Here is a 56,768-nt window from a genome sequence, read left to right as displayed (position 1 = left end):
GCGTATTTGCTCATGCGGAAAAAGTAGCATTCTTCCTTCACCAGCTGTACGGGATGGCCGCTGTCCGGGCTTTTGCCGCCGGTGACTTCCCCGTTCGGGCCGCGCTCTACGTCGACCAACTGCGTCTCCGTATAATAGGTTTCGTCGGGAACGCTGTACCAGCCCTCGTATTCGCCTTTGTAGATGTCGCCCTGCTTCAGGAACTTCCGGAAAATGGCCTGCACCGATTCCGTGTGCCGCGCTTCCGTCGTCCGGATGAAATCGTTGTAAGACACGTCCAGTTTGTCCCACAGCGCCTTGATGCCCGTCACGATGCCATCGACGAACGCCTGGGGCTCGACGCCCTTCTGGCGGGCTTTCTCCTCGATTTTCTGCCCGTGCTCGTCCGTCCCGGTAAGGAACATCACGTCATAGCCGCGGAGCCGCTTGTAACGGGACATCGCGTCCCCGGCCACCGTGGTATAGGCGTGTCCGATATGCAGCTTGTCGCTCGGGTAATAAATCGGCGTGGTCAGGTAAAACGTTTTTTGGTACTCCGCCATGATCGGCCCTCCTTGAATTGTTTCCGTCAGCTTCTTCCTTCCATGCGCGCCGGGTGTCCCGGTGTTCCGCCGGACGCAAACAAAAAAGCCCCCGTCCGTCTTGGGACGAGAGCTTGCGCTTCGCGGTACCACCCAGGTTCCCCTGTCTCTTGCGGGACAAGGCTCTGCCGGTTGCCCGAGGCAACCGTCCCTTAACGCGGGATACGTCGCTCCCTAACGGCATGACCGGCCGCTCGAAAACGAGTTCTCCGGGACCATCTTCGGGGGTTCTCCGTACCGGTTCTCAGCGCTCCCGGCTCTCTGCGACAGATGCCGCCCCTACTCTTCCCATCATGGAACCAAGTTATGCCTTCATGATACCCAACCGCCGCAAGCCGTGTCAAGCCGGAGGGAGCGGATCGTTTGGCCCGGATTCACAGCCTGGTGAAGGCGTCTCGCCGGGCAGCCTCCGTTTTTTCGGATTCGGCGGAACCGGGTCGATCCCTCCGGGGTGAAACGGCGTGCAGCGGGCGATTCGCCGGGCGGCCATCCACAAGCCGCGCACCGCGCCGTATTCCTCGACCGCATCCAGCGCATACTGCGAGCAGGTCGGATAGTAGCGGCAGCTGGGCGGCTTCAGCGGGGACAGAAAACGACGGTAAAAACGAATCGGCGCCTGTACGCTGCGGATCCAAAACGCCTTTTTGTCCGTTTCCATGCAGCTGCCTCCTTTCCCCTCGGCTTCTTCACTTCACTATCCTACAGCGGTCCGTCCCTGTCAAACCTGCGTGCGGGGCCGCACGCCCGCGGCCTGGACCGGGCAAGAAAAAAACCGCCCGAAGGCGGTTGGAAACTGCCGCTTGAAAGCGGTCAGGAGAAGAAATAATCAAGATCGGTCAGCAGCTCGTCGGCAAGCGGGAACACCAGCTTTTTCTCCAGATCGAGATAGCGGAGCACGGCCGCCGCCGTATGCTGCATGCGGTCCGCGATCGCTACGGCCGCTTCCTTTTCCAGCGGGAATCCGCAGCAGGCGGAGGCCGCCAGATAAGCGTCAATTTGATGAAGCGCCTGAAGCGAACCTTCCTTCAAATCCCCTTCGGACGTTCCGCTGCAAACGAGATGTCCGGCATATGCGTCGACAAGCGGGAAAAGCTCTTCCTTGCCCGCGTTCAAATGACCATTGAACTGATCGCGGAAAGCGACCATCAGCGCATGGAGCACGCCGGCCAAACGGCTCGCCTCCACCGCGTCATTCAGGACGGCAAGCTGCGCCGCGCCTTTTTCCAAATCTACCAGCCGGTCGGACAACTCGGAGTGCTGTGCCTGCATCCGTTCCACAACCGCCATCAATTCCGTCGGACGCGCACAAGCCTCTATCGTCATAACATTCGTTCCCACCTGCGGTACCTCCCATTTTTTCCGTTCGGCCGCCTCTATCTTCCTGAATCGGGGCGTCCGCCGGGTTGCTTCAATGCTTATTGTAAAGTTGTCCGAGAGCCCAAACAATGATTTTTATCACTATCAATATCAATTTTTATCATCCGCTCGATCCTTTATACAATAGGACTTATGACCCAAAATCCGGTTAAATGTGACAAAAAGCGATTCGTGCCCCATTCGGTACCGTTTTCTTGAAGAATTGTGGAGATAATGTGAAATTAATCACTTTTCTTTATAATTTCAGTGAGTTACATCACACAAAACAGGATAAATATGATATAATAACTGGTAATTGAGGGGAGGGGTCCATCCATGGCGAAGCAAACCCAGACGGAAGTTTCCTTTAACCGGAATACGGAGGTCTTTTCCCAGGATAACTTTAAACTGATTGAAGAGATCATGTACGAGACCAAGGTTGCGGCCGGCACCCATTTGTACTGGGAAGGAGACGCGGCGGACAAACTTTACTATATCAAAAAAGGCAGCGTCCAAATCACCAAATCGAACGACGAAGGCAAGCAGTTCATTCTGTACATGCACAACGCCGGCGACTTGTTCGGGCAGCTGGACGGCCTTCAGGGCTCTGCGCACAGCATGAATGCGGAAGTAATGGAAGACAGCGTCATTTGCCATATCGTGAACAAAGACCTGGAAATTCTGATGTGGCAGCACGGCTCCCTGGCGGTCGAGTTTATGAAATGGATGGGCATGATGCACCGGATGACGCAGGCCAAGCTGCGCGATCTCATGATGTTCGGCAAGCCGGGCGCGCTTTGCTCCATGCTGATCCGCCTTTCGAACACCTTCGGCACACCGCGCGGGGACAGCATTCTGATCACCAAGAAGCTCACCAACACGGAGCTGGCCGATATGATCGGGGCGACCCGCGAAAGCGTCAACCGGATGCTGAGCGACCTGAAAAAGGACGGCATTATCGATCAGGAGAACGGCTACCTGGTCATCCGAAGCATGGATGAGCTCCGGGAAATTTGCCAATGCGAGAATTGCCCCGTCAACATCTGCCGGATTTAAGGCCGCAGGCCCTCCTTCAAACGCCGATACCGGCGTTTTTTTGTTTGCGGTTCTCCGCCCCCGCATGCAGACAATCCAAAAAACGGGCCGCTTCGCGCCGGGAGCGGAACCGCAGCACCCGCTTGTCTTTCGCGCCATCTTGCAGCAGCGCTTCGATTTGAGGCCGGCTCATGCGGTTGAATTTCCAGATGTACTTCAGGAACAGGAAAAACTCGCGGTTCACCCGTTCGACGCACTCCGGTCCCATATCGGGCCGTGTCCGGCCCAGGTTCCTCAGACGGCGCCAAAACGCGCCCCTTACGCTGACATGCCGCGGCACATCGAGAAAAACAATTGTATCCGCCGCTTCGAACCGCATGTCCAGCGTGGACGCATAATGGCCGTCCATCACCCAGGCTTCCTCCGCCAACGCCTCGCGCACCCGGGGGATCCATTCCTCGTGCGGCGTTTTGACCCACCCCCGCTGCCAATAAAGCCTGTCCATGTGGACCAGGGGCAGCGCCAGACGCTCGGCCAGCCGTACGGAAAATACCGTTTTGCCGGAGCCCGGCGCTCCGATCACCAACACTTTTTTCACTGTAAATGCACCTCCGCCGGAAACTTCCCAAAGTGTACCATGAAGAATTTGCCGGGAAAAGCATAAAAACCCCGTTCCCTATAGGAACGGGGCCTGCTATCCAAGGCTTAGTGATGATTCGGCTTCTGTATGGGCAGAACGGCGAGAATGTTTTGATTTTTGAAAAGCTCGGGCTCTTTGCGGTTGAAGCAGTAAGCAAAGACGCATTGGTCGCCCGCCGTCAGAATATCGATCTTCCGTTGAACCGTACGGTTTCCCGACTCGAGGTAGATGATTTCAATCGGTTCGCCCATAAATTGCTGAAGTCCTGGATACATAAGGCATCCCTCTCCCTTCCGTGAGAGCAAATTGCACACCGGCCAAACGAGGATATTCCGTCCTGCGGGAAAGAATACCTTTCGGCCCAACCCACCGACTGTCAGCTTAATTTTGGTACTTCAAAAGTATAACATATATCACACTTGCATAAAAGAATAATTTTAGAATTTTCGTTCAATTCATGACAAAAATCGCGGCCGCCACCCCTTTTTCTACCCTTCAGCCGGACGGGCCGCCGCGTTTGTCCCGCGGTTTTCGACAGCGGTTTACTCCGGCTCAATCCGGTAGGAGGCGCGGTCGGTTTGAATGGTCAGCGCCTGTCCTTCTTCTCCGAAGCGGATCGCGCCTTCATAAGGAATTTCATACAGATTGTTCGGCAGCTGCACTTTTTCCCCGCCGGCGACCACGTAACCTTCTCCTTTGAGAATAATCGAGTGCGTAGCAACGTAATCGTCCGGATGGGTTTCATTGCGTACGGCTTCCACCACTTCCTCCAGTGCAAGGCTGATCTGGTCCAGATCCCCGTCCTCCTCCTTTTGGATGGTCAGGGTTTTGCTCTCCATGCCTTTCAGCCAGGCTGTGATCTTTTCCGCTTCCTGTTTCATTATTCTCTCCTCCTTTGGGTTACGGCTGCCATGTATAGCTTTACCCTTTTCCGTTCCCGCTTAATCGTTTGTCCGCTTTGCTCCGGCCGGCGCGGCTCGCGTTCTCGTCCTTCCCCGTTTGCTTTGGAAAACCGGGCGGAATGCGATAAAATAAATAAAAGACTATAAATAAAGGAGCAGAAATCATTATGAGCCAGTTGTTCACTCCTTACGAAGTGAGGGGCGTCACCTTCAAAAACCGGATTGTGATGTCGCCTATGTGTATGTACTCCTCTTTGGAAAAAGACGGAATGGTCACGGATTGGCATAAAGTCCATTATGCTTCCCGCGCGGCGGGCCAGGTCGGGCTGATCATGGTCGAAGCCACTGCCGTGCATCCGGACGGCCGGATTTCCACGCGGGATCTCGGACTCTGGAACGACGAGCAGATCCCCGGCTTCGCCGATTTGGCGCGGCTCGTTCATGCCGAGAAGGCGCATATCGCCGTCCAGCTTGCACATGCCGGACGCAAAGCGGAGCCGGGCCTTGCCTCCGTTGCGCCGTCGGCCCTCGCCTTCCAGGAAGGCTCTCCGGTCCCCCGGGAGATGACAAAGGAGGACATCCGCGCCACGGTGGAGGATTTTACGGCGGCGGCCAAGCGGGCGAGCGAAGCCGGGCTCGACGTCATCGAAATTCATGCCGCGCACGGTTATTTGATTAACGAGTTCCTGTCCCCGCTCTCGAACAAGCGGACGGACGAATACGGCGGCAGCGCCGAAAACCGCTACCGCCTGCTGGGCGAAATCATCGACGCGGTCCGGGCGGTATGGAGCGGCCCGCTGTTTGTCCGCGTATCCGCCAGCGACTATCACCCGGAAGGGCTTGGCGTGGAGGATTACATCGCATATGCAGCCAAAATGAAGAAGCAGGGCGTCGACCTGATCGACGTCAGCTCGGGCGGCTCGGTCCCGACCGCTCCTCCGGCAATCTATCCCGGCTACCAGGCGGGCTTTGCCGGGCGAATCCGCAGCGAGGCGGGCGTCCCGACCGGAGCGGTCGGCCTGCTCGGAAGTCCTTCGCTTGCCGAGGAAATCGTCCGCGGCGGCCGGGCCGACTTGATATTCCTCGCCCGTCCTTTGCTGACCGATCCGTATTGGCCCCGCACCGCGGCCCGGGAGCTTGGATACGAAATCGAGCCGCCCGTTCAGTACAAACGGGGCTGGTAACTCACGCCCTCCTGCGATTAACCTCACAAAAAGCCGACGGCAAATCGGTCGCAAGCGGACCGGAATGCCGCCGGCTTTTTTTTCGGCGCACGTTCATCAGCTTTTTTCGTCCGTATCCGGGCGCTTCCCCGGCAGGAGCGCCAGCGCCTTTTCGGCAAAATCCTCCCAACGGTACTGGGCCCGGTCGATGCCGCGGTAGAGGGCTTTGAGCGCTTTTATCGCGCTTTCGGGAATTTTGACTCCTTCAATGTAAGGATAAAACCGGTCGTATGCGGCCAGGAGGTCATCCCACATCGTATCCTCTTCGCCCTCTGCGTATTCCGACACATCGATGATTTTGGCATGCCCGTCCTGCAGCAAAACATTGCCGAAATGGATGTCGCGCGGCGCCAGCCCCCGGTCCCGGATGAAATCACGCGCCTCTTCCACTTCCTTAAGAACGGTTTTCGGAATCGGCGTCCCCTGAAGCAGGCACTCCAGCAGCGTAGGCCCTTCCTCCAGGCTCATCGCGATGTACCGGTCGCCTCTTCCGTAAAAGACCGGAAAATAAGGCGCTCCGGCCAGCTGCCGGTACACGTCTTCTTCCTTCCCGATCTTGTCGGCCGCATGCTCCGCAAACACTTTAAACGCTATCCCCGGCGTCCGCGTACAGCGAAAAACGGCAGCATCCATTCCCTGGCCCAGCGGGATCAGCTCCTCGCCGTGCCGGAGAACGGATACCTGCCGTTTTCCCGAATAACCTTCCAGCTCTACCGTACGCAAGCAGGGCTCCGCCTGCTTCCACCGCTTCGATCCGCTGCCGTTTCCGCTCATACCGACCGCTCCTCTTTAGACATATGGCCTACACCAATGGTTAGCCAAAAAAGGGAGCCTCTAAACCGGCCGGTCAGACGATTCCGCGAATCTCGTCCAGCGAACGGATTCCTTCCGCCTCCATAAAGCGGAGCAGGTCTTCCTGCAGCTGCTCGCCGGCCCGCAGGTTCATGAAATTGTAAGTGCCCACCTGCACGGCGTGCGCCCCCGCCATAATAAACTCAACGGCGTCCTCCGCCGAAGCGATTCCGCCCATCCCGATAACCGGAATCGACACGGCCTTGGCGGCCTGGTGCACCATCCGGAGCGCAATCGGCTTGATCGCCGGACCGGAAAGGCCGGCGTACGCATTCGCAAATACGCTCTGCCGTTTGCGCACGTCGATCTTCATGGCCGTAAAGGTGTTCACAAGCGAGACGGCGTCCGCGCCTTCCTCCTCGCACATGGCCGCCATTTCCGCAATGTCCCGGGCGTTCGGCGACAGCTTGACCGCAAGCGGCAGCGGCGACGCCCGGCGCACCTGGCGCACCACCTGCCGGGCCACTTCCGTTTCCACGCCGAACGCCATCCCGCCTTCCTTGACGTTCGGGCAGGAGATGTTCAGCTCGATCATGTCGACGCCACGGCGGCCTTCCCGCTTGCGGTTCCGGTCGTCCTCGGCGATCAGCTCCGCTCCCCGGACGTAATCCTCCAATGTACCGCCGCCGAGATTGAGCAGGATCGCCGTATCCCAGGCCGTCATGGCGTCCAGCTCATGCGCCAGAAACGCCGGGATGCCGGGGTTCTCCAGCCCCACGCTGTTCAGCATGCCGGACGGCGTTTCAAACACGCGCAGCCCCCGGTTGCCCGGCTTGGGAGCAAGCGTCAGCCCTTTGCCGGAGATGCCGCCAAGCTTGTTCGGATCGACAAACCGGGCGTACTCGCGGCCGAAGCCGAAGGTGCCGGAAGCCATAATGAACGGGTTTTTCAGCTTGACGCCGGCCAGCTCAACGGAGGTTGAAGTCATCGAGGTTCACCTCCTCCGCGTCAAATACCGGCCCGTCCGTGCACGCTTTTCGGTTGCCGTGCTTTGTTTCGCAGCTGCACACGAGGCAGGCGCCGATTCCGCATGCCATATGTTTTTCCAATGAGACATATACCCGCGCAGCCGAATGCTCCGCTTTGAGAGCGACCGCCCGCATCATGGGGGCGGGCCCGCAGGTAAACACGGCGTCGTAGCCCGCCGGTTCAAAATCGTCGGCGATGTAGCCGCCGACGTTTACCTTCACTTCCTGTGCCGCGCCCAGGAACGCGTCCACGCCAAACGGCTCCGCGCCGAAGCCCAGGTACGCGTCAACCTGCGCGCCCGCTTCCGTCAGCTTGCGCGCCGCATAAAACAAAGGAGCCGTGCCCATTCCGCCGCCGACGAGAGCGACTTTCCCCCCAACCTCGGGGAACCCTCGCCCGAACGGACCTTCCAGTCCGATCTCGCCGCCCGGCTTTAAACGGGTCAACAGCTCCGTGCCTTGTCCAACCACCCGGTACAAAAAGGAAAGATACCCGTCGCCCCGGTCGTGAATGCTGATCGGCCGGGACAAAACGGGATACCCGTCCCATCCGCGCAGCATGTAAAACTGTCCCATGTCGCCCGCAAAATCGCCTTCCGCCTTCAAGACGTAAACGTCCGAGGCGATCCGGTCGTTGCTGATCACCGTTGCCATTTGCCGTTCCTCTCCCCTATTGCCGATCCTCCGGGCTTGCTCGTCCCGGGCGGGTCCGGTTTTATATCTCATCAAGAGTAGCGGAAGCGGCAGGGGGAAGCTGTAACTTAAATCACACTTTGCGGTTGGCACCATGGGCCTCAGCCGGACGTTTATCCCCAGCCCAGCAGGTTGATCAGCAGCGGAGCGATCAGCAGCGTCGCCAACGCCGTGACAATGGTTACGACGCTGGCGACGGCGCCCTCCCGGTCGCCGAGCTCGAACGCCTTGGCCGTGCCGGCGGCGTGCGCGCCTACGCCCAGCAGAAGTCCTTTGGATACCTCGTGCTTGATGCGGAAGCCGCGAATGACGAGCGGCCCGATAATCATCCCGCAAATGCCGGTCATTATGGTAAACAGGACGGTAACCTGAGCGTCGCCCTGAATCGAATCGGCCAGCAGCATGGCGAACGGCGTGGTTACGGAGTGCGGCAGCAGCGTCTTAATGGTGTCCGTGTCGAGCCCGGCGAGCCAGGTCAGCACAAGCGTCGAGCCGAGCGACATGACGATTCCGCCGGAAATGCCGGTCAGCACCGCCCAAAGATGCTTCCGCAAAAGCCCGGCATACCGGTACAGAGGAACGGCAAACGCTACCGTCGCCGGCTGAAGCACTTTCGTCAGGTACGAGGCCCCTTCATTGTAGCTGCTGTAGCTGACGCCGAAGCTCATGAAGGCGACGGCCAGCACAAGGGGTGCAAGCAGGAATGGGGAAAACAGCAGAAAATGCGTTCTCCGGTACAGCCAGGTCGCTCCGATATAGGCGGCCACCGTCAATGCAAAATAAAAAAGCGGCATCACATCGGCCTCTCTTTCCCGCGCCCGGTCATCCGTTCCGTAACGACTCCGGTCAGCACCATGATGAGGAACGTGCCCAACACGACCACGAGGAAAATGCCGAATGCGTTCGCCGCCAGAAAGCCGGTATGCTCCATCAGCACAACAGCGGACGGAATAAAAAACAGCACCAGATTCGAGGTCAGGAAGTCCGCGCCGCTTTGCAGCCACTTCAGCTTCAGAACCCCGGTTTTCAATAGAAGGAGCGTTAAAATGATAGCGACAAGCGTGCCCGGAACGGGCAGGTGAAGCGCCGAAACAACCCAATTGCCCACAAAGGAGAGCACAAAAAAGGCGGCGATCTGGATAAGGACGGTCAGCAGTTTTTTCATGTGGTTTCAACTCCCGGACACCAGTTTACACCTCATGCGGAGTGGAGTAAACCATTTGTCATCCTCCCGCCGAAAAAACACGGTCCGGCCGACCGGACGCGGCAAGCACCCGATGCAGCCGAAACCGTGTTCCGTATCCCGGATGTGCCGGGCGCTTTTGCCGGAGGTCTTTCGGGCTCATAATAGGCTCATTTCGTTCAGCTTTTCCGGCTTTTCAGCCACAGCGGCAGACGGAAAACGAGGTTGATGAGCAGCACCACAATGACCAGCACCGCCGCCGATTTGTCGGCAATGTCCCTTGCATCCGACACGATCGCTTCCGATTGAACGTACCAGAGATGCACCGCCAGCGTTTCGCCCGGCGCATAGAGGCTGAAATCCCACATTTGCCCCGAGGTGCTGAGCCCCGCGACCAGCAGGATAACCGCCGACTCGCCAAAGGCGCGGCCCGCCGTCAGGCATGCTCCGGTAACAATCCCGCGCATGGCCGCCGGCAGCACGGCGGTAAACAGGCATTGGAATTTGGCGGCTCCGAGCGCATAAGAAGCTTGGCGGTATTCGTCCGGAACCGCCCGGATCGCTTCCTCGGTCACCCGCGTCAGGACGGGCAGATTCAGCATCGCCAGCGTCACCGCGCCGCCCAGAATGGTGAGGCCGATCTCAAAAGCCTCCACAAAGATCGCGATCCCGACCAGCCCGAATACAACGGAGGGTACCGACGCCAGCCCTTCCACCGCCACCCGCAGGAAGCCGGTAAACCGGTTTTTTGGCGCGTATTCGGCCATGTAGATCCCGGCGCCGATGCCGACCGGCAGAGAAAGCGCCAGCGACAAAAGCAGAATGTAAAACGAATTGAACAAAACGGGGCCGATTCCCCCGCCGGTATCCAATTCCTCCGGCAAGCCGACCAGGAAGGAAGGCGTGATGCGAAACAAGCCTTTTCCGAGAATAGCGAACAGCAGCGCGGCGATCAGCGCAAGCAGCGCGATCCCGAGCGCCCAAAAGCATACGGTGGCCAGGCGGTTCAGCCGACGCGAACGCGCGCTGCGCCCGGGCAGCGTTCCCGACTTCATGAAGAAGCCTCCCCTTTCCGCCGGATCATGCGGACGGCGATGATCAGCGCCAGCGAGATTAATAGCAGGAGCAAGGCCATCAGATAAAGCGCATGGTTCCAGGCCGAATCATATTCGACGTTTGACACCTGCATGACGATGTTGCTCGTCAGCACCGAGGTCGGCGAAACAAGCCCTTTCGGCCACTGGGCGGTATTGCCGATTACCATCACCACCGCCATGGTTTCGCCGATGGCCCGGGCCATGCCGAGAATTACCGCACTCAGGATTCCTCTGCCGGCGGCCGGCACCACCACCCGCATAATCATCTGCAGCCTTGTCGAGCCAAGGGCGTAGGCGGCCTCCCGGTAAGCGCCGGGAACGGCGGAAAGCGCATCGTCGCTTACCCGGCAAACCGTCGGCAAAATCATCAAGGTCAGCACCAGGGCTGCGGCAAGCAGCCCGTCCCCGAGGCCCTCTCCGGAAAACCGCCGGATAATCGGAATGAGAACGGTCAAGCCGAGGTAGCCGTAAACAATCGAGGGAATGCCCACCAGCATATCCAGCACCGGACGGAAAATCCGCTGCAGCGGCTTGGGCGCGATCATGGCAATAAAAATCGCCGTTCCGACGGAAAGCGGAACGGCCAGAAGCAGCGTCAGTCCCGTGAGCAGCAGCGTTCCGGCAATCATTGAGGCGGCGCCGAAGCGTTCTTCCTCCGGCGTCCAGTCAAAGGACAGGAAAAATTCGGCGGGCGAAACATCGGCAAAGGTCAGGAGCCCCGTGCGTCCCGTAAGCCATATTACCAGGCCAAGCACTGCGCAGAGCAAAAGGATGCTGACCAGAAAAAACTTGCCGAACAGCGCGTCGGTCATCCGCAAGCGGGCCCGGCGGGCCGGAAAGACCCGCCGGGAGCCTCGGGCGGCTTGGGGAGACGGCTTGCCGTCTCCCGGAACGATCGCCGTCTTGCTCATTTCATCGCCGAAACCGGAATGAATTTCATTTTCTTCAGGGAGCCTTGCTGAAAATCCTTGCTCTGCACATAGTCGATAAAGGCTTTCGTCGCACCGGTCGGCTGGCCTTTGGTCATGTAATAGCCGTAAGCCCAAACTTTGTACTTGCCGTCAATGACGTTTTGCGCCGTCGCTTCCACGCCGTTGATTTTGATCGCTTTGATCGAGCTGTCCACATAAACCAGGTCGATGTAGCCGATCGCATTCGGTGTGGTGGCGACGTTGGTTTTCATGTCGCCGCTGGAGCCGACTTCCTTGTAGTTTTTGTCCTTTTTCACCGTTTCGGTGTTATCGAGAGCTTTCATCTGAAAATTCACGCGCGTGCCCGAACCAAAGGCGCGGTTGATGACCACGATGTCCGCATCTTTGCCTCCGACCTGCTTCCAGTTCGTCACCTTGCCGGTAAAGATGCCCTGAAGCTGCTCCGTCGTGAGGTTCGTGACGCCGACGTTCGGATTAACGATGGCTGCAAAAGGAATCACCGCGACTTTATGGGCGACTTGGCCTTTAAACGCTTTGAAGCCGGGGACGTCCATGCTGGCATCCCAGTCGCATGCGCCGATGTCGGCAATGCCTTTGCTCACGGCTTGCGGGCCGGTGACGGAGCCTTTGCCCGAGGCCGCAATCGTTACCTTCGGATTCTTTTTGATAAATTCTTTTTTGGCCTGCAGCGTCAGGGGAAGCAGCGCGGTGGAGCCGTTGATCGTGATTTTTCCCTTCAGCGTGGATTTGGCATCAACGGGAGCGGCGGAAACCGCCGTCGAAAGCAGCGCAAAGGAAAGCGCCAGAATGGACCATTTACGAAACCCTTTCATTATGCGTTCACCTCATTCGTTTTTTGGAAAGCGGTTGTCAGCGGGTCAAGTACAAAGCGCCGTTTTGGCTGAGGACGACGATTTTCCCTTCCGAGAGAGCCACAACGGCGCTGCCTTCGGACGAAAGGAACAGGCTGTCCAGCGGCAGAGCGGTCGACGCTACGAGCATTTTGACGCCGTCCTCCTGGATGCGGTAAAGCTCGGTCTGTCCGTCAGCAAGTTCCACCGTGAAGGCCAGCTGCCCCGCCGCCGCCGGAACCGCCCCGGACGGAAGAAGACCCGCCGCGAAAGCGGCCGGCTTGCCGTCAGTCCCGACTGTCAGCAGCTTGCCGCCCGGCTCGTCGCTCTCCGGGTCCACACTTATGTATAGCGCCTGGCCGTTCTTCAGCAGCTTGGGGTCCAGCTTGTTGTCGGAGCCGTCCGCAAGCAGCTGCGCCTTGGCGTCCTTCGCGGTCAGGTCGAACGAATAAAGGGAAGTGCCGGCCTTTGAATAATCGATCGTGAGCGATTCCTCCGTGCTGTCGCTGTCGTTCTTGGCGACTCCGGTTACCGTGACGAGATACAGCAGCTTCTTCCCGTCTTCCGCGACCCGAAGCTCGGATTTGTAATTGGTTTTGTCGTCCACCAGCTTGGTAATGCTGCCCGTGTCCAGATTCATTCTGGCGATTTTATCCTGGTTGTCGCCTTGAATGAAATAAATGCTTTTGGCGTCGGCGGCCCAGACCAGATCTGCTTTTACGGAGGTGTCCTCGCTGACGGTCCGGATGACTCCGTTCTCCAGGGAAACTATTTGCAATTGGGCCTTGGCGTTCAGGAACGCCCCGTAGCGCCCATCCGGAGACAAGACCGGCTCCGCGGCATCCTCGTTCTTGACGAGCAGGGAGGCTTTGCCTGTTGCAGCGTCGATGGCGTACAGCGATTTGTCGCTTTCCCGCATTGCGACGATCCGGTTGCCCGCCGCCCAGACCGCGTTTTCAAACGGTCCTTCCAGCAGCTTGTACGAATAGGCCGACATGCCGCCGTTTTCGTCGCGGACCGAACCGCCCAGCGCTTCCACAAGCGGAGCAAGCTCGGCGTATACGGCGCCCTTCCGGTAAACCGGAGCGGTGCCGAATTGGCGCTGTTCCCCGTTCACCGTATAAACCAGTGAGCCTTCCGCCAGTTCCACGGTGTTCCGTTCCAAAGCCGAAGCCTCGAACGTCAGGCGGATTCCGGTGGACGTCCGCTCCATCGCCGCCCCGAACGCATTCGCCAGGTCGCGCAGCGCATACAGCTTGACCCCGCTGGCGTCGAGCGTCCGGAGGCTGACGGATTGACCGTCCAAGGTCAGATTGCCCTGGCTTTCCGTGATGCCGGACGCGGCGGACGCCGCCGGCAAGCCTGCGGCGCCGGGAATGATCGCGGCGGCGGCTACCGCCGCCAACACTGCCTTTTTCCATTGCTTCATCGTTTCACCCGATCCCTTGATTTAGATTCGCTTTCATTGCTTATTTTTGCATGCATTTGTTAAAGATTTTTGTTAGTTTTGTAAAATTAACCAGCAATTTATATGTAGAATATGTAAAAAAAGGAGACTGCCCCGAAAGCCTTTACATGTCTAGGTGCAGTCTCGTTTGCATGAGCGATTTGCTGACGAAGGAAGACTCTTAGAGGAATGATGCAAGGGGGCTATTTTCGGGTTAGTGGAAACACGCCTTATTGCAGGAACCAGGAAAAACCCTTGAGGGACGTGAGGAAATGGTTTTCGGCTTTCATCGGTTCGATTGTAGCGGTTCCGATCTGTGCGTTCCAGCTCCGTCGGCTCCAGCATTGGCTCCGCGCGTCGGTTCCAGCTCCGTCGGCTCCAGCATTGGCTCGCGCGTCGGTTCCAGCTCCGTCGGCTCGGTACGGTACCCCCGATTCCTGCAAAAATACAGCATTCCACAAGCGAAAAGTCCCTTTCCCCGAAATTGCTGCGATTGTGCAGGATAATTATTGAACCATAGCCCGAAAACCGCCAAAATGCCGATAAATCATGCATAATTGCAGGATTTATCCGTAATTCTACTTTTTCCACCAAAAAATAATGCATCTTTGCAGCATTAGATCCATTAACGTCGTCAGTGCCCCTATGTGGAGGGGTGAGAGACGTGGCGATCCCCTCAATCGAGGCTGCACCAGTGCCGGTTAGTCATGTGTGAGGCCGGAAACTATGCATGGGCCGAGGCTAGCGCGGGGCAGGAATTGTGCATGGGCCGAGGCTAGCGCGGGGCAGGAATTGTGCATGGGCCGNCATGTGTGAGGCCGGAAACTATGCATGGGCCGAGGCTAGCGCGGGGCAGGAATTGTGCATGGGCCGAGGCTAGCGCGGGGCAGGAATTGTGCATGGGCCGAGGTAGCGCGGGGCAGGAATTGTGCATAGGCCGAACTCAGCGCGGGGCTGGGAACTGATGCACGATCGGGCCGGGAACTGTGCATAGTACAAGAAACTAAAAGACAACCCGGGGCTTTCGACGCTTCCAGCCTCGTCGCTTGCCTAAAGTAAGTCTGTCGGCAGGTGGCGGTTGACTTTGCCTCGTGCACGATATGCTCCAGGAGGCGGCAGTAAACGCGAAAAAACAAGGAGCCAAGCAGATTCAGCCGCTTAGCTCCCTGTTTTTTCACCTATTATCTTGATTGCTGAGGGTGTTCCAAAAGCCGCCTTTTGAAGCAGCTCCCTTGCTTCTACCCGGTATGCGCTTGAATCAAATTGAAAACACAACCATTTTAATTAATATCCGCACGGCAATTCCGATTGCCCCAGGGTTCGCAGAAACTTGTTACGGGGCATCCTTTGAATGCAACGGTTCAGCGCTGGTACGACAGGCATTTCTCAACAAGCGCCATCCGGATATAAAGCCCGTTGTGCGCCTGCCGGAAGTATGCGGCCCGAGGATCGTCGTCCACCTCAACGGCAATTTCCCCCGCCCGCGGCAGCGGGTGAAGAATAATGGCGTCTTCCCGCATCAGGCCGAGAATGTCGCGGTCGATGATGTATTTTCCTTCGGCCTTGCGGTATTCTTCGGCGGAAGGAAACCGTTCTTTTTGAATCCGGGTTTGGTAGAGCACATCGGCCTCGCGCGCAACCGCAGTCAAATCCTCCGTTTCTTCGTAGGGAATCCCCTGCTCATCCAGATAATGCCGGACATACGGCGGAATCGTCACGTTTTCCGGGGAAACGAAGTAGATTTTGACGTTCTTGTAGTTGGCGAGCATGTAGCTGAGCGAATGAACCGTCCGGCCGTAAGCCAGGTCCCCGATCATGGCGATGGTGAGCCCGTCAATGCTCCCCCGCTCCTTCCGGATCGAATACAGATCAAGCAAAGCTTGGGTAGGGTGTTCCCCTGCGCCGTCCCCCGCGTTAATAATCGGCACGGTGGCGACGGAGGCCGCCCGTTCGGCCGCTCCGATCTCGGTATGCCGCATGACGATGACATCGCTGTAGCCCGATACGATACGGATTGTATCCTCCAACGTCTCTCCCTTAATGGTGGAGGAGAACTGCGCGGCGTTCTCCGTCCCGATAACCCGGCCGCCCAGCCGGTTCATCGCCGATTCAAACGAAAGGCGGGTCCGGGTGCTGGCCTCGAAGAACAGCGTCGTCATGATTTTGCCGGTAAAAAAGGGGTCGCGGTTCCAGTTCGCACGGTCTTCCATCCGGGCGGCCGCTTCGAACAGCTCGTCCAGCGTCCGGCGGTCAAATTGCTTGGCTCCTAGCACATGGTAGAACGAAGTCATGGTATCTTCCTTTCCGGTTAGTGGGACAGATCAAAACCGCCAGAGGGCTCTGACGGTTTTACTGCGGCGGTACCTTTATTTGGCTCCGCGGAACGCCTCGATATAGGCTTTGGCTTTTTCGCGGACAAGCGAATAATCTTTGCGCTGGACCGCTTCTTTGGTCAGGTCCGAGCCGATGCCGACCGCAAACGCGCCGGCTTTGATCCAGTCGGCCAGATTGTCCAGAGAGACGCCGCCCGTCGGCATGATGTTGGCCTGCGGCAGCGGGCCGCGAATGCTTGGGATAACGGAAGGCGAATAGAGATTGCCCGGAAACAGCTTCACCACATCGACGCCGAGCTCCAGAGCCGTCTGGATTTCCTGAATGGTCATCGTGCCGGGCATGACAGGAATCCGGTAGCGGTTGCAAAGAATAACGGTCTCTTTGTTCAAGGAAGGAGCGACGACAAATTCCGCTCCGGCGAGAATGGTCGCCCGCGCGGTTTCCGGGTCCAGCACCGTGCCCGAGCCGATGACGGCAAAGCGTTCGTCGTCCGGGCTTGCCGAGCTGGAATACTCGCTCGACAGCTTGCGGATCGCCTCGAGCGCGCCGGGGACGGTCATCGTAATTTCCATAATCTTGATGCCGCCCGCAATGGCCTGCCGCGCCATCTCGACGACTTCCTCCGGAGACTCGCCGCGCAGCACGGCGACGACGCCCTGCTGGGAAATGCTCTCCAAAATCTTGAACTTCTTCATCTTCTGAGTCCCACCTGTCCTTTTGTGCATAACGGCTTCGCCGGGATTGAGCCGGCATGGCCGGAAAACCGTTCGCTTCGTCAGCGCCCATTATAGCATTGTGCAGCCGGAGTGAACAGAGCGCCGGCCAATTTCGGGGCGCTGGCGTTTGCTCCGTCGGTTGGCTATGATAAGGAAAAAGCTTGAAAAACGCCGGTCAAAGCGCCGGGCCTTTGCCCCCGTCCACATTGACGGACGTGCCGGTGACATAGGAAGCCGCCTCGGAGGCGAGAAATGCGATGACGTTCGCCGCCTCCTGCGTGCGTCCGATGCGCCCAAGCGGAATCTGATGGTCCGGCAGCGCGGAAAACTGCTCCCAGGTAAGCCCGGGTGCGGCGCTTTTCCATTTTTTCTCGATTTGGTCGCTGTGAATCAGCCCGATGCAGACGGCGTTGACGCGAATGTTGTCCTTCGCCAGGTCGCGGCTCATCGCCTTCGTCAGCGCCAGTCCGGCGGCGCGGCTGACCGTTGTGGGCAGCGAGGAAGCGGGCGGCGTTTTGGCGGAAGAAGTGGCGAGGTTGACGATGGCCCCGCCCCCTGCCTCCTTCAGATGGGGAACGGCGGCGCGGGAGCAATGAATGGCTCCGAACAGCTTCAGATCGAGATCCGCCTGCCAGTCACCCTCTTCCACTTGGCTGAAAGCCTTTGCCGCCGATGTTCCGGCATTGTTGACGAGGATGTTCAGCCCGCCGAAGACGCGGACGGTTTCGGTAATAAACCGTTCGCATTCCTCGCGCTTGGTGACATCCGTCGGGACAGCCAGCACCTCGCCGCCCGTTTCCCGCCGAATCCGCTCCGCCGCCGCTTCCAGTTCTTCCCGGCCGCGGGCGCATATTGCTACCCGCGCCCCTTCGGCCGCAAGCGTCAAGGCGGTCTGATAGCCGATACCTTTGCTGCCGCCGGTTACGGCGGCCACTTTTCCTTGCAGTCCCAGGTCCATCCCGCTGCTCCTCCTTTTAGATCGTTTCCATCGGATCGTTTCTAATGGATAGAATACCATGCGAACCCTCCCGATGCGAGGACGCGGAAGCCCGGTGCTTGCCGGGGGCCCGCCTGCGCGCATTACACAGTGACCGGTTTGGCAGCGATACTGCCGGCATCCCGTTTTTCCAAGCAAATATTCAAGGAGTTGACTTGCATCCATGCTTCCTTTGCCTCTTAAACGAACAGGCGGAATTCTTCTCGCCGCCGCCTTCCTGTTTGCCGGTTCCGCCGGCTGCTCCGTCTTTGACCGGGCCGAAAGTCCCTCGGCCTCATCGCCCGCCCCTTCCGTATCCAACCCTGCTCCTTCGGCGCCGGACGCCGCCGCGCCATCTCCGTCCGCCGTGGAAACAGCTCTCTCTCCCGCTCCTGCTCCATCCCCCGAGCCAGCCGACAAAGCCGTTGAACGGCTGAAAACGATGACCACCGAAGAAAAGATCGGGCAGCTGGTCATCGTCGGCATAGACGGGACAACCGCCGGGCAGGACGCGTTGTCCTTAATCCGGGACCGCAAAGCCGGCGGCGTCATTTTCTTTCAGCCCAATTTGCAGTCGGCCGGTCAAACGCTCGCCTTGCTGAACGAGCTGAAGCGCCTGAACGCCGATAACCCGGTTCCGCTTTGGCTGAGCGCCGACCAGGAGGGCGGCCGGGTGACGCGCATGCCTCCCGAGCTGGCAAAGCTTCCGTCCGCCTCGTCCGTCGGACAGAGCGGCGATCCCGCCATGGCGGAACGGATCGGCGCAAACATGGCGAAAACGATGGCGGGTTTCGGGTTCAACCTGGATTTCGCGCCGGTGCTGGATGTCGACAGCAACCCGGACAATCCCGTTATCGGCGACCGCTCCTACAGCCGCGACCCGGAAACCGTCGCCCGGTTCGGAAACGCGGCCCTGAACGGCATCCGCGAGGGCGGCGTGGTTCCGGTGGTGAAGCATTTTCCCGGACACGGCGACACCTCCGTCGACTCCCATCTCGGGCTTCCGGTCGTGAAGCATGACCTGGACCGCCTGCGCCGCCTCGAGCTGGTCCCGTTCGCCGAAGCGGTTCGGAACGGAGCGGATGCCGTGATGGTCGCCCATATTCTGCTGCCAAAGCTGGATGCCGACCACCCCGCTTCCTTTTCCAGTCCGGTAATCACCGGTCTGCTGCGCGGCGAACTGGGCTTTCAGGGCCTTGTGATGACGGACGATCTGACCATGGGCGCCATTGCGGAGCATTACGAAATCGGCGAAGCGGCGGTGCAGGCCATCCTTGCAGGCGGCGACATCGTCCTGGTCTGCCATGAATATGAGAAAGAGACGAGAGTGCTGGATGCGCTCGGGGAGGCGGTCCGGACCGGACGCATTTCGCCCGAACGGCTGGATGAGAGCGTACTGCGCATTTTGCGGACCAAGGAGAAATACGGCCTGAAGGGGAATGCATCGGACGGTCCGGATATTCAAGCGCAAAATAAAGAGGCGGCCGCCCTTGTGCAGAGCTTGAAGTAAAACCGCCCGCCACCCTTGCGGTTCTCCTCAAAGTTCCGTGTTGACGCCCCCGGCAGCCGGTGCTATGATTGAAAAAATTTACTTAAAAACGGCGGGAGGAATCGGAGTGGCTACTTATTATACGGAACCTTCAAGGACGTTCAGCGAATTTTTGCTGATTCCGAATTTGACGACAAAGGACTGCGTGCCGTCCCAGGTCGACCTTAGAACGCCGATTGTCAAATATGGCCCGGGCGAGAACCCCGCATTTTCCCTCAATATCCCGTTCTCGTCCGCTGTCATGCAGTCGGTATCAGACGACCGGATGGCCATCGCGCTGGCCAAGGCGGGCGGCATCTCGTTCATTTTCGGCTCCCAATCGGTGGAAGCCGAGGCCGATATGGTCCGCAAGGTGAAGAAATACAAGGCCGGCTTCGTCATCAGCCGCTCGAATCTGACGCCGCAGCATACGCTGAAGGACGTTATCGAGCTGAAGGAGAAAACCGGCCACTCCACCGTCGCCATAACGGAAGACGGCAAACCGAACGGCAAGCTGCTCGGCATCGTCACCGGCCGCGATTACCGCATCAGCCGCGACCCCTTAAATCTCCCCGTCGGCCAATTCATGACCCCCTTTTCCTCCCTCATCTACGGAACCTCGGGCATTTCCTTGTCCGAAGCCAACGACCTCATCTGGGAACACAAGCTCAACTGTCTGCCGATCATCGACAAAGCGGGCAACCTGGAGTATCTTGTCTTCCGCAAAGACTATGACGAGCACAAAAAGAATTCCACCGAGCTGCTAGACGAGAACAAAAGCTACATTGTCGGCGCAGGCATCAACACCCGCGATTACCGCGAACGCGTGCCCGCCCTGGTGGAGGCGGGAGCGGACGTGCTGGTTATTGACTCGTCCGACGGCTTCAGCGAATGGCAGCGCGAAACGGTGGAATACGTCAAGGCGAATTTTAATGTGAAAATCGGGGCCGGCAATGTAGTGGACCGCGAGGGCTTTCTGTACCTGGTGGAATCGGGTGCGGATTTCGTCAAGGTCGGCATCGGCGGAGGCTCCATCTGCATCACCCGGGAGCAAAAAGGCATCGGGCGCGGCCAAGCCTCCTCGCTGATCGAGGTCTGCGCGGCGCGCGACGAGTATTTCAAGGAAACCGGCGTGTACGTGCCGATTTGCTCCGACGGCGGCATCGTCCACGATTACCACATTACGCTGGCGCTGGCGATGGGGGCCGATTTTGTGATGATGGGCCGGTACTTTGCCCGCTTTGACGAAAGCCCGACGCGCAAGCTGAAGGTCGGCAATAATTTTGTGAAGGAAATATGGGGCGAGGGCTCGAACCGGGCGCGCAACTGGCAGCGGTACGACAGCGGCGGCAAAGAGGAGCTGCACTTTGAGGAAGGCGTGGATTCCTACGTCCCTTATGCCGGCGGCCTGCAAGAAAACCTGGACAAGACGCTGAGCAAAATCAAGTCCACCATGTGCAACTGCGGTGCCAAATCGATTCCCGAGCTGCAAAAAAAGGCGCGCATTACCTTGATTTCCGCCACCAGCCTGACCGAAGGCGGAGCGCATGACGTTATTTTGAAGGAAAGCGGCTTGTCCGCCGAATAACCCGTTCGGGCTTCCCGGACTGCCAAACAAAACCTCCCGGACGGCTTCGGCCGCGGGAGGTTTGTTGTTGTCAGGCAAATCCGTTTGTCCCGGACTGCCGGTATTGAAGCATCCATTCGTACAAATCGTCCCGGGCATAGGCGTGGGACCAGGAATCGTGTCCGACGCCCGTCAGCTCCGTTAACCGCGCCCGGTTGTTGCCGTTCTCCCGCAGGGCCTGGATCAGATTCCGGGAAAACTGAACCGGCACCACATCGTCCCGGTCGCCGTGAAACGCCCATACCGGCAGATTTCCCAGCCGGTAAGCCCGCCCGGCCAGCGCCCCGCCGCAAATCGGAACGATGGCGGCAAACCGTTCGGGGTATTGAAGCGCCAGCTCCCAGGTGCCAAAGCCGCCCATGCTGAAGCCCGTCAGGTAAACGCGCTTCGGGTCCGCATCCTGCTCGCGGATCGTTTGCTCAATCAGGCGGAGCACAGCGTTCTGCTCCCGGATCCAGTTCGAATTTGCCGGACATTGGGGCGCGAGGAGCAAAAACGGAAGCTCCCTCCCCCTTGCCGCTTCTTTGGCCAGCCCGTGCGCGGCAATCTTCCGCGGATCATCGCCGCGCTGCCCCGCTCCGTGCAGGCAGACCACCATCGGACATTTGGCGCTGCAGTCGTCCTCGTCTTTCATGGGAGCGGCAAGCAGGTAGTTCATCGCTTCCGTAAACCAAGGACCTTCCGTCCGTTTGTAAAACAGCTCCATTGTCCCCGCTCCCTTCGCCCCTATTCTAGCGAATTTGCAGCAGCAGGCACAACTGCACCGGACAAACAGACGGACCGCCTGCTTCCGTTTCCGGGGCAAGCGGTCCGTTTTTTCCAAGCAAGGGGTGTGGAGCTATTAAGGTTAAACGGATTTCAGGTGGAACCAGGCGCTGACAAAATCGCCCTTCAGCTCCGGCATGATGAGGCCATCCTCCATCAAACGGTCGCCGCCGAGCGTCCGGTCCTGTCCTTCCACCGCGTAATCCCGCTCGGGGTCCAGGCCCTTGAGCTTGACGCGGGTTGGACGCGGGAACGGCCGGGCCAGCACGCGGAAGAAAAAGAACAGCGCTTCGCTCTTGTCGGGCGAAACGAACATCCAGGCCGTTTCGTTTCCGTCACCCGTAAACGGGCTTTTCAAGCGGTACATGTCCCCGGTTTGGACAAGCGGCCGGAATTTCTTGTAGCGGGCCACCTGCTCGCGGGCCAGTTCCTTTTCTTCCTCGGTAAATCTCGTCAGGTCCATTTCATACCCGAAGTTACCGGACATGGCGACGTCCCCGCGCATGGAAAGCGAGGTCAGCCGGCCGACCTGGTGGTTCGGCGCCGCGGATACATGGGCGCCAATGGTGCTGGCCGGATAAACCAGGCTGGTGCCGTACTGGATTCTCAGGCGTTCGACAGCATCCGTATCGTCGCTGGTCCAGGTTTGCGGCATGTAGTAAAGCATGCCCGGATCGAACCGGCCGCCGCCGCTCGAGCAGCTTTCGAACAGAATGTCCGGGAAGCGGGAAGTCAGGCGCTCCAGCAAATCATACAGCCCCAAATAATAACGGTGGGCGATTTCCATTTGATCCTCGGCGGGCGCCGCGGCCGAGCCGATTTCGGTCAGGCTCCGGTTCATGTCCCATTTGATGTAGGCGACCGGAATGGAGCTGAAAATGCGGCTGAGCGATTCGTAAATATAATCGACGACTTCCTGGCGCGAATAATCGAGCACGAGCTGCCAGCGGGCTTCCGTCCGGCGGCGGCCCGGCACATGCAGGCACCAGTCGGGATGGGCGCGGTACAGATCGCTGTCCGGGGAAATCATCTCCGGCTCAACCCACAGGCCGAATTTCAAGCCGAGCCGGTTGACCCGCTCCGCCAGATCGGTCAAGCCGCCCGGCAGCTTCCGCCGGTCCTCCACCCAATCCCCGAGGGAGCTGTTGTCCGCGTCCCGTTTGCCGAACCAGCCGTCGTCCAGCACAAACAGCTCGATCCCGAGATCGGCGCCGGCCTTGGCGATTTCTTCGATCTTGTCAGCCGTGAAATTGAAATAGGTCGCTTCCCAGTTGTTGACCAGAATCGGCCTTTCCTTGTCCCGGTGAACACCCCGGCACAAACGCGTCCGGTAAAGCCGGTGATAGGTGCGGGACATGCCTCCGAAGCCTTCCGCCGAATAAACCAGCACCGCTTCCGGGGTCTGGAACGCTTCGCCGGGCGCCAGCGTCCAGGTGAAATCAAAGGGGTTCAGTCCGATCGTGACACGCGTCGTCTGGAACATATCCACTTCGGCGTCGGCGGCGAAATTCCCGCTGTAGACCAGGCTGAAGCCATAGACGGAGCCTTGGTCCTCATCCGTGTTTCGTTCTGCGATGGCGAGGAACGGATTCAATTGGTGGCCGCTCATGCCGCGGCGGCTCTCGATCCGTGTTCCTCCCGGACCGACCGGGCGGCGCTGAATGCTGTTTTCGCGGCTCCACGCGCCGGACAGATACACCGCATCGTATTCCGAAGACGGCAGATCGACACTGGCGCTCAGTGCCCGGAACAGCCGGACGGGCTGCTCGCCCTCGTGGCGGAACAGCACGGAGCGGATCACCGCGTTATGCTCGGCAAAAACGGTATAGCGCAAGGTGACGGCCAGGTTGCTGTACCGGTCGCGCAGGTGCAGCTCAAGCGTCTGCGCTTCGTCCTCCGCTTCGGCGTATACGGCGGGCAGCCCCTTCAATTCCGGTTTGCCGTCCGTGATCCGGTGGCTTTCGTAAACCAGCTCCGTAATCCGCGTGCCGTCCACCAGCTGCACTTGATAAGCCGGGTTTCGGAAGTCGCTGGAGCCGTACTGCGGGTACTCTTGAGGAATCCAATCGAGCGAGGTTTCCGCCGGGAAAAGCCCAAGGCCGGCCAGATTGCCGGAATCGCGCAGTTTCTTGCCCCAATACGAATGAAGGGGGTACCCGTTCACGAGGCGGATGACGTAGCTCATGTCTTTGGTTTGCAAGTGAAACAAAGCCTCTTGTTCATGATATGTAATCGGCAATGTATAATCCTCCTTAATGGCGGGCCGGCACGGGTTACGCCCAACGGCGAACGCCGTATCCGGCCTTGGTTGGATAATCGAAGCTTTACGGGCCGATTAGCCCAATTCGTACAGCCGCGCCGTGTAATTGGCGCCGGCCCCTACCGTCAGCTGCGCGGACGCCGGATGCCAGGCAAACGGCTCCTCCGCGAAGCCCGGATAAATCCTCTTGGCTTCTACGTCCCGCCCCTTCAGATGCGGGATTGGAATCGTCACCCGGTCCGAGCTGCTTTCCATCCGCCACACGGCCAGGAACGTTTTTCCGGCACCGCGCAGGCCATATGCGATCCATTCGCTGTCCCGGCGGGGCAAGCCAAGCGGCCAGAAGGCATAGGACTCGGGAATGTAGCGGCGGATTTCCTTGTACAAATCCAGCGCTTCCTTCACGAGCCGGCGGCGCTCCGGATCGATTTCGGCCAGGTGGCCGCTCTGATGGACGCGCAGCAAAAGCGTGTTCACCATATTAAAGACCACTTCCTCCCGGTCTCCCTGCTTGAGCGGGTAGGACCAGATGGCCGATTGCTCCGGCGTCAGGGCGCCCGGCGAGCTTGCGGCGATAACGGCGTAATTGCGGTAATCCGTCGTGTCGCTGGTCGACTGAATGCTGTGCCGGCTCAGCATGGCATAGTCCATCCGCATGCCGCCGGAGCCGCAGTTCTCGATAACGAGGTCCGGGTAGCGCGCGAACACGCCGTCCAGCCAGGCAAGGTATGCCCGGTTGTGCTGCAAAAGCCCGTCCCCGAAGCTGTCGGCGTCAAGCTCGGTGCCGATTCCGGCGTTGATGTTATAGTCCATTTTGATATAGCCGACACCATAATCTTGCACCAGCCGGTCGATGACTTCATCCGCGTGCGCAATAACCGCCGGGTTGCGGAAATCGAGATGGTAGCGGCTGCGGTCCTTGATTTTTTTGCCGTGGCGGGTAATAAACCAGTCATCGGTCGTTTCGGCCAGCTTGGGCGAATGAATGCCCATCACTTCGATTTCGAGCCAGAGGCCGGGAATCATGTCCTTGGAGCGGATGTAATCGAGCACAAACCGGATGCCCTCCGGAAACCGTTTCTCGGACGGCTGCCAGTACCCCACATTGTCCCACCAGAAGCCGTCGGCGTACCAGCCGGCGTCGATGCAGTAATACTCACATCCCGCTTCCGCGGCCGCATCGATCAGCGGCAGCTCCTTTTCGGTCGTCGGATCGGCCCAGAGGCAGTTCATGTAATCATTGAAAATGATTTTGAGCGACCGGTTGTCCTCGTTCGGCCGGCGGATTGCCCGGCGGTATCGGGTCAGCTGCTCGATCGCCTCGTCAAAACCGCCTGCGGCGGCTCCCACGGCGACCGGAACGGAGCGGAACGCCTCGCCCGGCTCGAGCTTCTTCCACCAATGGTTGTCATGCTCGGTCGGACCGCTGACGAGAAGCGCGAGCTGTTCAATCTGCTCGAAAATTTCGTAGTGCCAGGAGCCGTTGTTTTCGATCTGCCAGAACAGCGTCGTGCCGGTCTCGTGATTTTGCAGCACGCCCATCGGAATGTGCTCCGCACTCGACCAGGAGCCGGTATTGCTGACGGCGATCCGTTTGGACCCGAATTCGTTCAAATGCGTAAGTCCCAGCTCGGGCAGCTTGTAATTCCGCCACTGCACCTCGCCCTGCCAGGAGCTGTGGGCCATCCATAGCGACATTTTGCGGTCCCGGCTCTCGATTCCTTCCTTGGACAGTCCCGTGAGCGCGAAGGAGGAAACATACTCTACTCCGACGGCTTCCGTTCCCTTGTTATCCAGCTCGGTCCAGGCGCGAACCGTTTGAATCCCGGCATAGAACTGGTAATGCAGCGTCGCCTGCAAGCCGGTTTCGCGGTCGTGAAGAACGATTTCCAGCTTCTTGCCGGAGGCCTCCGTGTCTGCGATCCGATGCTCGACATACCGCATCCGGACGCCGGGCATGGTATTCTTCTTCGTGCGGCCGTGATATTCGAGGCGGTCGTCGCCGGTTGCCTGAATTTCCACCGGACGGAACCCCGGCTTCTGCCTGGCCGTCACCGTTTCCTCGCGGAACGGCAGAGCGCCGAAATGCAAAAGCAGCAGGTCGTTCTCCTCCGTTACTTCAAACACCAGGTGCAGGCCTTCCTGTTTCAGTTCAATCCGTTTCATTTCCGTTCCCACCTTTGCAGTCCGTGTGAATTTGTGTGTACATGTCCAGGCTGCTGGCCTGTTCTCCGCAGGCCCGGGCTGCGTAACCCGGGGGCGGCCGACAGCACACCGCGCATTGTGAAGCGCTTACCATCCACGGCTTCCATCATAACATAACCGTGGCATCCTATACAGGATAGTATGAAAGCGACTACATGAGAAGGGAACCAAATATGATTTCTTGTCTTTTCACGTAATTTGTTCGTACAAGTAAAAAAGCGTCCGTTTCCGGGGAAACGGACGCTTGCCGCAGCCGGGCAGCATGGGGGCCGACAGGCTGAGAGGCTTCCGGCAGCTGTCCGGAAAACCGCCGCTGCGCGCATGCGCGCTAAATGGCTGCTCCAAACCGGTTCAATTGGCCGCGCAGCTCTTCCTTTAACAACCGCTTCTTTGGTTCCTCCAGAAAAGCCGCTTCCATTCCGTTCAGCACCAGTCTGCCCAGCTCGCTAAGGCAAAATTCGAATTTTTCGGCCAACACGCCGTATTCGCGGGAAATGGTCGTTCCCGAAACGCCGGGATTGTCCGTGTTGACCGTCACCATAAGGCCCCGGTCGAAATAATCCCGCAGCGGGTAGGAGTGCCAGTCCGGGACCGCTTTGGTTTGAAGGTTGCTGACCGGGCACATTTCCATCGGAATTTGCCGCTTCTGCATCATTTTCAGCACCGGCTCGCTTTCCCGCAGCCTCACTCCGTGACCGATCCGGGAAGCGCCGAGGCGCGTGACCGCTTCGTCGATGTTCTGCGCGCCGGCCGCTTCGCCGGCGTGAATGGTTACCGGGATTCCCTTCTTGTGGGCAAGGGCGAACACTTCCCGAAACTGCTCCGGCGGAAAGGAAGCCTCGTCTCCTGCCAGGTCGACCGCCACCAGGCCTTTGCCGAAGTACTTCGCAGCCGCTTCGATGACCTCCAGATTCAGCTTTTGCGGATGGTGCCGCATGCAAATCGCGATGACCCGTGCGGTCATGCCAAAGTCTTTTTCCCCGCGCTTAAGCCCTTCGATCACCCAGTAAATCGTCTCCTCCGGGCTCATCCCCCCACTCCGGTGAAGCTGGGGGGCGAAGCGGATTTCCGCATAACGGACGTTGTGCTGCGCGGAATCCGCCAGCGCTTCGTACGCGGCCCTCTCCAGCGACCGCGGGGTTTGCAGAAAACGGGTCGTAAACTCGAATTTGCTCAAATATTCCTTCAGACTCCGGCAGTCGTCGTTAACCCGAAGATAAGGGGTCAGCCGGTTCGGCTCCTGCGCCGGAAGTTCAATCCCCTGCTCGGCCGCAAGCTCGATGACCGTTTCCGTTTTGAGGCTGCCGTCCAAATGAAGGTGCAAATCGACCTTCGGCATTTGCTGGATGAAAACCCAATCCCGTTTTGCCGCCTCCATCGTTGTTTCCTCCCTTTCTTTAAGTTTGATTTCCCGCCGATGAAAAAGACTCAAAAAGGATAATTGATGGAAACTTCGTGTTAGGTTTATGAAAGAATTCCAACGATAATGTGTGTTTATGTAATCTTATATAACACAATATAAAGAAAATAACAATATAGCTGAATATCGCGTCAACTTTTCTGCACCTCTTTTATGGCCTTTCCCGATGTGATACAATTTTCAAAACCGTTTTGCGGCAGAGGTTTTGTTTCGGCTGCGGCGGTTTTCGGTGAAGTGTTTCTCGAGGAGGAATTCGCATGGATTTGCGTAAAATGAGGCTGGACGATCCGGTCAGCGGAACGTTCAGCGAGGAACGGGAAGAATACGAACGGGATTACGCCCGCTTGATACAATCCCCCGCGTTCCGTCGGCTGCAGGGGAAATCGCAAGTGTTCGGGGCCGGCTCGGGCGATTATTACCGCACCCGGCTGACCCATTCGCTGGAGGTGTCGCAAATCGCCCGGGAAGCGGCGCGCCGGCTTGCTTCGCAGTATCCGTTTCTGGCGCGCAAGGAGCATCCCGGCCTGGTGCTGGAGCAGGCGGTGGTAGAGTGCGCGGCGCTTGCGCACGACCTCGGCCATCCGCCCTTCGGCCACAAGGGCGAAGATGTGCTGAACCGGCTTTTAATGGAGCAATTCGGAATGAAATACGAGGGAAACGCGCAAAACTTCCGCATCCTGATGTTTCTGGAGAAGCGGGCGGGCAGCGAAAGCGGATTGGACCTGACCGCCGCCGTTCTGCTTGCGATCAACAAATATCCGTTTCGCCTGGAAGAGCCGAAGCGGCTCAAAGGCGTCTACGGAACCGAGTGGGCCGCCATCGAAGAGCTCCGCACCCGCTGGCAGCTGCCTCCGGGCTGCACCACCTTGGAGACCCAGCTGATGGACTTGTGCGACGATATCGCCTATTCGACCCATGACATCGAAGACGGCATTCGGGCTGGCAAAATCCAGATGCACCGGGCATTCTTTGAGGATGACTGGCTGGCCGGCAACCTGGTCAGCGAGATTGTCAACGATGAAGGGAATGCAGGCTTCGGTTGGGAGCAGGTTGACGTAAAGGCGATGGTGCAGCGGGTGCTGGCCGCCTATCTGACGCAATGGGAGGAAGTCTATCTGCTGAGCGGAAAGGAATCGTCACGGGCGCGGCGCGAAATGAAGGCGCGCTGGGTAAGCACCTTCGCCGGGCGGATCGGCATTATCGACGATCCCGCCAACGGCTGGAAAAAGGTGACGTTTGTCCGCGACGGCGCACAGGACTTCGAGCTGCTGCGGACGATGGAAATTTTGAAGAAGCTGGCCTGGGTCACGCTGCACAAGGATTTCCGGGTGCAGCGCCTCCAAATGAGGAGCGATATTATCCTCCGCCGGCTGTGGGACAGCTACATCGTCCCCGACACAGGCCGACTGATCATTCCGCCCGATTGGCTTGAAAGCTATGAACGCAACAAAGCCAACTGGCCTTGGCCGCGTTTCGTCGCCGATTATCTCTCGGGCATGACCGATTCCTACGCGGAAAAAGTATACGGCGAGCTCTATGCCAACAAATCCGGCTCCATCTACGAGATGGACTAAACAAAATCCACCCTGGCGCAGCAGGCACAAAACCATGACAGCTGCCGGAGGGTGGATTGTTTGCATTCATTCCGCCAAATGGCCGGTCTCCCTGTATTCGCTCCTCAGCATGCTCATGACCAGAACATCCACATACCGGCCGTTCCGGAACGCCTTTTGGCGCAGCCTTCCTTCTTCCTGGAAGCCGCAGCTCCGGTAACAGCGGATCGCCCGCTCATTGGTGGCCAGCACCTCCAGCGAAAGCCGGCGCAGGTTCATCGATTCGAACACAAACCGCAAGGCAAGCGCAATCGCCTCCCGGCCGAAGCCCTGGCCGAGCTTCTCACGCTTACCCAATACGATCCCCAGCACCGCGGAGCGGTTCTTCCAGTCAATCCCGTGCACATCGACTTGCCCTATGTATTCGTCCGTTTCTTTTAAGGCAATAACAAAGCCCTTCGCGTTGTCCGACGTCTGCTCCAGCTGGCGTTGAAGAAAAGCTTCCGTTTGCGTCTCCGAACGCGGATACAGAAAAGTGTCGCTCAGATCCGTTGTGATCGCCGTATCGTTAATCCAGCTTCGAATGGCAGCCAGGTCCTCCCGGCGGTACTCCCGAAGTTCAATGCGTTCCCCTGTCAAAAACCCCATAATTCCGCCCCCAGACCTTTAATTTTTTCTACTTTATCACGTTTGCGACTTTTCCGCATGCGTACCGTGTTTTTTCTCCCGGGCGGGAAAAGGAACTTTTCCAAACTTGTCGAAAACGAAGGATAGTGCCAAATTGCCGCAAAAACGGAGGAAGCAACGATGGAACTGTACCACTATTACAATGAGGAAACAGGCCCTTTTCTCAATTTGTCGGATTTGCCCGGCGATGAAGCGGAACAGGTGCAGGAGCGGCTCCGATTGGAGAGAAAAGGATTTGCCGCCGCGCGTTCTCCCGATTACCTTTCCGTCCGCCGCGGGCTGGAGGAGCGGGTGCGGGAGCGGTTCCTCCAAAAAGGCGGAAGGCCCAAGCGTCTTCGCCCGCATTACATGACGCTTGGCGAATGCCCCTGGCTGCTGGAGTGGTATCCTAACGGACGCTTCTTGAAACTGCCGGCAGCCGCTTTTCCGCCGGATGCGATTAGCTTTACTTACGGCGACATGTTCCCCGCTTTTCGCATCACGGACGGCAAACCATACCGGGGAGAAGTGTACCGGCTGGACGAAATCGGCCTGCTTATCGAACGGTTCGGCTGCCCTCAAGCATGGAACCCGAACGGCGAGCACGGCCCCGAGCGGTACATTGAAGCGCAGATCTGGGACGACGAGCCTTTACTGGGCGTTATTCATAGGGGTCTGAGGCAAAAAGTGGCGGGCCCGCAAGCAACCTCAACTACCGGAAAACCGCTTCCCTCCGGCCAATAGCCAAAAAAATCCGGCCCGAACAAGGGATTTCCCTGTCCGGTCCGGATTTCATGTATTCCTGCTCGAAACAGCCAAAGCCTGTGAAAGGTTACATTTGACACATCATCCGCTTTTGTCTTAGGCGAAAGTCACCCGAAACGTTTTGATCTCATACGGTTTGATGGCAAACGCAATCGCGGCTTCGCTCTGACGGTCGCCTTCCGGCCGCTCCATCAGATCGCATTCCTGCCAGGAAGCGATACTGTAGTCGCTCGTCAGCTTGACGCTGCCGCGCCCGCCGGTGTACTCGTGGAGCCGGACGATCACCTCGTCCCCATCCTCCGCCTTTTTGACCGCATCGATCATGACATTGGCCGCGTTGACCCGGAACAGCGTTTTGCCGGCTTCCGACGTTGCGCCCGGCACGCCCAGCAGCGGGTTGTTCAGCATCCAGGCTTCCTGGGCCGTCCGGCCGTCCACCCAGTCGCCTTGGTGCGGCAGCAGCGAGTACGTGAAGCGGTGCTCGCCCTGGTCCGCATTCGGGTCCGGCTCGATGGCGGATTTGATCAAAGAAAGCCGGATCACGTTGTCTTTGATGTCATGGCCATATTTGCAGTCGTTCAGCAAGCTGACCCCGTAATCGCGCTCGGAGAGGTCGACCCACTGGTGCCCGACCGATTCAAAGCGGGCGTAATCCCAGCTGGTGTTCCAGTGCGTCGGCCGTTTGACGTTCCCGAACTGGATGTCGTACGTGGCTTCCGTCGAACGGACGTCAACAGGAAAGGCCGTTTTCAGAAGCTGCTGCTGCTCATGCCAGTCGGCCTTGGTAGCGAAATCGATCCGGCGGCTGCCGGCATACACCGTCAGCTCCTGCTCGATGGTCGAATCCATGTACGTCCAGACAAACCGCACCGTCGCGGAAAGCGGACCGAATTCGAGGGCCTCTACGCTGCGGAGCTCCGTGACTTCGCGCTGTTTTTCCTGATAGAAAATATCAATGTCCCAGGCGTTGAACATCTTCGGCTTGTCTTCAAACACCTGAAGCACGTTGCCGGCGCAGCCGGGCGCCAGCACCTCCCGGTCCGCAGCCAGATCGCGGATCGACGTCAGCTGGCCCGCTTCGTTCCATTCCAGCACGTAATGGGGAGTCGTCAAGCGGGAGCCTTCCAGCCGGAACGGAATATCCGCAGCCTTCCGCCCTCCGCCGGAAACAAAACGGATCGTACGCGCGCCGAGAGGCGGGACCGCGGCAGCCGCAATTTGCCAAACGCCGTCCCGGTATTCGCTTTGCAGCGCTTCGCCCGTTTCGTCCGTCCATTCTCCCGAGGTGCCGTACCGCTCCGCCGGGATGCGGACAAGATCGCTTCTTTCGAAGGACGCGTTGTTGTACACCGTTACCGCATCCGCACCAGCATCCGCGGCCCGCAGCGCGTCGGCCGCTTCCTCGCGCGCCGCCAGTCCGATCTTCTCCGCGCCGGCATATTCGATCCGGGAATCCGCGTACACCTCGCCGATGGACGAGCCTGGAATGATGTCGTGGAACTGATTGCGCAGAATCGTGCGCCAGCCCTCCAGAAGCGACGCGGCCGGATAGTTCGCCCAGCTGCCGGTTGCGACGGCCGCCTGCACCTGCAGCAGCTCCGCTTCCCGGAACAAAAGCTCCAGCTTCCGGTTCATGCGTTTGTTATACGCCTGGCTCGTGTAGGTGCCGCGATGGAACTCCAGGTACAGCTCCCCGTCCCAGGTATGAATGTACCGGTCGCTCGCTTCCACCGTTTCGTGCAGGCGGTCGAAAAATTCATCCGCGCGGCCGGTTTTGACCGCCGGAACGCCCGGCATGTTTTCCAGCCTGCGCCGCATCTCCAGCATTTCGCGGTTGACGCCGCCGCCCCCGTCTCCGTAGCCGTAAGAAAGCAGCAATTCCTGATTCAATTCCTTGTCGCGGTACACATCCCAGATGCCTTTGGCCGAAAACGGCTCGATCAGCCCGTTATACGTGTAATACCAGGCGCCGGAATCCGGCCCCTCCGGTGTCGTGATAAAGTGCGTCAGCACCTCCGAGCCGTCGATGCCCCGCCATTTGAACGTATCATGCGGCATCCGGTTGTATTGGCTCCAGCTGATTTTCGTCGTCATGAACGTGGTGATCCCGGCTTTCCGCAAAATTTGCGGAAGCGCCCAGCTGTAACCGAACACGTCGGGCAGCCACAGGTATTTGTTCTCGACGCCAAACTCCTTGCGGAAAAATTCCGTCCCGTACAAAATTTGCCGAACCAGCGATTCCCCGCTTGTCAGGTTGCAGTCGGCCTCCAGCCACATCGCGCCGCCTGCTTCCCAACGCCCTTCGCGGATGCGCTCCTTGATTTTTTCGTAAATCTCGGGATAGTCGTGTTTGATATATTCATACAGCTGCGGCTGGGATTGCAGAAAAATATACTCGGGGTATTTCTCCATCAGGCGAAGCACGGTGGAAAAAGAGCGCGCCGACTTCTCCCGGGTGTGCGTGAGCCGCCAGAGCCAGGCGACGTCGATATGCGTATGGCCGACGGCCGTAACGGTCACGGGGTGGCGGTGTTCAATCGCGGCCAGCCCTTCGTGAAGCTTGTCGGCCGCTTCCTTCACGCTCGCGTAGAACGCCTCCGAACCCGGGCGCGACCAATCCACCAGCAGGAACGCGCGGTCCAGCGCCTTGAGCAGCTCGGGCCGCTCCGGCCGGTCCTCCGCGAGCACGCTGACGGTGCCGAGCACCGCACGGCCGGTATAATACAGATCGTCCGCCGTTTCGTCCAGCCAGGCAAGCTCCGCCCGCTTCAGCTGATGCTCTTGCTCGCGCGGGACGCCTCCGCCTTCCAGACCGGACCACAGACGAAACCGGAGGTCCACGGTCCGGCCGGCATGCTCCGCACCCAGAAACACTTCCTGATGATTGGAGTCCACCCCCTGATAGGGTGCTCCGTTCAGATACAGCAGCGACTCGAAGCCCGAATTGTTGCCGCCGCCCGTCTTTCCGAAATCGAAGCGGCCGACAACGGTGCGGTCTTTCCAGGCAGCGGGCACTTCGGCTTCACGAGACAGCCAAACATACAAGTCGCGGCCTTTCCAGCGGTCGCCCCGGCGCACCGTTTGGCCGCCGTCACCCGCCGGCGCGGAAGTAACGCCGTTGGCTTTCTCCTCATCCACGGCGTACGACCATTCGTCCAGTGCAATCGCATCCCGGTAGCGCAGCTCGGCCAGCTCGTTAATGCGGGCTTTCAATTTGTCCATGGTCCAAAACATGAGGACACCTCTTTCATAACACGTGTTATTTGACGGAAAGGAACACCGCTCTGAGGCGGAGTCTTTCCAGTGCTTCCTTATCTTCCGTTTTCTTTTTGACAGCAGCGGGCCGGAGCATCCGGCTCATGCACTTTCGCCGGGAGCCAGATCGGCCTTCAGCCAATGCTTGCCGCCGCTTTCCCAGGGCGCTTCTTCCGCGATCAGCCGCAGCAGCCCTTCGATGGCTTGCCCGCCCATGCGGGCATAGGGAATCTCCATACTGGACAGCGCCGGAATCAAATAGCGGTTGACGCGCAGCGTATTGTCCGCCGACATGACGAACAGGTCTTTGCCTATCGTCAGCCCCCGTTCGGCTGCCGCCCGGTACAGCCCCATCGCCCCGAACACCCAGTTGGACAAAAAGACGGGCGTGTCGCCGGCAGAGGCGTATTTCGCCAGCAGGTCCGAGAAGGCGGAATCATCCGGCGCGTAAAGCGTTTCCACAAACGGTTCTCCCCCGGCCTGCTTCCGAAAGTCCAGATAGGCGGCCAGCCGGTCGCGCTCGGCCCAGTTCTCCAGCCTGCCCTCCGCCTCCGCGACCCGCACAAATACCGGTGCGCCCGAATGGCGCTCCGTCAAATAGCGCAGGGCATGGCTGACGCTCTCCCGGTAATCGGCCAGCACGGAAGCGATTTGCGGCATATCGGCGTACCCTTCCACCGAGACATAAGGGATGCCGTGACGGGCGACCGCCTCCGCCCAGCTTTCGTCCCGGCAGCTCGTCGCATCAAGGCTTACGATTCCGTCGATTCGGCGCTGCCGGAACAGATCGACAAGACCGGTCCGCCCCTTGCTGCGCGAATCCATCCCATAGATCAGCACATGATAGCCTTTGGCGGCGCATGCCTGCTGCATCCCTTCCAGCACCTGCAAAAACAAGGGATTGGCCATATCGCCGAAAGCGGCAATGCAGCGGCTTTCACCGGTCTTCATGGCGCGGGCCTGCGCGTCCACATGGTAATCCAGCTCGCGCATGGCGGCCAGCACCGCCTCCCGGGTTTCCGCGCTCATGCCGATCCCCTGGGTTCCATTCAGCACCGCCGACACCACACTGCGCGAAACTCCGGCGCGTTTCGCCACATCAAAGCTCGTCACACGTTTTTTCGGCAAGCGACCACCTCACAGGGCTATTATAACACGTGTTATGAAGAGCGCAAGCCTCTATCTTTTCTTCTTTTCCTCCTGTTTTCTGCGCTTGGCCAGCCCTCATGCGAACCGGCCAAGCATAAACGGGAGCAGGCGTTCAAGTTCGCCGCCTTGACGGACATTCTGCGAGGCGGGAAGCCTCACAGGGGCGTTCCGCCGCCTTCCTGTCAGTGAAATTGCACGTCCTCCGCTTTCGTGACGGATATCCGCCGTTCGCGCGTTCCCACGGACTCCAGGGTCAAGTTATGATGCCAGATAATCGCTTCCGCCGGAATCGCCCCGTCCGTGCAGGTGTGCCCGTCTTCCACCAGCACCACCTGAAAGCCCTGCGTTACCGCCGACCGGCAGGTCGTATCCACGCAATAATCGGTCCGTGCGCCCGCAATGACGACCCGGCCGATTCCGCGGCTGACCAGCTCGCCCCGCAGCGATGAACGGTAAAAAGCGTCCGTCGCCTGCTTGGGGATTTCCAGGTCCTTGCGGAAGGCCGCCAGCTCCGGCGTCCACTGCCAGAGTGGAGAGCCCGGCTCCATGCCGCCCCCCGGGATACCCTCGTGACGGATATAAAAGACGGGGACGTTCTCCCTTTCCGCCCTCTCGATCAAACGGCAGATCGTGTCCACCGTTTCCTTGCGCCGGAACGTCCCGGCCAGCGGCCCCTCCTGAACGTCCACCACAAGAAGGGCCGTACGGGGCAGCTCTTCCTCGTCTTCTTCCCAGGCGGCTGCCTCGAAGCGTTCGTCCGGAACCGGGGAAAGCTCCCGGCAGGAGGCCAAAATCCGTTCGCGCAGCGCGCTTTCCGTAAATCCTTTGGAATACAAGCTGACTTCCGCTCCTTTCAAAGCTTTCGAGCGGTCAATGAGCTGTCCAAGGTGATAGCCCGTATGCTCGACGAGGTGATACAGGTGGTGCAGCTGCTCCTTATCCAGCGTTCGTTCGCCTCGGATAAAGCTCTCCAGCACACCCTTCCATTCCTTTAGTCCCGCATCCAGACGCGCGCCGAGCTGCCCGGCGGTTTCTCCGGATGAAGGAAAATACGTTTCAAAGCCCGGCGCCAATTCCTCTTCCCTGCCGCTCAGGCGAAGCACATTTCGGGCGATGTGCTCGATCATATGGCTGACGATGCCGCCGATCGGGTTCGCCCCGGGATAAGGCACAGCCGAAAGCTGCTCCGGCGTCAGCCCCTTGACGGCTTCTTTCAGCTTTCCGGCGTACAGCGCGCACATCCGGTAAAGCGTGATACGCAAAAACTCATCTGAAAAAGCTCCGTTCTTCATGCCTTCATCTCCGTTCGCAGAATGAATCCGCCCATTCCGCAATGGTGTAACTCCAGTATAGCAGTCTCTCGGCAAGCCACCACCCTGTTCATAAATTTGCCGTAAATCGCCGGAAAATCCGAAAAACGGAACGACGACAACCCTGCGGGGAACACGCAAAAAGGAGCCTTTCGGCTCCTTTTTGCAGCGTGCTAATCGCGCAGATACTCGTTCAGATCCTCCAGCGCATTCAGCCAGCCGGACGGCTCCACGCCCATCGCGGCCATCTTCTCCCGGTCCGCCCGGTAAGCGAGAAAAGCAATGCCCGCTTCCAGCGAAGCCCTGCCGTCGGTCCAGGAATCGCCCACGGACAGCCACTCGTCCGGCCGAAGCGCAGGGAACGCGCGCAGCACATGGAGAAACCCGTCCGGATACGGCTTCAGCCGTTTTGCGGTCTCCCGGCCCGCCACGACGGAAAAATAATGCGCCACGCCGTTATGCCGGAGGGCCGCAAGCGCCGCTTCGTTGGCGTTGTTGGTCACCACGGCAAGCTCGTACTTCCCGGACAGCCGCTCCAGCAGCTGCAGTGCGCCCGGCTCCAGTTCCGCATCCTTCATTCCGGCCACTTCGTGCTTCTTGGCGATTTCATAAAGAGCGGCGATTTGCTTTTCCGGCAGCTGCGCCCCTTTCGACGCCTCGCCGATCAAAGTGGAGGTGGTGTGGTTCTCCAGCGCAAGTTCCGCATCCAGGAGCCCTTCGTCCACCAAGTAGCGGAACGTGTCCGCTTTCATCGCTGCAAAATCGATGGCCGATTGGAGCAGCGTATTGTCCATATCGAAAATAATGCCTTTTATGCGTCCCACTTGTGCGTCTCCCCTTATGCGCAGCGGATGATTCCCGCGCTTTGCGCGCTCCCTGCTACGCTTCCGTTATCCATTCCGTTTTCTGCTCGGCGGGCCTGCGGGCTCCTTGCGGCGGCGGCGCGGCCGGGCTTCCCAGATAAACAAGCGCAACCAGCGCATCCGCCTCGCCCAGTCCGAAGGCCCGTTTCATTGCAGGATGATAAAGCGGCCCGCCCGACCGCCAGATCGCGCCAAGTCCTAGCGCGTGTGCGGCCAGCAGCATGTTTTGCACGGCGGCATGGGCGGCCGCGAATTCTTCGATCCGCTCGACGTGCGGCTCGCCGGACGGTGTAACGGCAACGGCGATCACCGCCGGCGCCCGGTACGCTTTAGCGGCCTGCTTTACCCGCGCTTCCTCCGCCCCGGAGCCGGATAAACCGTCCGCGGCGACCTCTCCGTATGCGTCAGCCAGCCTTTTGCGGCCGTCCCCCGTCAAGACGAAGAACCGCCACGGCTCGGTCCGGTGATGGCTGGGCGCCCAGTTCCCGGCTTCCAGCACACGCTCCAATAACGCCCGGGGCACGGGTTCCTCCGTAAACCTGCCCACCGTCCGGCGCGTTACGATCGCTTCAAATGCGTCCACGAGAATCTCCTCCTTTTTACGCTTCTTCCGCAGCAAGCCAGCCGGGTTTGATTTCGTCGGGGGTGTCCCATTTGGACCAGGCGCCCTCCAGCCAGTTGCCCTGATTGTCGCGGAAGTAGAAATACAGCGCCTCCCCGCTCCCGCTGTGGTCCTTCAGCTCGCCGACCTCTACGCCGTTTTGCAGCAACCGCTCCCGGGTCGCCAGGATGTCGGGGCAATAGAGCGATAAAGCGGGAAACGGCCGGCCGTCGACTGAAAAGGCAAGCCGGGCGGCATCCTTGGTTTCAATCAGCAAAAGTGCAATCGAGTGTACATGGGGATGATGCAGGACAGCGATCTCCGCGCCCCGGTCCTCAAAGCGGGCTTGCAGCTTGAAGTCCAGGTGCCGGACATACCAGTCCACCGATTCATCCAGATTGGCCGTCGGAACATATACGTTTCCGATGCGGGTAAAGGAAAGAACCATTTGCAGCAGAGCACCTCCGGTTCGGTTATCGGTTATCTTTACCATCATAACAAAAGACTGCGTACGCGGACAAAAAAACACCCTTCGAGGGAAGGGTGTTTTGGTATCGGCCGGCCTAGCAGCCAAGCTTTGAAATCAGTGAGCCTTCGCCGGACGGTCTGTCCGGCAGTCACGGCAAACACCGTGAAAATCCAGGTGATGATCGATCACCTCGAAGGAATATTCGCGGGCCAGACGCTGCTCCAGGGGCAGCAGCCAGTCCTCCTTGATTTCCTCCACGCGTCCGCATTGAATGCAGACCAGGTGGTGATGATGGTGAGTGTTTGACTCTCCGCGCAAATCGAACCGGGAAACCCCGTCGCGGAAGTGGACCTTTTCGACCACCTGCAGGTCGCTCAACAGCTCCAGCGTGCGGTAAACGGTGGCGAGTCCGATGTCGGGAAACGTCTCTTTGACCTTCAGGTAGACATCCTCGGCGCGCAAATGATCCTCTTCGTTCTCCAGCAGCACCCGCACCGTCGCTTCCCGCTGCGGCGTCAGCTTGTAGGCTTTGGCGGACAATTGGTTTTTGATTTTATCAAGCGTTGTCATCATCGTTTGCGCTTCCATCGGAGTACGTCCTTTCCGAATGCCATCATAATTATATTAAATCTTTTTTTATTATAATTATAATTAAGACAGCTGTAAAGACTTTTCGTCCGCCAGCCTTTCGCCCGGGCCTGCAACCTTTTTCCTGCTTTTTCCGTCAGAGGAGTCGAAACGAAAGACAGTACCGATCAGGAGGAACCCTTATGAACCAACTGCGCAAACTCATTCCCGTATCCGCCGCTGCTTTGCTTGCTTTTTCAATAGCCGGCCAGGCGCTGGCCGCGCCCGGATTTGCCGACACGGGCACCACTCCGGCAGCCGGCAAAATTACCGCTCTTCAGGAAAAAGGCATTGTGTCCGGCTTCAGCGCCTCCGAATTCCGTCCCTCCCAAAGCCTTACCGCTGCGGAAGGCGTCAGCCTCATTGTCAAAGCCTTGAACCTGAATCTCGACACCATGAAGTTTGCCTACCCGCCGAAAGCGAGCGAGTTCTACCCCAACGTGAAGGACGGGGCGTGGTACTCGGACGCCTTTATCAAAGCGTACTACAACGGCGTCCGCTTCCCTGCCGATCTCAATCCTTCCGCGCCTCTGACGAAGGAAGAATTCACGTTTTATCTGATGCAGGGCATCGAAAAAACCGGTCGCATGCCGATGATCAACCTCGTGCCGGCGGAAATTGCGGACGATGCGGAGTTGACGGTCGAGTACCAAGGCGCGGTTCAGCGTGCGCTGCATTACAAGATCGTTTCGCTGGACGAAAGCGCAAGCTTCCATCCGAAAGCGGAAATCAGCCGGGAGGATGCGGCCGCTATGGCTTACAACGCGCTTGAGGTTCTGGAAACGTTCTGACCGAAGCATCGGCTGCTCGGCTCCGAAAACCGCAAGTGATTCACCGGCAATCCAAAAGAACGTGTCAAAACGCCTCCCGGCGGACGTTCGCGCATGCGATTCCCGCGGAGGCGTTTTTTGTTAAGGCGAGAGCAGCGATTACTCGGGAAGCCCTACGCTGTAGCTTCGCATCCGGCCCGGCGTTCCTTCAAAGCTCAGCTTGCCCTCCGCGACCAGACAGCGAAGCCGGTAATTGAGAAACCCGTCCGACAGCCGGCCTTCGGCATGCCCGAGAACCTCGCCGACAACACGGGCCGCTTTGATCAAGCCGCCTCTGGAGCCGCTCAACTTCTGTACGGCTTGCAGGATCGTTTCATCATAATAGGCTTCGTCAACGGTGCGCAAGCCGTTTCCCGCCCAAATCCGAAGGGTCCCCCCTTCTTCCATTAACCTCCGCCAGTCGCCCGCCAGGACGGCGCGTTCCCGCACGTCCAGCGGCCGCACTTCCGGGAGCAGCTCGCGCAGCAGATCAGGTTTGATCTCCCCGGTGGCATGATAGCGGATGCCTGGATCACGTTCATGAAGAAGCCTGGTCGGATTTACCGTATCGACCTCCGTATCGTGCGGCAGCAGGGCGAGCAGCCGGCGCAGCCCGAGCTGCTCCCGGGCCGAATCCCCGCACCAGACGGTAATCTGCTTCCCCTGAAGCCGGGGAGGCCACTCCATCCACTCCAAAGCGGCGCTGTAATCCTCTTCATCCTCCGGCGTCAAACGGCCGGAGTCGATCGCGGTCATCCAGTTCAGCCGGGCTTTCCGTCCCTCCGCATCGTCTTCCCCATGCAGAGGCCCAATGGACAAATCATCACGAAGAGAAACGACCTTTACCTCCGGCGACCGGCCCAGCGCATGCTTCAGCGAACCGGCGGCGGAATCGTCGAAAACGAAGTGAAGCTGCGCCCGGTCCGTGCCCGGAATCGGCGATTCCCGCAAATACGCCTCGTTGCCAAGCGCCCATTCGGTATCGAACATGTGCAGATACAATTTCATGAATTGATGCCGCTCTTCGGCAATGGCGCGCGCCGCCTCGGTATTCATCCGGTCCTTCAGCTTTAGCAGCTTTTCATAAAAGTGATTGATCGACGTGCCCTGTCCGTTCCGGTATTCCGCTTCGGTCATCCCGGCGCGAGGGGGCGTGGCCGGGTCATAAGGAAGCCGGCCTCTTGAGCCCCCGTAAGCAAACGTTCGCGCGATGCCAATGGCTCCGATCGCATCCAGCCGGTCGGCGTCCTGCACGATCCGCCCTTCCGGCGTCGCCATGGGAGCTCCGCCCCCTCCGCCGAATGACATCGTCGACACGATGTCCAGCACGGCCTGGGCCGCCCCGGCTTCGACCGCCGCTCCGTTCAGCCAGCTCCGCACCTTGGCGATCCCCGCTTCCTTGCTGCCCGCCAGCTTCACATCCGCGATGTCGTGAAGCAGCGCCGCCAGCTCGCACAGGAACCGGTCGGCCCCTTCCAGCTCCGCCAGCCGGACGGCTGTCCGGGCAACGCGGACGATGTGCCACCAGTCATGGCCGCTGCTGTCCTTTTCCAATTCCTTTTGTACGTAACGTTTGGCTTGTTCAATAATGGCTGTTTGTTCCGGCGTCATGATTCCTTCCCTTCTCCCGGCGCGATTGGGGCCGAAGCGGCATCCGGAAGAATGCCGGCCTTGCGCAGAGCGTACGCATTAAACGGATTCAAGCCGGGAACGGGCCGGTCCAAAGGGAAATACTTTACTTCCATTCCTTCGTTGTCCATCACCCGGGGAGTGCCTTTCACTCCAACGGCTTCAAAAATCGCCATTACGTTATAGATTTGGTCTCCGTTCGGATAACAATAATACATATCCCGACCGGAAAGCAGGCCGACAAACCGGAAGGCCTCCGCCGTCAAGCCGGCCTCCTCGTACAGCTCCCGCGCCGCGGTTTCCTCCATCGATTCGCCAAGCTCCATCGCCCCGCCGATGGTTCCCCAATCGCCGGTGTCGGTTCTTTTTTGCAGCAGCAGATGCCCATCGCCGTTATACACCAGCACGCAAGCCCCCGCCATAATAATCGGACGGGTGCCCACCAATTCACGCAGTTCGCTTATGTACCCCAACACATGCCCCCCCTTTTCGCCACCTCAGCTGTAGGAGCAGCAGTAGTCCGTCGCTTTTGCCACTTGCAGCTTGAACTTTTCGTTGGCGGGCACCGTAAAGCTTCCTTCTCCCTCGATCGAGAGCCACTCCGTCTCTCCCGGCAGCAGCACCTTCAGCTCCCCGGCCAAAATGTCCATCCGCTCTTCGCTGTCCGTCCCGAATTCGTATTCGCCGGGCAGCATGACGCCGAGCGTCTTGCGGGTGCCGTCCGGAAACAGCACCGTGCGGCTGGAAACCTTGCCGTCAAAATAAAGGTTTGCTTTTTTGAGTACCGTCACATTTTCAAACCGGTCCATGGAATCGTCTCCTTTTCAAATGACGCTTCGTATTTCGCTTCATTGTACCAAAAGCGGGACAAGCCTGTCATTCGGGAGTCCGCCTGGGATCGCGAACAAGCAAAAGACGCCCGGCAGATGCCGGACGCCTCATTCGCTAGCAACGGTCTATTTATCGTTTTTATTCGTCAATGCATCGGGGTCCAGCTGTGAGGCCGGCTTGGCCACCCACTCATCCGCTTCCGGCTCGATGTCGACGCCTTGCTTGATCTTCTTCTTTTCCGCCAGGGAATCGCCTTCGGGATTCAGTTCGTTGCGCGCCAGATCTTCTCTGTGGTCTGCCATGTTCATTTCCTCCTTTTGCGTTGGCAAGAATAATGCGGTAACGTACTTATCCTTACCCGCTACCCGAAGGAACTATTCAGCGGATTAATAAATCTTATTAATCGTCAGCTTGCCACGGCGTCCAATCCGTCATCCGGAGGCGTCCCGCCGTCGGGAGCGACTATCTCCACCAGCAGGCGGTTGGGCAGGCAAATGATCGTTTGCCTCGGCTTGCTGATAAACCCCATCGACATGTCGATTTTGAGGGGCGAATCCGAATAGACCATCCGGATGCCGTTGTCGTATGCCTTCAAGATGTTATGTCCGAATTCGGTCCGGACCTCGATTGTTTTCTCCTGCCCGCCGAGCGGCACCATTTGGTAAAGCTCTCCGTTGACCGATATTTTGGCGTTCCAGGACCCGTTCGCACTCGTTTCGCTTTTGGAAAAGGACATGACGGTCCATAAGCCGAAAAGGAGCAGCAAAGCGCCAAAAAGAAAAAAATCTCCCCGTTTCAGGTTCAGCCATTTCATTGTTGTTCACTCACGATCCCGTTACGTAATCCGGCGGACGTTTCTCACCTCCGCCTTCTTCCGTAATATTTACTATTAGTTCCAATTATACCGAAGCCGTCTCTTTCCGTCAACGTCTCGCGACAAGCTTCGGAAGAGGCGAAAAAGAAAACCCTAAATATGCGTCCCCAAATTTCCGAAAAGAATACTTACAGGCCTTCTATCAAATACGGGCCGTTATCTCGGAGGAGGGGATTTTGTGAACGCGCTTGAAATGCTCATAAAAGTATCGCCTTATATAAAAATGATGATCAAAGAGGACATCATGATCGGAATCGCGGACACCGAAAAATTCCTTTATTACGAACCGTCGGCTGCTATCGATTTTGGCATCAAAGCCGGCGACCCGATTCCTCCCGAAGACCAAAATCTGCGGACCGCGCTTGCCGGCAGCTTCAGCTCTACCCGTCTTCCGGCGGAAATTTACGGCTTGCCGATCAGCGCCATCGCCGTGCCGGTGCGGGACGACAACGGAACCATCATTGGCGCCATCGCCACCGCGCAATCGGATGAAAATATGGTTCTTCTCGAAGGCCACATGAACCGGCTGGCCGGCATCACCGACCAGCTCGTCCAGATGGTGCAAAACGTGGCGGCCCATTCCGAAGAACTGTCCGCCACTTCGGAGAGCATCGTCGAAAATACCCGCCAGGCCGTGCAAAATTCGTCCAGCATCGGCGGCACCATCAACTTTATCGGCGAGATTTCGGCGCAAACCAACCTGCTCGGCCTGAACGCCGCCATCGAAGCGGCCCGGGTTGGCGAGCAGGGAGCCGGTTTCGGCGTTGTCGCCCGCGAAGTCCGCAAGCTGTCCGAAGACACGAAGAACGCCACCCGGCAAATTACCGACGCGCTGAACAGTGTTCAGCTTTCCATCAAGCAGCTGGAAGAGGAATTTTCGCAAATCGCCTCCTCCTCCCACGAGCAGGCGACCATGGTAACGGGCTTTATGGATACGCTGGAGCAGCTCAGCCAGACGAACCAGGACATGAAAGCTTTCGTCGAGGGCTTGCTGACCCACCAGGCTAAAAAATAGGTTTCCGGCATGAAACGAAGAAAAGCGGCTTTGCGGCGCGGGAGCGCAGCCAAGCCGCTTTCCCGTCCCGGACGGTTCACCGCTCGATCTGTTTGACCGTGCCGTCCGAAAAGCCGACGATGACACGGCTGGCCATGCCGATAAAAAGCCCGTTCTCCACCACCCCGACAATCCCGTTTACTTCGTCATGCAGTTCCCGGGGACGGTCGATCTGGCCGAACATGCAGTCGGCAATGTAATTTCCGTTGTCGGTCAGGAATAAATCCCGGCCGCTGCGGCGCAGCTCCGCCCGGCAGCCAAGCTTCTCCAGCCTGCGCACGGTCAGCTCCCAGCCGAAGCGTACAATTTCAACGGGCAGCGGGAACCGGCCGAGCCTCTGCACTTGTTTGCTTTCATCAATGATGACAATCTTTGTTTTCGTGGCGGAAGCGACTACTTTCTCCCTGAGTAATGCCCCGCCGCCGCCTTTGATCAGGTTAAATTCAGCGTCCACCTCGTCGGCTCCATCAATGGTCACGTCGATAACGTCAATATCCGAGAACGTAACGAGCGGAATCTCCCATTCCCGGGCCTGCTCCTCGGTCTTGCCGGATGTCGCGATCGCCCGGATCTTCAAGCCTTCCCGCACCCGTCTGCCGACTTTCTCAATGGCCCAGTATGCGGTGGAGCCGGTGCCCAGTCCGACCACCATGCCGTCCCGCAAATAATCCACCGCGCGCTCCGCGGCCAGCCGTTTCGTTTTCAATCGCTTCACCCCTCTTCATTGTACAAACCCCGCTTCCCTCAAGCAAGAAACGGATATGCAGTCCGACGGGCAAAACCGTTGCTACGTGAATCAGGCTTCTCCGCGCTTGCGCATGCAGTCGCCGATTCGCTTGTCGCATTCGTTGATATGGTTGACCAGCCAGTCGGTCAGCGTCCGGTTCAGCTTGATCGTGGAAAGAACGCTTACCCCCTGGGTCTTTACCGTTTCCTCCAGCTCCAGGACGGTTTTGACAAAAGCCGCATGCTCCTTGCGCTGGCGCTCGTATTCCGGAAATTCGATCCGTTCCATCAGCCGTTCCTCGGAGCCGAAATGCTCCACGGTATATTCCTTCAGAAAGGTCAGCGTTTCGATGATTTTGTCCTTGCCCTGCCGGTTCGTGCAGGCTTCCATGAACTCGTTCAACTTCGCGATCAGCTGCCGGTGCTGACAGTCGATCGTTTCCACTCCGGTTTCGTAAGTATCATGCCACGTAATCATGTTTGTCCACTCCTTGTAATATGTAAAGAGCACTTCGTGAGGGCCCTGCTTTCTAATTTCCACTTTTCCCGATTAAAATGCTGTTACTCTCGTCACACTTGTACCGGAACAATTGTTCTCCTTTCAGTTGACATCTTCTTCCGAAAGCGGTATAGTCAAGGAAACGAGTCGTACGGAAAGCGAGCGAAGCACCTCGCAAGACCGGCCCAGAGCCGCTCTTGTGGGGTGCTTTTGTTATTGGCTCGTCTCCGCGCGCTCCACCTCTTAAGCAAAGGAATGATGGTTGTGACGGAATTCATAAGTTTTCGTAAACGGCGCCGGCTTGTGCTGGCCGTTCTGCTGTCGCTTGCGATGGCTCTCGTCTGCGCGCCGAAGGCGGATGCCGCCAATGATTGGGAGGCCGCTTTGAAAGGAGTTGAAACTGCCTACGATCAGGTCGCCGAATTGGAAACGGACGTGAAGGACGGGGCAAAGCAGATTGCCGGGCTCCGCAAAACCAACAATGAAGCGTTGAAGACCGTTAATACGAGCATTCAGGCCATTGATCGGGGGCTGATTGACCGGCTCAAGGCGGAAGCCGGGCAAACCGAACGGCGGCACGCATCCTTGCTGTCCCAGTATGCCGTTTTCGGGAAACAGGCCGCGGAAGCCCGGAAACGAAAGGATAGTAAAGCTGCGGCCCTGCTGGATCTGCAGCGCAACCGGCTCAAGCCGTCCGCAGACGCGGCGCGGGCCGAGATCAAGGCGAAGAAGGATGCGCTGGCCAAAGCCAAAAAGGCGGCCGCCGCCAAGGGAAAGATCGTGAAGGACGCGCTGGTGCCCGTTCAGACCGCCAAAAAGCAAATAACGGCCGAGAACAAATCCCTTGCCGGGGTGCGGAAAGAGCTTGCTGCCGCAAGCAAGCGTTACCGGACGGCGGTTAAGGAAGGGAATGCGGTCTCCGCATGGTCGGGGCTGCAAGCGATGCAGGCCAATCTGAGCCGCATTCATTCGGGGCAGCTGAAGATGTTTGACTGGGAGCAGGACATCGCCCGCGCGATCCAGTCCGCTGCGGCCAAGCTTCCGAATGCCGGATAAGAGCCTGTTTGGTCGTTTCCTGGCGTTGCGAACGCGTTCATAAAAGGACCGCTTCCACTGGAAACGGTCCGGTGCAGATTCTTATTAAGCTTGTCCCGCCTGAGCGTAATGAAGCCGGCTGTAAATCCCGCCCGCGTTGACGAGTTCCTGGTGCTTGCCCTGCTCGGCAATGCCGTGCTCATTCACCACGACGATCCGGTCGGCTCCCCGGATCGTCGACAGCCGGTGAGCGATCACAAGCGTCGTCCGGCCGGCGGACAGCTCGGCAAGCGATTTCTGGATCGCCAGCTCCGTTTCCGTATCAAGCGCGGATGTCGCCTCGTCCAGAATCAGAATCGGCGGGTTTTTCAGGAACATGCGGGCGATCGACAACCGCTGCTTTTGGCCGCCGGACAGCTTGACTCCGCGTTCGCCGATGATCGTGTCGAGCCCTTCCGGCATGGAGCGGATGACGTCCTCCAGCGATGCGCGGCGGGCCGCCTCCCAAATCTCGTCGTCCGAGGCGTCCAGATTGCCGTAGGCAATGTTCTCCCGGACGGAGCCGGAGAACAGGAAGACGTCCTGCTGCACGATCCCGATGTGCTTCCGCAGCGAAGCCAGCTTAAACCGGCGGATATCGGTACCGTCTATCGTAATGTTTCCTTTGTCGACATCGTAGAAACGCGGCAGAAGGCTGCAAATCGTCGTCTTGCCCGCGCCGGAGGGTCCAACGAAGGCTACGGTTTCGCCGGGCCGGATCGCCAGGTCGATATCCTTGAGAATTTTCCGGCTTTCGTCATAGCCGAAGGAGACGCCTTTAAAGCGGATATCGCCTTTCAGCCCTTGTGCTTCGACGGCATCTGGCGCGTCGGCGATATCGGGCTCGGTGTCCATAATTTCCAGGTAACGCTTGAAGCCGGCAAACCCTTTCGGGTAGCTTTCCAGCACAGCGTTGATTTTCTCGATCGGGCGGAAGAAAATGTTCGAAAGCAGAACAAAGGCCATAAACTCGCCCAATTCCAGCTCTCCTTGAATGAAAAACCATGCTCCGCACATCATGACGAATACCGTTACGAGCCGCATCATCATATAGCTGACCGACATGCTTTTGGCCATGATTTTGTAGGCCAGCAGCTTGGTCTCGCGAAAGTTCCGGTTGTCTACGGCAAAGAGCTTCTTCTCATGCTCTTCGTTCGCAAACGATTGCACCACGCGGATGCCGCCAACATTTTCTTCGATCCGCGCGTTGAAGTTCCCCACGTCCCCGAACAAGCGCCGGTAGGTTTGGGTCATTTTCCGTCCGAAGAAGATGGTCACCCAGGCGATCATCGGAATGATGATGAACGTGATAAGCGCAAGCTCCAGGTTGATGTAGGCCATCAGCGAAAATGAACCGACCAGCGTCATCACGGCGATAAATACATCCTCGGGGCCGTGGTGGGCCACTTCTCCGATGTCGTTCAGGTCGTTGGTGATTCGTCCGATCAAATGGCCCGTCTTGTTGTTATCAAAGAAACGGAACGACAGCTTCTGCACATGCTCGAACATGTTGCGCCGCATGTCGGTTTCAATGTTGACGCCCAGCTTATGGCCCCAGTAGGTCACGATATATTGCAAGGCTGTATTCAGCGCATAGACGGCAAGCAAACCGATGCTGGCCAGAACAATCAGCGGCCAGTCTTGCCCGGGCAGCAAGCGATCGATAAACTCGCTGACCGCAAGCGGAAAGGCCAATTCCAGCAATCCGGCGATAATGGCGCACGTAAAATCCAGAATGAAAAGCCCCTTGTAAGGACGGTAATACGAGAAAAAGCGGCGCAGCATGACAGCAACAACTCTTTTCTTTGATGTTGGTTTCCTTTGGCAATGATAATGCATTGAGAACATTGTTATCTTAGCACAAGTTCTTAAGCGGTGAACAAGAAATTTTCCTTATCAACCAGAAAAGCCATCCCGGGCGGCATAAGGATGCGCCCGGAAATGGCCTTTGCAGTTGCGAAACGATTCCCTTTCTGTATCTCGTCTCAGGATTCCTCAATGGGTTCCCATTCTCTAGTAAAAAGCTCAAACTTGATTGTCATCGGTTTGCCGCCGGAGAGTACGTTTCCGTACAGGTACCCTTCATTATAGCCGCCCATGATCCATTCGTCCTCTCCCGGTTCAAACCCGTTCTCGGCAAGGAACGGTTTTGCCAATTCGGCCAGTCGGTCGAGGTATTCGTTCCCATTGGTCAGCGCAGTCAGATCAGGCGCTTCCGGCAGAAGGAAATTCGTCTGCGGCATTCCGGAAGTACCATCGTATACTGTGCCAGTCCAGGAATTAACATAATAATCCTGTCCGTTTGCTTGGGGGTCGGACGGGCGGGAGGAAAAGCGGTACTGGTCGCCTTCCTTGACAACCTCCCAGCCTTCGATGCCTAGCTTCTCAGCCATTAAAGCTTTCACTGTGTTTTCATCCAGCGGAAGCTCCTCCATCTTCTCTTGCTGCACGGGGGTTGCCGTCAGATTGCGGATGGTCAAGTCGGTTCCATATTCCGCTTCCAGCAGGAAGGCATCCCGCTCGGGTGAGATTCTACCGGTGACTTGAACCTTGATCCGTCCGTCCTTCACCTGGTAGATGAGTTCGGAGCCAAAATCAACGTCATCATACCAGTAGGACCCGCTGCTTTCACGCGCAACCGCACCCGTTTCTATGCCGCCAATCTTTACATAGGCTTGAATCTGTCCGTTCCGCCTCGTAACAGCGGTTTTAACCTGTTCATTGACTGCAACAAGCGGATGCTGCACCGGGAGCTCTTCAAGCGTCTCGGAATCCAGCACATGCAATTCCTGCAGTTGGACACCAGGGCGATACGAGGAGGTCAAAACGATCACCGTGTCCTTCCTGCCGTCTCCGGTAACGTCGGCATGCGTAACCATAGGGAGAACGCTTGAATCGGCAACCGATGGCCAAGGAAAGACGGCCTGCGCCGAATGGTCGGCGCTTGTTACCGTCACCGATTGAAACAAGTTTCCGGCGGCATTCCGGTTTTCCACAAGCACGATCGGCCCTTCGCCGACTTGGTATGAAACGGAATGCGGAGCGGGCGGGATATTTATCTGTTCACCTGTTTTGGTTTCCCCGCCGAACCTGACCTGCGTTAATGCGCATCCGCTGACTACAACCAATGCGGCAAAGCCTATCGTCAGCTGATAGAAACGAGGTTTCCTGTTGGCGGAAATCATGACGATCCGTCTCTTCAGTTCTTTTTTGCCGCCCGACATTCCGGCGGCTCCCGCAAGCTGCGTCGGGCGTTTCATGTTCTCAAGCAGCCGGATAATGGTCATGGCGTAGGCATGCGACTCTTCCGGCCGGACATGCTTGAGAACAAGCGCATCACAGGCGATTTCTTGATCTTCCCGCATCTTGCGGCCGGTTATCCAGAGCAGCGGATTAAACCAATGCGGCGCCAAAAGCAGCGTCATCAGCCAGTTAGCGGGCACATCCCGCCGCTTCACGTGAGCCAGTTCATGCAGGAACAAATAACGCAGCGACGCCGGATCAAGTGTTTGCAGCACATGGGTCGGAATCAGCAGCCGGTTACGAATGATCCGGAATAGGCTTGGCGTTGAAACCAGATTCGTTTCCGTAAGCACGATCGGCCGGTGGATGTTCATTTCTTCTTTGCATTGCTCGAACAGTCCCAGTACGGAGGAATCCGATATGGCCGGCTCCTTCCGCAGCTTCCAGGCAAACCGAACGTTGCCCGCCAGTGTTAAGGAAAGCACGGCAGCCGTTCCAGCCAACCAGACAGCCGCCGCGATCCCCATCCAATCCGTTTGTACCGTGCCATCCGCACGGCGATCTGTAACGGAGAGATTGGAGGACTTGGTTTCCGTAGCTTGCGGTTTGGAGCCTGCCGGAGTCGCAATCGTTCCTTCTTCGGATAAGCCGGGAGGTTCCGGCAAGACAGTGGAGGATGAATCCGCCCCGATTCCTGCGCCAGTGCCGGGAAGTTCGATAGACAGAAGAGTCATCGTCCCTTTTGCAAAAGGCTCCGGAAGCCACGGCAGCAGCAGCCGAAAGCCCAGAACAAACCAGAGCAAATATGTCCACCGGGGAGGCAGCTTCCCTTTCCCCGCAATCCGGATGGCCAGAATCAGGAACAGAAGAACGCTCGCAAAAGCCGTTGCGACAAGCACTGACCGAAAGAGCTGTTCCGCAAACGGGATCATGACAGGTCAGTCCTTTCTCTCATCCAGAAGACGCCTCAGCTCCTCGATGTCTTCATCGGTCAGCTTCTCTTCCTTCAGAAAATGAACGAGCATCGGTTTCATCGCGCCACCGGAAATCCGTCTCAAAAACGACTTGGTTTCCGATACTACACAAGCTTCTTCTTCAACCAAAGGAAAGTACGTGTACACCCGGCCTTCCTGGTTATACCCGATGGCCTCCTTTTCGGTCAGACGCTTGATCAGCGTGCGGACGGTTTTCGGGTTCCACTCCTTGGTTCCTTCCAGCGCGGCGATAATATCCCCTGCTGCGAGCGGCGACCTGGACCAGAGCACCTTCATGACCTCCCACTCCGCTTCCGTAATGTTTGGAACGCTTTTTCCCATCGGCACCCCTTCCTCTATTTGTACTTTGATTACAGCTGTAATCAACTTCTTTTTAAAGATTACAACTGTAGTCCTGAAAAGTCAACAGGCAGCAGTTAATTTATTCCTGGAAACGCTCCGCCGAAGCGAAGCGTTTTGATTTGAAGCATCTTGTAATCTCCCTTCTCATTTGACCGGAGCCGCATCAAAAACAAGCTTGATGTAATAACGGGATTCCCAGGAATCCTCCGGTGTCATCCCGATCTGGGATTCCAGAACCCCTTCGTCCGCATCATTGTAATGGACATCAATGCCGATGCAATCTCCCGCAGCCGCTTTGAATTTTTGATAAACCTTCCTGTTGGTATCGGGCAGCTTCTCCACCTGCGTAATATCCACGGCGGCTTCATAGATGTACCGGTTTCCGTCATGAATCACCTTTACTTCACTGCTCGGGCTGTCCTGCAATGCCTCTCCGCCAGGACCGATAAGCCAGCTCTTCACCTGCTGGTGCGGGTTCTTTCCATTTCGCGTATAATCAAACGTCAGCTCCAAGCTGTCTTCCTGCCACAACCGCCCTGTTCCTGGGTAAAGGTGCTGCAATTTGTCGTCCGTGATGACAGCAGCTATGTAAATGCGTTTCGGGTCGTTCTCATTCCACCCGATCCGAATGTCGCCGGATGCGTCAGCCGCGGACGGCAGCGGGCTGATTTTCGATTGATCCAGCGGCGCTACGGTCGAATCGCCCCATTCGTCCAAATTGCCGTCGACTTTGAGCGCGACCTGCTTGGCCATATACTCCTTGCTGACAGCCGGTTCGTCCTTTTTAAGGGCCCTTGTGTACGGCTCTCCTGTCACCTTGGGATACAAAAATGCAGTAATCGTCTCATCCAGTTCGGAAAAATAATCGTTTACCATATGACCCGCGTGTTTAATCGGATGGAGGGTATACGGAACATCGGCCGCTTTCAATTGAGAGGCCAATTCTTTTGCCAACGAATAAGGCAGCGTGGCGTCGCTCGTCCCGTGAATGAGCAAGGCGGGCGGGTCGGTTTCCGCGGCTTTCCCCATGCTGAACGGGGTGCCGGACATACTGATCACCGAGAATATACTGCTTTTTGGCCAGTTTGCCGTTTCTCCATCCTTGTAGACCAGGTTGAGCGCCGTTATCGCTCCCGCCGAATGACCGGCCAAGCCGATGCGCGTTTTGTCTATTCCATATGTATCACTATGAGCGATCAGCCAGGCGACGGCTGCCGAAGTGTCTTCCGCGGCACTGGCGATGGCGCCTCCCCAATCCGACTCCGGGTCCTCGCTCAAGCGGTAATTGATGGCGGCGGTCACATACCCCTTTTTCGCAAATTCCCTGGCAAGCTTGGTGACAAAACCGTAATCCTTCGTGCCGCTGCTGAAGCCGCCGCCATGAATCCAGACAATGGCCGGACGATTTTTCTCCGTATCGTTCGCAGGCTGATATAGGTCCAGCTGCCATCGCACTGCTTCTCCTTTCTTGCTGCCTTCATCCGTATAATAGGGAATGTCGCGTTCAACCTGCACTTCGGGAAAAATCGGGTCCGCATACCGGAGCGGTTCCGTGTTTTGCGAAGGCTCGGGCTCTTCAGCCGTCGAAGAAGCGCAGCTTGTCAAAACCAGACATAAGAGAAGCACAAGCGGAATGCCTTTTAATCTTGCCATTAACGTCCTTCCTTTCCCTTTCATTTTTAGCCGGATTGGCGCAACAGCTGTCGGCAGCCGTTGCCTGCCGGAAAACTCCCGGCGTTATTCAAGCTTCAACAGGTTTGATCAGGCAATTCTGTATTTTATTTCAATACTTATGTGATAAATTCCTCTTTTTTTCGCGACCGCTTGAACCGCTTTTCACAAAAAAAAGCCGCGGAATCTGCGGATTTGAAATGCGCGCCGCGACAGCAGCCAGCTTCAATAAGCGAAGGAATGCCTATGAAAAAAAAACGCTCCAAAAAAGTCCGGCCCACCCGCTTAATAAGAGCCGGATGGGCCGGAGAAGCCGTATTCCTTAGAAGCTTTAAGCGCTGCCGGCCTCCGTCAAATAACCCCGGAGAGACAGCCACTCCTTCTTGAGCAATCCGAATGCGCACTCGTCGTAATAAGTTCCGTTCCGGTAAACAAACGCCCGGTTGATTCCTTCCGGTTTGAACCCGATGCGTTCATAAAGCTTGGCCGCTCTCTCGTTAAAGGAAAAGCACCCCAAGTAAACCCGGTGCATGTTTAATTCCAAAAAGGCAAAGTCGATAAATAGCTCCAATGCTTCGCGGCCGTAACCCTGCCCCCGTTCGGCGGGTCCGGCTATCGACAACCCGATCATCAAATTCCGGTTGCGCGGATCGACGCTGTTGGCGTTAATCACACCGAGCAGCGTACCGTTTTTTTTGCGAATGCCGAAAAGGAGGGAGCCTTTTATGCTGTGATAATCATTTGCGCTTTGGGTCATCTTTCGGTAGGAATCACGATTTGAGGGAGCGGCCGCGCCAAGCGCCGCGAATTGCTTTTCGTCCGAGGAAAGGTTCCACTGGTACAGAAGCTCTGCATCCTCTTCCGCCAAAGAGGTCAAGTCCACTTTTTCTCCAATCAAGAGCCGTTTCCCCGGAGAAAGAAGGACAGACGGTTCTTCCTCCGCATAGGAGCGGTCGGGTTCAAGAGCTCTTGCCCGCTCGGCAGCGGCACCGGCCAGGAAGTCTTTTTTCAGCATGCCAAGCTGATGCACCGACTCGTATTTTCCGCCTGCAAAATAATGCTCGCGCAAGCAGAGCTCCCGTCGGAACCCGGCCTCGCGGAACAGCTCCAGCTGCTCGTGCTGCGTTTCCCGCAGCAAAACATTCAGCTTGTTGTAATTCAATTCCAGAAAACAATACCCGCACGCCGCCCGAAGAGCAGACGCTCCGTATGCGGCTCGGAAATCCGGAGAGAACTGAACCCGCAGGTTGGCAAACCCGCAGCGCGGAAAGGCAAAATCAAACGCAAATGCCGCGACCGGGCCAAGGGCTTCGGCTTCAACCACATACAAACCCGCCGCTCCATCGGCTTGTCCGATTTGCTGGCGGATTCGTTCCGTGCGGGCGGCATGCGACAAGTCCGCCGTCGGCAGCTCAGGCGCCTGAAAAACCGGACCGCAAACGGCTTTCCACCGGGCAATGCTTTCGGCATCCGCCGAATCAGCCAACCTTATTGCAAAGGATTCCATGTACAACCCTCCTGTATGTAATTAGAGACGAGGCTCTACCACCAGCCAGGTTTTTCCCACTTCGGGGTCCTGAAAATGGCGGACGGGAAAGGAAAACGTCAGCTGTTCCGCTTTCATGATTTTGCGGAAGCGCCATTTGTCCCGCATGGAGCAGCCCACGATGGCCAGCTTCGCCACGCGATCCTGAATGCGGCCCAGGTGATGGACAAATTCGGTCCATACCTCTTCGGTCAGACGGGTTTCATAGAAATCAACCCAGACGTTTAAGGCTCTGGGCTGCTGCTTCACAAAAGCTTCCTCCGCCTGCATTATGGCAAAGAAACCTTCCCGGTCCTCATGACGGCTCCCGTACTTCAGACAATGGAGCTCGCCGCCTTTATAGTAATAAGGGAAAATCGAGCCTCCCGGAGATTTCCGAATGCTCATCGAAATGGCCTCCCGCTCATTAAATACCTTGTTCTGTATTATTTCGTCCTATAAAGACAAATCCCTTTTTCTTCCGCATGTGTTCCTATCTATATTAAGCCACGCTTAGGTCTCGCATCCTCTCGCATTTGGGCGAGTCCTATTGTCGATTTGCATAGTTAGTGGTATATTTTACTTAAAACACACATGTGCTTACATATTTTTTCAAAGGAGCTTTACATAAAAACTGCCTAAGAAAAGGAGGATTGAGATGGCCATCTTTTGCGAGGCTGTACAACAGGAAGCTGAGCAGAAAATTCGCAACCGGATTTTGAGCGAAATCGAGAAACAGGATGAAACGCTCGGCCGTTTTTCCAAACGGACCGGCATTAACCGCGGCTCGTTGAGCGCTATTTTTGACCGCACCCCCACCAAAGCCATCCCGATCGCCCTTCTGGAGCAGATTGGACAAGCGCTATCCATGCCGAAGGATTGGCTTTATGCGGAATACGTAGAGGAGTGTTTTCACTCCGGGAAAATCCATTGGAGACGGATCAAAGCGTTCCTGCTCCGCTGCGTTGCGCTCGACCGGACCGAACTGATCCGGCGCGTGCTGTTTAAGGTTTTGGAGGAGCCGAACCGGCTTCACGAAATCTTTGCGCTCGGCGAGGAATTGTTCGCAGCCGGCAAACGGAAGGAGTCCATCCCCTTCTACGAATGCGTGGTCGAAAACGAAATCAAGCAGCATTCGGAGCGCATGGCAATTAGCCAATACAAGCTGTTCCGCGCCCGCCTCGGCGTCGACCTGGAAGTCAACAAGGAAGCGGCCTTCCGCTTCGCCCCCTTCCGCAACCGGCTTCCGGAGCATTATCAGCTGGATGGGCTTTTGCAGTTGGCGAATGTGTATTATTTGTTGCAGCGCTGGGAGGAAGTAATACAAATTGCAGAAGAGTTGCATGCCGTTACGCTTATTTTCATGCATCAGCAAAAAGAATGTGCCAAGCGAAATAAGTATCATGAAAATTTATTTACTCCTGAGAGACAGTTGGTACTTTATTATGGTCAAAGCTTTCTGCTTAAGGGAGTAGCGTTAGAACGACTAGGCAATTATGATCAAGCACTTACATATACATATCACTATAAAGATCTAAAAGGGTTCCCTAATTTAAACGATGAGGGAAATAAAGAAGTCGAAAAGTTCACGATGTACGCTTGTGCGAACGAGTTATACTTACGTATCCTAATGGGGCAATTCGAGCGTTTGCCTGATTACGTAAATTTCCTTGATAATCATCCTTTAGAGATAATGCCCGGTCTCATTACAATTTTAGAAGCAGCCAATAAATACGACGTACATGTAGATGAAGTGATTACCCATTTTGAAGAAACATTACAGGCACCTATGACACATCTAACGCAAAATGAAGTATACCCATATCCATTTACATTGGACCAAGCGGCTAGTTTGTTCCATCAGCTGACTATATACTTTTTTAATCAGGAGTCTTTTCAAAAAGGAATTGACTATCTGCTTCAAGCTTTGCGCACTTCAATTATAGTCAATAACAAGGATCTTATTATCGCTTGCACAGCATGGTTTGAACAATATCGAATAAAAGCTTCGACGAATCAAAAAGACGAATACAGGTCTATTCTGAAGGAGGTGTTAACTAATGAGCAAATGGGTTCTGTCAATATTCCTAGCAACAATGATTAGTTTTGGCACTATTGCTCCATCTTCCCCTGGGTCTGTGCCACCTGGCACAAGCACGGTTACTGCTTTAGCTCATGGAGTAGGCACCTAACAGCATGGTTTAAAAGATAATAATCTTCTAAAAGGTTAAGCAGCGTGATCATTTTGCATGCTTAACCTTTTTCTATTATTGTGCAGACCTTTTCGGTTTTTTGCGAGCTATAGTTATAGTAAAAATTATTGCAATCGTATCTGAACGTTGACTCTTAGATAAAACTTAATCTGTCTTCGTTTATATTTCATTTATTTTTCTATAAAGTGTACAAAAAATCAATTAGCAGGAGAAATGTACTGTTTGGTCCTTGTTTTTTAGGAAGGAGGTCCTTCCCTTGTTTGTGCAAAAGCAGGAACAAACAGTTAAGAGTCTAGCAGATCACATCTTGAACGAAATTCTAGAACAAGGCTATACATTAAGCAGTTTCGCTAAAGTGGCTGAGATCAACCGAGGGTTGCTGAGTGTATCATTGGATAAGTTTCCGCCCAAATCTATGTCCATAAACCTTCTTG

53 protein-coding genes (1 of these 53 running past the window's edge) are annotated in these 56,768 nt (G+C 57.4%); 10 read left to right on the top strand and 43 right to left on the bottom strand.

Annotation, left to right across the window (positions count from 1 at the left end):
- The 3 genes from metG to AC6I6H_RS13675 form a co-directional block, all read right to left on the bottom strand.
- A protein-coding gene (gene metG / locus AC6I6H_RS13685) for a methionine--tRNA ligase (protein WP_497954417.1) crosses the window boundary here: on the bottom strand, positions 1-542 show its 5' portion. Its footprint begins 1,621 nt before the window's first position; the window shows 542 of its 2,163 coding nt (coding positions 1-542); its start codon is at positions 540-542; the stop codon falls past the left edge of the window.
- 379 nt (positions 543-921) lie between these two features.
- A complete protein-coding gene (gene yidD / locus AC6I6H_RS13680) occupies positions 922-1,239 on the bottom strand; it encodes a membrane protein insertion efficiency factor YidD (RefSeq protein ID WP_497954416.1) in 318 nt (105 codons plus the stop codon).
- 152 nt (positions 1,240-1,391) lie between these two features.
- Entirely contained in the window at positions 1,392-1,919 is a 528-nt protein-coding gene (locus AC6I6H_RS13675) for a hypothetical protein (RefSeq protein WP_497954415.1), read from the bottom strand.
- A 354-nt stretch (positions 1,920-2,273) separates the two neighbouring features.
- Between AC6I6H_RS13675 and AC6I6H_RS13670 the strand changes: the two genes are divergently transcribed.
- A complete protein-coding gene (locus AC6I6H_RS13670; protein ID WP_497954414.1) occupies positions 2,274-2,993 on the top strand; it encodes a Crp/Fnr family transcriptional regulator in 720 nt (239 codons plus the stop codon).
- A 16-nt stretch (positions 2,994-3,009) separates the two neighbouring features.
- Here AC6I6H_RS13670 and AC6I6H_RS13665 read toward each other — a convergent pair whose 3' ends face one another.
- The 3 genes from AC6I6H_RS13665 to ymzB all read right to left on the bottom strand — a co-directional run bounded on the left by AC6I6H_RS13665 (position 3,010) and on the right by ymzB (position 4,493).
- Positions 3,010-3,570 (bottom strand): P-loop NTPase family protein, encoded by a 561-nt coding sequence (locus AC6I6H_RS13665; RefSeq protein WP_497954413.1) that lies wholly within the window; start codon positions 3,568-3,570, stop codon positions 3,010-3,012.
- Positions 3,571-3,677: 107 nt separating this feature from the next.
- Positions 3,678-3,887, bottom strand: coding sequence for a hypothetical protein (locus AC6I6H_RS13660; RefSeq protein WP_497954412.1), 210 nt, complete (start codon positions 3,885-3,887; stop codon positions 3,678-3,680).
- A 267-nt stretch (positions 3,888-4,154) separates the two neighbouring features.
- A complete protein-coding gene (ymzB, locus tag AC6I6H_RS13655) occupies positions 4,155-4,493 on the bottom strand; it encodes a protein YmzB (RefSeq protein ID WP_497954411.1) in 339 nt (112 codons plus the stop codon).
- Between the two features lie 185 nt (positions 4,494-4,678).
- Here ymzB and namA point away from each other — a divergent pair, with 185 nt between their 5' ends.
- Positions 4,679-5,698, top strand: coding sequence for an NADPH dehydrogenase NamA (gene namA, locus AC6I6H_RS13650; protein ID WP_497954453.1), 1,020 nt, complete (start codon positions 4,679-4,681; stop codon positions 5,696-5,698).
- Between the two features lie 96 nt (positions 5,699-5,794).
- On the opposite strand, the gene AC6I6H_RS13645 is transcribed toward namA, so the two are convergent.
- The 12 genes from AC6I6H_RS13645 to AC6I6H_RS13590 all read right to left on the bottom strand — a co-directional run bounded on the left by AC6I6H_RS13645 (position 5,795) and on the right by AC6I6H_RS13590 (position 17,768).
- Complete coding sequence (locus AC6I6H_RS13645; RefSeq protein WP_497954410.1) at positions 5,795-6,511, bottom strand: serine/threonine protein kinase; 717 nt, start codon at positions 6,509-6,511, stop codon at positions 5,795-5,797.
- A 73-nt stretch (positions 6,512-6,584) separates the two neighbouring features.
- Positions 6,585-7,517 (bottom strand): dihydroorotate dehydrogenase, encoded by a 933-nt coding sequence (locus AC6I6H_RS13640; RefSeq protein ID WP_497954409.1) that lies wholly within the window; start codon positions 7,515-7,517, stop codon positions 6,585-6,587.
- Positions 7,498-8,211 (bottom strand): dihydroorotate dehydrogenase electron transfer subunit, encoded by a 714-nt coding sequence (locus AC6I6H_RS13635; RefSeq protein ID WP_497954408.1) that lies wholly within the window; start codon positions 8,209-8,211, stop codon positions 7,498-7,500. Before AC6I6H_RS13635 ends, AC6I6H_RS13640 begins: the two co-directional genes overlap by 20 nt.
- 152 nt (positions 8,212-8,363) lie before the next feature.
- Positions 8,364-9,044 carry an LrgB family protein gene (locus tag AC6I6H_RS13630; protein ID WP_497954407.1) on the bottom strand — a complete coding sequence of 227 codons (681 nt, stop codon included), beginning with the start codon at positions 9,042-9,044 and terminating at the stop codon, positions 8,364-8,366.
- On the bottom strand, positions 9,044-9,415 hold the full coding sequence (locus AC6I6H_RS13625; RefSeq protein ID WP_497954406.1) for a CidA/LrgA family holin-like protein: 372 nt from the start codon (positions 9,413-9,415) through the stop codon (positions 9,044-9,046). Before AC6I6H_RS13625 ends, AC6I6H_RS13630 begins: the two co-directional genes overlap by 1 nt.
- Before the next feature lie 197 nt (positions 9,416-9,612).
- A complete protein-coding gene (gene pstA / locus AC6I6H_RS13620; RefSeq protein ID WP_497954405.1) occupies positions 9,613-10,488 on the bottom strand; it encodes a phosphate ABC transporter permease PstA in 876 nt (291 codons plus the stop codon).
- A complete protein-coding gene (gene pstC / locus AC6I6H_RS13615; RefSeq protein WP_497954404.1) occupies positions 10,485-11,441 on the bottom strand; it encodes a phosphate ABC transporter permease subunit PstC in 957 nt (318 codons plus the stop codon). Before pstC ends, pstA begins: the two co-directional genes overlap by 4 nt.
- On the bottom strand, positions 11,438-12,295 hold the full coding sequence (locus tag AC6I6H_RS13610; protein ID WP_497954403.1) for a phosphate ABC transporter substrate-binding protein: 858 nt from the start codon (positions 12,293-12,295) through the stop codon (positions 11,438-11,440). Before AC6I6H_RS13610 ends, pstC begins: the two co-directional genes overlap by 4 nt.
- Positions 12,296-12,332: 37 nt before the next feature.
- Positions 12,333-13,742: a hypothetical protein gene (locus AC6I6H_RS13605; RefSeq protein WP_497954402.1), complete on the bottom strand. Its 1,410-nt coding sequence runs from the start codon at positions 13,740-13,742 to the stop codon at positions 12,333-12,335.
- Between the two features lie 1,379 nt (positions 13,743-15,121).
- Positions 15,122-16,051 carry an aspartate carbamoyltransferase gene (gene pyrB, locus AC6I6H_RS13600; RefSeq protein WP_497954401.1) on the bottom strand — a complete coding sequence of 310 codons (930 nt, stop codon included), beginning with the start codon at positions 16,049-16,051 and terminating at the stop codon, positions 15,122-15,124.
- 75 nt (positions 16,052-16,126) lie between these two features.
- A complete protein-coding gene (locus AC6I6H_RS13595; RefSeq protein ID WP_497954400.1) occupies positions 16,127-16,789 on the bottom strand; it encodes a bifunctional 2-keto-4-hydroxyglutarate aldolase/2-keto-3-deoxy-6-phosphogluconate aldolase in 663 nt (220 codons plus the stop codon).
- A gap of 196 nt (positions 16,790-16,985) precedes the next feature.
- Positions 16,986-17,768 carry an SDR family NAD(P)-dependent oxidoreductase gene (locus AC6I6H_RS13590; RefSeq protein ID WP_497954399.1) on the bottom strand — a complete coding sequence of 261 codons (783 nt, stop codon included), beginning with the start codon at positions 17,766-17,768 and terminating at the stop codon, positions 16,986-16,988.
- A gap of 202 nt (positions 17,769-17,970) precedes the next feature.
- Here AC6I6H_RS13590 and nagZ point away from each other — a divergent pair, with 202 nt between their 5' ends.
- Both nagZ and AC6I6H_RS13580 read left to right on the top strand, forming a co-directional pair.
- Positions 17,971-19,296, top strand: a complete 1,326-nt coding sequence (gene nagZ / locus AC6I6H_RS13585) for a beta-N-acetylhexosaminidase (RefSeq protein WP_497954398.1) — start codon at positions 17,971-17,973, stop codon at positions 19,294-19,296.
- Between the two features lie 106 nt (positions 19,297-19,402).
- Entirely contained in the window at positions 19,403-20,902 is a 1,500-nt protein-coding gene (locus AC6I6H_RS13580) for an IMP dehydrogenase (RefSeq protein WP_497954397.1), read from the top strand.
- A 70-nt stretch (positions 20,903-20,972) separates the two neighbouring features.
- Here the strand turns inward: AC6I6H_RS13580 and AC6I6H_RS13575 are convergent, their stop codons facing one another.
- The 4 genes from AC6I6H_RS13575 to add form a co-directional block, all read right to left on the bottom strand.
- Entirely contained in the window at positions 20,973-21,647 is a 675-nt protein-coding gene (locus AC6I6H_RS13575) for a carboxylesterase family protein (RefSeq protein ID WP_497954396.1), read from the bottom strand.
- 141 nt (positions 21,648-21,788) lie between these two features.
- The gene (locus tag AC6I6H_RS13570) at positions 21,789-23,945 is read right to left on the bottom strand and encodes an alpha-galactosidase (protein WP_497954395.1); all 2,157 of its coding nucleotides are present in this window, start codon (positions 23,943-23,945) and stop codon (positions 21,789-21,791) included.
- A 96-nt stretch (positions 23,946-24,041) separates the two neighbouring features.
- Positions 24,042-26,132, bottom strand: coding sequence for an alpha-galactosidase (locus AC6I6H_RS13565; RefSeq protein WP_497954394.1), 2,091 nt, complete (start codon positions 26,130-26,132; stop codon positions 24,042-24,044).
- 367 nt (positions 26,133-26,499) lie between these two features.
- The gene (add, locus tag AC6I6H_RS13560; RefSeq protein ID WP_497954393.1) at positions 26,500-27,549 is read right to left on the bottom strand and encodes an adenosine deaminase; all 1,050 of its coding nucleotides are present in this window, start codon (positions 27,547-27,549) and stop codon (positions 26,500-26,502) included.
- Positions 27,550-27,848: 299 nt separating this feature from the next.
- On the opposite strand from add, the gene AC6I6H_RS13555 reads away from it, so the two are divergent.
- Positions 27,849-29,165, top strand: a complete 1,317-nt coding sequence (locus tag AC6I6H_RS13555; protein WP_497954392.1) for a deoxyguanosinetriphosphate triphosphohydrolase family protein — start codon at positions 27,849-27,851, stop codon at positions 29,163-29,165.
- A 66-nt stretch (positions 29,166-29,231) separates the two neighbouring features.
- On the opposite strand, the gene AC6I6H_RS13550 is transcribed toward AC6I6H_RS13555, so the two are convergent.
- A complete protein-coding gene (locus tag AC6I6H_RS13550) occupies positions 29,232-29,792 on the bottom strand; it encodes a GNAT family N-acetyltransferase (protein ID WP_497954391.1) in 561 nt (186 codons plus the stop codon).
- Positions 29,793-29,951: 159 nt separating this feature from the next.
- On the opposite strand from AC6I6H_RS13550, the gene AC6I6H_RS13545 reads away from it, so the two are divergent.
- Complete coding sequence (locus AC6I6H_RS13545) at positions 29,952-30,554, top strand: hypothetical protein (RefSeq protein WP_497954390.1); 603 nt, start codon at positions 29,952-29,954, stop codon at positions 30,552-30,554.
- Between the two features lie 117 nt (positions 30,555-30,671).
- Here the strand turns inward: AC6I6H_RS13545 and AC6I6H_RS13540 are convergent, their stop codons facing one another.
- The 7 genes from AC6I6H_RS13540 to fur form a co-directional block, all read right to left on the bottom strand.
- Positions 30,672-33,809, bottom strand: coding sequence for an alpha-mannosidase (locus AC6I6H_RS13540; RefSeq protein WP_497954389.1), 3,138 nt, complete (start codon positions 33,807-33,809; stop codon positions 30,672-30,674).
- 123 nt (positions 33,810-33,932) lie between these two features.
- A complete protein-coding gene (locus AC6I6H_RS13535; protein WP_497954388.1) occupies positions 33,933-34,958 on the bottom strand; it encodes a LacI family DNA-binding transcriptional regulator in 1,026 nt (341 codons plus the stop codon).
- Positions 34,959-35,161: 203 nt separating this feature from the next.
- Positions 35,162-36,271 carry an isochorismatase family protein gene (locus AC6I6H_RS13530; RefSeq protein WP_497954387.1) on the bottom strand — a complete coding sequence of 370 codons (1,110 nt, stop codon included), beginning with the start codon at positions 36,269-36,271 and terminating at the stop codon, positions 35,162-35,164.
- Positions 36,272-36,462: 191 nt separating this feature from the next.
- Positions 36,463-37,113 (bottom strand): HAD family hydrolase, encoded by a 651-nt coding sequence (locus tag AC6I6H_RS13525; protein ID WP_497954386.1) that lies wholly within the window; start codon positions 37,111-37,113, stop codon positions 36,463-36,465.
- A gap of 55 nt (positions 37,114-37,168) precedes the next feature.
- Positions 37,169-37,735, bottom strand: coding sequence for a nitroreductase family protein (locus tag AC6I6H_RS13520; RefSeq protein ID WP_497954385.1), 567 nt, complete (start codon positions 37,733-37,735; stop codon positions 37,169-37,171).
- Between the two features lie 16 nt (positions 37,736-37,751).
- Complete coding sequence (locus AC6I6H_RS13515; protein WP_497954384.1) at positions 37,752-38,249, bottom strand: VOC family protein; 498 nt, start codon at positions 38,247-38,249, stop codon at positions 37,752-37,754.
- 87 nt (positions 38,250-38,336) lie between these two features.
- On the bottom strand, positions 38,337-38,795 hold the full coding sequence (fur, locus tag AC6I6H_RS13510; RefSeq protein ID WP_497954452.1) for a ferric iron uptake transcriptional regulator: 459 nt from the start codon (positions 38,793-38,795) through the stop codon (positions 38,337-38,339).
- A gap of 197 nt (positions 38,796-38,992) precedes the next feature.
- Between fur and AC6I6H_RS13505 the strand changes: the two genes are divergently transcribed.
- Positions 38,993-39,640 (top strand): S-layer homology domain-containing protein, encoded by a 648-nt coding sequence (locus AC6I6H_RS13505; RefSeq protein WP_497954383.1) that lies wholly within the window; start codon positions 38,993-38,995, stop codon positions 39,638-39,640.
- A 138-nt stretch (positions 39,641-39,778) separates the two neighbouring features.
- Here the strand turns inward: AC6I6H_RS13505 and AC6I6H_RS13500 are convergent, their stop codons facing one another.
- From AC6I6H_RS13500 to AC6I6H_RS13480, 5 genes are all read right to left on the bottom strand, one after another.
- Positions 39,779-41,269 carry a DUF3658 domain-containing protein gene (locus AC6I6H_RS13500; protein WP_497954382.1) on the bottom strand — a complete coding sequence of 497 codons (1,491 nt, stop codon included), beginning with the start codon at positions 41,267-41,269 and terminating at the stop codon, positions 39,779-39,781.
- Complete coding sequence (locus tag AC6I6H_RS13495) at positions 41,266-41,760, bottom strand: NUDIX hydrolase (protein ID WP_497954381.1); 495 nt, start codon at positions 41,758-41,760, stop codon at positions 41,266-41,268. Before AC6I6H_RS13495 ends, AC6I6H_RS13500 begins: the two co-directional genes overlap by 4 nt.
- A gap of 24 nt (positions 41,761-41,784) precedes the next feature.
- Positions 41,785-42,096, bottom strand: a complete 312-nt coding sequence (gene ppnP, locus AC6I6H_RS13490) for a pyrimidine/purine nucleoside phosphorylase (protein WP_497954380.1) — start codon at positions 42,094-42,096, stop codon at positions 41,785-41,787.
- A 147-nt stretch (positions 42,097-42,243) separates the two neighbouring features.
- Positions 42,244-42,420 carry a hypothetical protein gene (locus AC6I6H_RS13485; protein WP_497954379.1) on the bottom strand — a complete coding sequence of 59 codons (177 nt, stop codon included), beginning with the start codon at positions 42,418-42,420 and terminating at the stop codon, positions 42,244-42,246.
- Between the two features lie 104 nt (positions 42,421-42,524).
- A complete protein-coding gene (locus AC6I6H_RS13480; protein WP_497954378.1) occupies positions 42,525-42,932 on the bottom strand; it encodes a NusG domain II-containing protein in 408 nt (135 codons plus the stop codon).
- Positions 42,933-43,170: 238 nt separating this feature from the next.
- On the opposite strand from AC6I6H_RS13480, the gene AC6I6H_RS13475 reads away from it, so the two are divergent.
- Positions 43,171-44,007, top strand: a complete 837-nt coding sequence (locus AC6I6H_RS13475) for a methyl-accepting chemotaxis protein (RefSeq protein ID WP_497954377.1) — start codon at positions 43,171-43,173, stop codon at positions 44,005-44,007.
- 76 nt (positions 44,008-44,083) lie between these two features.
- Here AC6I6H_RS13475 and rpiA read toward each other — a convergent pair whose 3' ends face one another.
- Both rpiA and AC6I6H_RS13465 read right to left on the bottom strand, forming a co-directional pair.
- Complete coding sequence (gene rpiA, locus AC6I6H_RS13470; protein WP_497954376.1) at positions 44,084-44,752, bottom strand: ribose-5-phosphate isomerase RpiA; 669 nt, start codon at positions 44,750-44,752, stop codon at positions 44,084-44,086.
- A gap of 90 nt (positions 44,753-44,842) precedes the next feature.
- Positions 44,843-45,250, bottom strand: coding sequence for a bacteriohemerythrin (locus AC6I6H_RS13465; RefSeq protein WP_497954375.1), 408 nt, complete (start codon positions 45,248-45,250; stop codon positions 44,843-44,845).
- Between the two features lie 285 nt (positions 45,251-45,535).
- On the opposite strand from AC6I6H_RS13465, the gene AC6I6H_RS13460 reads away from it, so the two are divergent.
- On the top strand, positions 45,536-46,327 hold the full coding sequence (locus AC6I6H_RS13460; protein ID WP_497954374.1) for a hypothetical protein: 792 nt from the start codon (positions 45,536-45,538) through the stop codon (positions 46,325-46,327).
- 84 nt (positions 46,328-46,411) lie between these two features.
- On the opposite strand, the gene AC6I6H_RS13455 is transcribed toward AC6I6H_RS13460, so the two are convergent.
- The 6 genes from AC6I6H_RS13455 to AC6I6H_RS13430 all read right to left on the bottom strand — a co-directional run bounded on the left by AC6I6H_RS13455 (position 46,412) and on the right by AC6I6H_RS13430 (position 54,529).
- Entirely contained in the window at positions 46,412-48,130 is a 1,719-nt protein-coding gene (locus AC6I6H_RS13455; RefSeq protein ID WP_497954373.1) for an ABC transporter ATP-binding protein, read from the bottom strand.
- Between the two features lie 200 nt (positions 48,131-48,330).
- A complete protein-coding gene (locus AC6I6H_RS13450; RefSeq protein ID WP_497954372.1) occupies positions 48,331-50,520 on the bottom strand; it encodes a M56 family metallopeptidase in 2,190 nt (729 codons plus the stop codon).
- 6 nt (positions 50,521-50,526) lie between these two features.
- A complete protein-coding gene (locus AC6I6H_RS13445) occupies positions 50,527-50,904 on the bottom strand; it encodes a BlaI/MecI/CopY family transcriptional regulator (protein ID WP_497954371.1) in 378 nt (125 codons plus the stop codon).
- Positions 50,905-51,069: 165 nt separating this feature from the next.
- On the bottom strand, positions 51,070-52,578 hold the full coding sequence (locus tag AC6I6H_RS13440; protein WP_497954370.1) for an alpha/beta hydrolase fold domain-containing protein: 1,509 nt from the start codon (positions 52,576-52,578) through the stop codon (positions 51,070-51,072).
- Between the two features lie 349 nt (positions 52,579-52,927).
- Positions 52,928-54,103 carry a GNAT family N-acetyltransferase gene (locus AC6I6H_RS13435; protein ID WP_497954369.1) on the bottom strand — a complete coding sequence of 392 codons (1,176 nt, stop codon included), beginning with the start codon at positions 54,101-54,103 and terminating at the stop codon, positions 52,928-52,930.
- A 21-nt stretch (positions 54,104-54,124) separates the two neighbouring features.
- The gene (locus tag AC6I6H_RS13430) at positions 54,125-54,529 is read right to left on the bottom strand and encodes a hypothetical protein (RefSeq protein ID WP_497954368.1); all 405 of its coding nucleotides are present in this window, start codon (positions 54,527-54,529) and stop codon (positions 54,125-54,127) included.
- Between the two features lie 250 nt (positions 54,530-54,779).
- On the opposite strand from AC6I6H_RS13430, the gene AC6I6H_RS13425 reads away from it, so the two are divergent.
- Positions 54,780-56,225, top strand: a complete 1,446-nt coding sequence (locus tag AC6I6H_RS13425; protein WP_497954367.1) for a DNA-binding protein — start codon at positions 54,780-54,782, stop codon at positions 56,223-56,225.
- Positions 56,226-56,768: the final 543 nt, after the last annotated feature.

Source organism: Gorillibacterium sp. sgz306347, assembly GCF_059735245.1.
This window is presented reverse-complemented; position numbering and strand designations above follow the sequence as displayed.

Excerpts from the sequence above, each read along its gene's own strand:
- yidD (WP_497954416.1), bottom strand. The coding sequence starts at position 1,239 with ATGGAAACGGACAAAAAGGCGTTTTGGATCCGCAGCGTACAGGCGCCG.
- AC6I6H_RS13670 (WP_497954414.1), top strand. The coding sequence starts at position 2,274 with ATGGCGAAGCAAACCCAGACGGAAGTTTCCTTTAACCGGAATACGGAG.
- AC6I6H_RS13660 (WP_497954412.1), bottom strand. The coding sequence starts at position 3,887 with ATGTATCCAGGACTTCAGCAATTTATGGGCGAACCGATTGAAATCATC.
- ymzB (WP_497954411.1), bottom strand. The coding sequence starts at position 4,493 with ATGAAACAGGAAGCGGAAAAGATCACAGCCTGGCTGAAAGGCATGGAG.
- AC6I6H_RS13645 (WP_497954410.1), bottom strand. The coding sequence starts at position 6,511 with ATGAGCGGAAACGGCAGCGGATCGAAGCGGTGGAAGCAGGCGGAGCCC.
- AC6I6H_RS13640 (WP_497954409.1), bottom strand. The coding sequence starts at position 7,517 with ATGACTTCAACCTCCGTTGAGCTGGCCGGCGTCAAGCTGAAAAACCCG.
- AC6I6H_RS13635 (WP_497954408.1), bottom strand. The coding sequence starts at position 8,211 with ATGGCAACGGTGATCAGCAACGACCGGATCGCCTCGGACGTTTACGTC.
- AC6I6H_RS13630 (WP_497954407.1), bottom strand. The coding sequence starts at position 9,044 with ATGCCGCTTTTTTATTTTGCATTGACGGTGGCCGCCTATATCGGAGCG.
- AC6I6H_RS13625 (WP_497954406.1), bottom strand. The coding sequence starts at position 9,415 with ATGAAAAAACTGCTGACCGTCCTTATCCAGATCGCCGCCTTTTTTGTG.
- pstA (WP_497954405.1), bottom strand. The coding sequence starts at position 10,488 with ATGAAGTCGGGAACGCTGCCCGGGCGCAGCGCGCGTTCGCGTCGGCTG.
- pstC (WP_497954404.1), bottom strand. The coding sequence starts at position 11,441 with ATGAGCAAGACGGCGATCGTTCCGGGAGACGGCAAGCCGTCTCCCCAA.
- AC6I6H_RS13610 (WP_497954403.1), bottom strand. The coding sequence starts at position 12,295 with ATGAAAGGGTTTCGTAAATGGTCCATTCTGGCGCTTTCCTTTGCGCTG.
- AC6I6H_RS13605 (WP_497954402.1), bottom strand. The coding sequence starts at position 13,742 with ATGAAGCAATGGAAAAAGGCAGTGTTGGCGGCGGTAGCCGCCGCCGCG.
- pyrB (WP_497954401.1), bottom strand. The coding sequence starts at position 16,051 with ATGACTTCGTTCTACCATGTGCTAGGAGCCAAGCAATTTGACCGCCGG.
- AC6I6H_RS13595 (WP_497954400.1), bottom strand. The coding sequence starts at position 16,789 with ATGAAGAAGTTCAAGATTTTGGAGAGCATTTCCCAGCAGGGCGTCGTC.
- AC6I6H_RS13590 (WP_497954399.1), bottom strand. The coding sequence starts at position 17,768 with ATGGACCTGGGACTGCAAGGAAAAGTGGCCGCCGTAACCGGCGGCAGC.
- nagZ (WP_497954398.1), top strand. The coding sequence starts at position 17,971 with ATGCTTCCTTTGCCTCTTAAACGAACAGGCGGAATTCTTCTCGCCGCC.
- AC6I6H_RS13575 (WP_497954396.1), bottom strand. The coding sequence starts at position 21,647 with ATGGAGCTGTTTTACAAACGGACGGAAGGTCCTTGGTTTACGGAAGCG.
- AC6I6H_RS13565 (WP_497954394.1), bottom strand. The coding sequence starts at position 26,132 with ATGAAACGGATTGAACTGAAACAGGAAGGCCTGCACCTGGTGTTTGAA.
- add (WP_497954393.1), bottom strand. The coding sequence starts at position 27,549 with ATGGAGGCGGCAAAACGGGATTGGGTTTTCATCCAGCAAATGCCGAAG.
- AC6I6H_RS13555 (WP_497954392.1), top strand. The coding sequence starts at position 27,849 with ATGGATTTGCGTAAAATGAGGCTGGACGATCCGGTCAGCGGAACGTTC.
- AC6I6H_RS13550 (WP_497954391.1), bottom strand. The coding sequence starts at position 29,792 with ATGGGGTTTTTGACAGGGGAACGCATTGAACTTCGGGAGTACCGCCGG.
- AC6I6H_RS13545 (WP_497954390.1), top strand. The coding sequence starts at position 29,952 with ATGGAACTGTACCACTATTACAATGAGGAAACAGGCCCTTTTCTCAAT.
- AC6I6H_RS13540 (WP_497954389.1), bottom strand. The coding sequence starts at position 33,809 with ATGTTTTGGACCATGGACAAATTGAAAGCCCGCATTAACGAGCTGGCC.
- AC6I6H_RS13530 (WP_497954387.1), bottom strand. The coding sequence starts at position 36,271 with ATGAAGAACGGAGCTTTTTCAGATGAGTTTTTGCGTATCACGCTTTAC.
- AC6I6H_RS13515 (WP_497954384.1), bottom strand. The coding sequence starts at position 38,249 with ATGATGGTAAAGATAACCGATAACCGAACCGGAGGTGCTCTGCTGCAA.
- fur (WP_497954452.1), bottom strand. The coding sequence starts at position 38,795 with ATGATGACAACGCTTGATAAAATCAAAAACCAATTGTCCGCCAAAGCC.
- AC6I6H_RS13505 (WP_497954383.1), top strand. The coding sequence starts at position 38,993 with ATGAACCAACTGCGCAAACTCATTCCCGTATCCGCCGCTGCTTTGCTT.
- AC6I6H_RS13500 (WP_497954382.1), bottom strand. The coding sequence starts at position 41,269 with ATGACGCCGGAACAAACAGCCATTATTGAACAAGCCAAACGTTACGTA.
- ppnP (WP_497954380.1), bottom strand. The coding sequence starts at position 42,096 with ATGGACCGGTTTGAAAATGTGACGGTACTCAAAAAAGCAAACCTTTAT.
- AC6I6H_RS13485 (WP_497954379.1), bottom strand. The coding sequence starts at position 42,420 with ATGGCAGACCACAGAGAAGATCTGGCGCGCAACGAACTGAATCCCGAA.
- AC6I6H_RS13480 (WP_497954378.1), bottom strand. The coding sequence starts at position 42,932 with ATGAAATGGCTGAACCTGAAACGGGGAGATTTTTTTCTTTTTGGCGCT.
- AC6I6H_RS13465 (WP_497954375.1), bottom strand. The coding sequence starts at position 45,250 with ATGATTACGTGGCATGATACTTACGAAACCGGAGTGGAAACGATCGAC.
- AC6I6H_RS13455 (WP_497954373.1), bottom strand. The coding sequence starts at position 48,130 with ATGCTGCGCCGCTTTTTCTCGTATTACCGTCCTTACAAGGGGCTTTTC.
- AC6I6H_RS13450 (WP_497954372.1), bottom strand. The coding sequence starts at position 50,520 with ATGATCCCGTTTGCGGAACAGCTCTTTCGGTCAGTGCTTGTCGCAACG.
- AC6I6H_RS13445 (WP_497954371.1), bottom strand. The coding sequence starts at position 50,904 with ATGGGAAAAAGCGTTCCAAACATTACGGAAGCGGAGTGGGAGGTCATG.
- AC6I6H_RS13440 (WP_497954370.1), bottom strand. The coding sequence starts at position 52,578 with ATGGCAAGATTAAAAGGCATTCCGCTTGTGCTTCTCTTATGTCTGGTT.
- AC6I6H_RS13435 (WP_497954369.1), bottom strand. The coding sequence starts at position 54,103 with ATGGAATCCTTTGCAATAAGGTTGGCTGATTCGGCGGATGCCGAAAGC.
- AC6I6H_RS13430 (WP_497954368.1), bottom strand. The coding sequence starts at position 54,529 with ATGAGCATTCGGAAATCTCCGGGAGGCTCGATTTTCCCTTATTACTAT.
- AC6I6H_RS13425 (WP_497954367.1), top strand. The coding sequence starts at position 54,780 with ATGGCCATCTTTTGCGAGGCTGTACAACAGGAAGCTGAGCAGAAAATT.